The organism is Synechococcus sp. BMK-MC-1 (assembly GCF_014279955.1).
Classification (GTDB): domain Bacteria; phylum Cyanobacteriota; class Cyanobacteriia; order PCC-6307; family Cyanobiaceae; genus Synechococcus_C.
Map to the genome: position 1 here is coordinate 1985071 of NZ_CP047939.1, position 51057 is coordinate 2036127.

The 51057-nt window shown below is 64.2% G+C and carries 70 protein-coding genes and 1 tRNA gene (2 of these 71 cut by a window edge); 40 read left to right on the top strand and 31 right to left on the bottom strand.

Translation table 11 applies throughout. The features are described 5' to 3' along the window. On the bottom strand, positions 1–213 hold the start of the coding sequence (locus SynBMKMC1_RS11240) for a DUF4055 domain-containing protein (RefSeq protein WP_255486186.1). Its footprint begins 1221 nt before the window's first position; only the first 213 of its 1434 coding nucleotides appear in the window; it begins with the start codon at positions 211–213; its stop codon lies off the left edge, out of view. A 103-nt stretch (positions 214–316) separates the two neighbouring features. On the opposite strand from SynBMKMC1_RS11240, the gene SynBMKMC1_RS11245 reads away from it, so the two are divergent. Beyond that, entirely contained in the window at positions 317–604 is a 288-nt protein-coding gene (locus tag SynBMKMC1_RS11245) for a hypothetical protein (RefSeq protein ID WP_186471804.1), read from the top strand. Here the strand turns inward: SynBMKMC1_RS11245 and SynBMKMC1_RS11250 are convergent. From SynBMKMC1_RS11250 to SynBMKMC1_RS11280, 7 genes are all read right to left on the bottom strand, one after another. Further along, positions 586–1125, bottom strand: a complete 540-nt coding sequence (locus tag SynBMKMC1_RS11250) for a sigma-70 family RNA polymerase sigma factor (RefSeq protein WP_186471805.1) — start codon at positions 1123–1125, stop codon at positions 586–588. The two genes, SynBMKMC1_RS11245 and SynBMKMC1_RS11250, sit on opposite strands and share 19 nt — an antisense overlap. A 22-nt stretch (positions 1126–1147) precedes the next feature. Further along, positions 1148–2791 (bottom strand): terminase, encoded by a 1644-nt coding sequence (locus SynBMKMC1_RS11255; protein ID WP_186471806.1) that lies wholly within the window; start codon positions 2789–2791, stop codon positions 1148–1150. Next, on the bottom strand, positions 2791–3312 hold the full coding sequence (locus SynBMKMC1_RS11260; RefSeq protein WP_186471807.1) for a hypothetical protein: 522 nt from the start codon (positions 3310–3312) through the stop codon (positions 2791–2793). The genes SynBMKMC1_RS11255 and SynBMKMC1_RS11260 overlap by 1 nt, the downstream gene beginning before the upstream one ends. 4 nt (positions 3313–3316) lie before the next feature. After that, the gene (locus SynBMKMC1_RS11265) at positions 3317–3724 is read right to left on the bottom strand and encodes a hypothetical protein (protein ID WP_186471808.1); all 408 of its coding nucleotides are present in this window, start codon (positions 3722–3724) and stop codon (positions 3317–3319) included. A gap of 95 nt (positions 3725–3819) precedes the next feature. Further along, on the bottom strand, positions 3820–4506 hold the full coding sequence (locus tag SynBMKMC1_RS11270; RefSeq protein ID WP_186471809.1) for a hypothetical protein: 687 nt from the start codon (positions 4504–4506) through the stop codon (positions 3820–3822). A 291-nt stretch (positions 4507–4797) separates the two neighbouring features. Further along, positions 4798–7491, bottom strand: a complete 2694-nt coding sequence (locus tag SynBMKMC1_RS11275) for a primase-helicase zinc-binding domain-containing protein (RefSeq protein WP_186471810.1) — start codon at positions 7489–7491, stop codon at positions 4798–4800. A 15-nt stretch (positions 7492–7506) separates the two neighbouring features. After that, positions 7507–7701, bottom strand: coding sequence for a hypothetical protein (locus tag SynBMKMC1_RS11280; protein ID WP_186471811.1), 195 nt, complete (start codon positions 7699–7701; stop codon positions 7507–7509). A 103-nt stretch (positions 7702–7804) separates the two neighbouring features. Here SynBMKMC1_RS11280 and SynBMKMC1_RS11285 point away from each other — a divergent pair, with 103 nt between their 5' ends. From SynBMKMC1_RS11285 to SynBMKMC1_RS11350, 14 genes are all read left to right on the top strand, one after another. Next, a complete protein-coding gene (locus tag SynBMKMC1_RS11285) occupies positions 7805–9241 on the top strand; it encodes a DEAD/DEAH box helicase (protein ID WP_186471812.1) in 1437 nt (478 codons plus the stop codon). A 21-nt stretch (positions 9242–9262) separates the two neighbouring features. Then, on the top strand, positions 9263–9505 hold the full coding sequence (locus SynBMKMC1_RS11290; RefSeq protein WP_186471680.1) for a type II toxin-antitoxin system Phd/YefM family antitoxin: 243 nt from the start codon (positions 9263–9265) through the stop codon (positions 9503–9505). Then, the gene (locus SynBMKMC1_RS11295) at positions 9502–9771 is read left to right on the top strand and encodes a Txe/YoeB family addiction module toxin (RefSeq protein WP_186471813.1); all 270 of its coding nucleotides are present in this window, start codon (positions 9502–9504) and stop codon (positions 9769–9771) included. Before SynBMKMC1_RS11290 ends, SynBMKMC1_RS11295 begins: the two co-directional genes overlap by 4 nt. Before the next feature lie 119 nt (positions 9772–9890). Next, positions 9891–10268: a VRR-NUC domain-containing protein gene (locus SynBMKMC1_RS11300; RefSeq protein WP_186471814.1), complete on the top strand. Its 378-nt coding sequence runs from the start codon at positions 9891–9893 to the stop codon at positions 10266–10268. Then, positions 10268–10432, top strand: coding sequence for a hypothetical protein (locus SynBMKMC1_RS11305; RefSeq protein ID WP_186471815.1), 165 nt, complete (start codon positions 10268–10270; stop codon positions 10430–10432). The genes SynBMKMC1_RS11300 and SynBMKMC1_RS11305 overlap by 1 nt, the downstream gene beginning before the upstream one ends. A gap of 80 nt (positions 10433–10512) precedes the next feature. Beyond that, positions 10513–11232, top strand: coding sequence for an XRE family transcriptional regulator (locus SynBMKMC1_RS11310; RefSeq protein WP_186471816.1), 720 nt, complete (start codon positions 10513–10515; stop codon positions 11230–11232). A 90-nt stretch (positions 11233–11322) separates the two neighbouring features. After that, a complete protein-coding gene (locus tag SynBMKMC1_RS11315) occupies positions 11323–12087 on the top strand; it encodes a hypothetical protein (protein WP_186471817.1) in 765 nt (254 codons plus the stop codon). After that, a complete protein-coding gene (locus SynBMKMC1_RS11320) occupies positions 12084–12329 on the top strand; it encodes a hypothetical protein (RefSeq protein WP_186471818.1) in 246 nt (81 codons plus the stop codon). Before SynBMKMC1_RS11315 ends, SynBMKMC1_RS11320 begins: the two co-directional genes overlap by 4 nt. Next, positions 12322–12912: a hypothetical protein gene (locus SynBMKMC1_RS11325; protein ID WP_186471819.1), complete on the top strand. Its 591-nt coding sequence runs from the start codon at positions 12322–12324 to the stop codon at positions 12910–12912. The genes SynBMKMC1_RS11320 and SynBMKMC1_RS11325 overlap by 8 nt, the downstream gene beginning before the upstream one ends. Continuing rightward, entirely contained in the window at positions 12912–13175 is a 264-nt protein-coding gene (locus SynBMKMC1_RS11330) for a hypothetical protein (protein ID WP_186471820.1), read from the top strand. Before SynBMKMC1_RS11325 ends, SynBMKMC1_RS11330 begins: the two co-directional genes overlap by 1 nt. Then, positions 13172–13972 (top strand): KilA-N domain-containing protein, encoded by an 801-nt coding sequence (locus SynBMKMC1_RS11335; protein WP_186471821.1) that lies wholly within the window; start codon positions 13172–13174, stop codon positions 13970–13972. Before SynBMKMC1_RS11330 ends, SynBMKMC1_RS11335 begins: the two co-directional genes overlap by 4 nt. Continuing rightward, complete coding sequence (locus SynBMKMC1_RS11340) at positions 13972–14202, top strand: helix-turn-helix domain-containing protein (protein WP_186471822.1); 231 nt, start codon at positions 13972–13974, stop codon at positions 14200–14202. The genes SynBMKMC1_RS11335 and SynBMKMC1_RS11340 overlap by 1 nt, the downstream gene beginning before the upstream one ends. A 149-nt stretch (positions 14203–14351) precedes the next feature. Continuing rightward, a complete protein-coding gene (locus tag SynBMKMC1_RS11345; RefSeq protein WP_186471823.1) occupies positions 14352–14825 on the top strand; it encodes a helix-turn-helix domain-containing protein in 474 nt (157 codons plus the stop codon). 1 nt (position 14826) lies between these two features. Beyond that, positions 14827–15396 (top strand): putative toxin-antitoxin system toxin component, PIN family, encoded by a 570-nt coding sequence (locus tag SynBMKMC1_RS11350; protein WP_222930364.1) that lies wholly within the window; start codon positions 14827–14829, stop codon positions 15394–15396. Here SynBMKMC1_RS11350 and SynBMKMC1_RS11355 read toward each other — a convergent pair. Next, the gene (locus tag SynBMKMC1_RS11355) at positions 15378–16688 is read right to left on the bottom strand and encodes a hypothetical protein (RefSeq protein WP_186471825.1); all 1311 of its coding nucleotides are present in this window, start codon (positions 16686–16688) and stop codon (positions 15378–15380) included. The genes SynBMKMC1_RS11350 and SynBMKMC1_RS11355 overlap by 19 nt on opposite strands. Before the next feature lie 127 nt (positions 16689–16815). Next, a tRNA-Gly gene (locus SynBMKMC1_RS11360) sits at positions 16816–16886 on the bottom strand. A gap of 95 nt (positions 16887–16981) precedes the next feature. On the opposite strand from SynBMKMC1_RS11360, the gene SynBMKMC1_RS11365 reads away from it, so the two are divergent. From SynBMKMC1_RS11365 to plsY (SynBMKMC1_RS11385), 5 genes are all read left to right on the top strand, one after another. Beyond that, on the top strand, positions 16982–18340 hold the full coding sequence (locus tag SynBMKMC1_RS11365) for an MFS transporter (protein WP_186471826.1): 1359 nt from the start codon (positions 16982–16984) through the stop codon (positions 18338–18340). A 23-nt stretch (positions 18341–18363) separates the two neighbouring features. Then, the gene (locus tag SynBMKMC1_RS11370) at positions 18364–19110 is read left to right on the top strand and encodes an ABC transporter permease (RefSeq protein ID WP_041428928.1); all 747 of its coding nucleotides are present in this window, start codon (positions 18364–18366) and stop codon (positions 19108–19110) included. 12 nt (positions 19111–19122) lie between these two features. Further along, positions 19123–19539 carry a DUF3119 family protein gene (locus SynBMKMC1_RS11375; RefSeq protein ID WP_186471827.1) on the top strand — a complete coding sequence of 139 codons (417 nt, stop codon included), beginning with the start codon at positions 19123–19125 and terminating at the stop codon, positions 19537–19539. A 117-nt stretch (positions 19540–19656) separates the two neighbouring features. After that, positions 19657–20616: a DUF3086 domain-containing protein gene (locus SynBMKMC1_RS11380; RefSeq protein ID WP_186471828.1), complete on the top strand. Its 960-nt coding sequence runs from the start codon at positions 19657–19659 to the stop codon at positions 20614–20616. Then, positions 20616–21227 carry a glycerol-3-phosphate 1-O-acyltransferase PlsY gene (gene plsY / locus SynBMKMC1_RS11385; RefSeq protein WP_186471829.1) on the top strand — a complete coding sequence of 204 codons (612 nt, stop codon included), beginning with the start codon at positions 20616–20618 and terminating at the stop codon, positions 21225–21227. The genes SynBMKMC1_RS11380 and plsY (SynBMKMC1_RS11385) overlap by 1 nt, the downstream gene beginning before the upstream one ends. A gap of 95 nt (positions 21228–21322) precedes the next feature. Here plsY (SynBMKMC1_RS11385) and SynBMKMC1_RS11390 read toward each other — a convergent pair whose 3' ends face one another. Beyond that, complete coding sequence (locus SynBMKMC1_RS11390; RefSeq protein WP_186471830.1) at positions 21323–21595, bottom strand: hypothetical protein; 273 nt, start codon at positions 21593–21595, stop codon at positions 21323–21325. A gap of 38 nt (positions 21596–21633) precedes the next feature. Here SynBMKMC1_RS11390 and SynBMKMC1_RS11395 point away from each other — a divergent pair, with 38 nt between their 5' ends. The 4 genes from SynBMKMC1_RS11395 (at position 21634) to SynBMKMC1_RS11410 (ending at position 23307) form a co-directional block, all read left to right on the top strand. Continuing rightward, complete coding sequence (locus tag SynBMKMC1_RS11395) at positions 21634–21975, top strand: nucleotidyltransferase domain-containing protein (protein WP_186471831.1); 342 nt, start codon at positions 21634–21636, stop codon at positions 21973–21975. Further along, positions 21972–22364 (top strand): HEPN domain-containing protein, encoded by a 393-nt coding sequence (locus SynBMKMC1_RS11400; RefSeq protein WP_186471832.1) that lies wholly within the window; start codon positions 21972–21974, stop codon positions 22362–22364. Before SynBMKMC1_RS11395 ends, SynBMKMC1_RS11400 begins: the two co-directional genes overlap by 4 nt. 299 nt (positions 22365–22663) lie before the next feature. Beyond that, a complete protein-coding gene (locus tag SynBMKMC1_RS11405) occupies positions 22664–22918 on the top strand; it encodes a type II toxin-antitoxin system Phd/YefM family antitoxin (protein ID WP_186471833.1) in 255 nt (84 codons plus the stop codon). Continuing rightward, complete coding sequence (locus tag SynBMKMC1_RS11410) at positions 22915–23307, top strand: type II toxin-antitoxin system VapC family toxin (RefSeq protein WP_186471834.1); 393 nt, start codon at positions 22915–22917, stop codon at positions 23305–23307. Before SynBMKMC1_RS11405 ends, SynBMKMC1_RS11410 begins: the two co-directional genes overlap by 4 nt. 118 nt (positions 23308–23425) lie before the next feature. Here the strand turns inward: SynBMKMC1_RS11410 and SynBMKMC1_RS11415 are convergent, their stop codons facing one another. Then, complete coding sequence (locus tag SynBMKMC1_RS11415; RefSeq protein WP_186471835.1) at positions 23426–23815, bottom strand: type II toxin-antitoxin system VapC family toxin; 390 nt, start codon at positions 23813–23815, stop codon at positions 23426–23428. Continuing rightward, positions 23815–24072 (bottom strand): type II toxin-antitoxin system Phd/YefM family antitoxin, encoded by a 258-nt coding sequence (locus tag SynBMKMC1_RS11420; protein WP_186471836.1) that lies wholly within the window; start codon positions 24070–24072, stop codon positions 23815–23817. Before SynBMKMC1_RS11420 ends, SynBMKMC1_RS11415 begins: the two co-directional genes overlap by 1 nt. 71 nt (positions 24073–24143) lie before the next feature. Here SynBMKMC1_RS11420 and plsY (SynBMKMC1_RS11425) point away from each other — a divergent pair, with 71 nt between their 5' ends. Next, positions 24144–24782, top strand: a complete 639-nt coding sequence (gene plsY / locus SynBMKMC1_RS11425; protein ID WP_186471837.1) for a glycerol-3-phosphate 1-O-acyltransferase PlsY — start codon at positions 24144–24146, stop codon at positions 24780–24782. A gap of 107 nt (positions 24783–24889) precedes the next feature. Continuing rightward, positions 24890–25048 (top strand): type II toxin-antitoxin system Phd/YefM family antitoxin, encoded by a 159-nt coding sequence (locus tag SynBMKMC1_RS11430; protein WP_255486399.1) that lies wholly within the window; start codon positions 24890–24892, stop codon positions 25046–25048. Here SynBMKMC1_RS11430 and SynBMKMC1_RS11435 read toward each other — a convergent pair. Further along, positions 25023–25262: a hypothetical protein gene (locus SynBMKMC1_RS11435; RefSeq protein ID WP_186471839.1), complete on the bottom strand. Its 240-nt coding sequence runs from the start codon at positions 25260–25262 to the stop codon at positions 25023–25025. The genes SynBMKMC1_RS11430 and SynBMKMC1_RS11435 overlap by 26 nt on opposite strands. 408 nt (positions 25263–25670) lie before the next feature. Continuing rightward, positions 25671–26411, bottom strand: a complete 741-nt coding sequence (gene pyrF / locus SynBMKMC1_RS11440) for an orotidine-5'-phosphate decarboxylase (RefSeq protein WP_186471840.1) — start codon at positions 26409–26411, stop codon at positions 25671–25673. On the opposite strand from pyrF, the gene SynBMKMC1_RS11445 reads away from it, so the two are divergent. The 3 genes from SynBMKMC1_RS11445 to SynBMKMC1_RS11455 all read left to right on the top strand — a co-directional run bounded on the left by SynBMKMC1_RS11445 (position 26388) and on the right by SynBMKMC1_RS11455 (position 27657). Continuing rightward, positions 26388–26897 carry a cupin domain-containing protein gene (locus tag SynBMKMC1_RS11445; protein WP_011933839.1) on the top strand — a complete coding sequence of 170 codons (510 nt, stop codon included), beginning with the start codon at positions 26388–26390 and terminating at the stop codon, positions 26895–26897. The two genes, pyrF and SynBMKMC1_RS11445, sit on opposite strands and share 24 nt — an antisense overlap. 122 nt (positions 26898–27019) lie before the next feature. Beyond that, a complete protein-coding gene (locus tag SynBMKMC1_RS11450) occupies positions 27020–27247 on the top strand; it encodes a type II toxin-antitoxin system Phd/YefM family antitoxin (protein WP_011933840.1) in 228 nt (75 codons plus the stop codon). After that, positions 27247–27657 carry a type II toxin-antitoxin system VapC family toxin gene (locus tag SynBMKMC1_RS11455; RefSeq protein ID WP_186471841.1) on the top strand — a complete coding sequence of 137 codons (411 nt, stop codon included), beginning with the start codon at positions 27247–27249 and terminating at the stop codon, positions 27655–27657. The genes SynBMKMC1_RS11450 and SynBMKMC1_RS11455 overlap by 1 nt, the downstream gene beginning before the upstream one ends. Here SynBMKMC1_RS11455 and tyrS read toward each other — a convergent pair. Continuing rightward, positions 27647–28891, bottom strand: a complete 1245-nt coding sequence (gene tyrS / locus SynBMKMC1_RS11460; protein ID WP_186471842.1) for a tyrosine--tRNA ligase — start codon at positions 28889–28891, stop codon at positions 27647–27649. The two genes, SynBMKMC1_RS11455 and tyrS, sit on opposite strands and share 11 nt — an antisense overlap. A gap of 41 nt (positions 28892–28932) precedes the next feature. Continuing rightward, complete coding sequence (locus SynBMKMC1_RS11465) at positions 28933–29259, bottom strand: DUF1825 family protein (RefSeq protein ID WP_011933843.1); 327 nt, start codon at positions 29257–29259, stop codon at positions 28933–28935. A gap of 125 nt (positions 29260–29384) precedes the next feature. On the opposite strand from SynBMKMC1_RS11465, the gene SynBMKMC1_RS11470 reads away from it, so the two are divergent. Genes SynBMKMC1_RS11470 through SynBMKMC1_RS11490 form a run of 5 tightly spaced genes read left to right on the top strand, consistent with a single transcriptional unit; the run spans position 29385 to position 33101 of the window. Continuing rightward, positions 29385–30110, top strand: coding sequence for a response regulator transcription factor (locus tag SynBMKMC1_RS11470; RefSeq protein ID WP_186471843.1), 726 nt, complete (start codon positions 29385–29387; stop codon positions 30108–30110). A 34-nt stretch (positions 30111–30144) separates the two neighbouring features. After that, positions 30145–30717, top strand: coding sequence for a type II secretion system protein GspK (locus tag SynBMKMC1_RS11475; protein ID WP_186471844.1), 573 nt, complete (start codon positions 30145–30147; stop codon positions 30715–30717). 4 nt (positions 30718–30721) lie between these two features. After that, complete coding sequence (locus SynBMKMC1_RS11480; protein WP_011933846.1) at positions 30722–31309, top strand: hypothetical protein; 588 nt, start codon at positions 30722–30724, stop codon at positions 31307–31309. Between the two features lie 37 nt (positions 31310–31346). Further along, complete coding sequence (locus SynBMKMC1_RS11485; RefSeq protein WP_186471845.1) at positions 31347–32828, top strand: leucyl aminopeptidase; 1482 nt, start codon at positions 31347–31349, stop codon at positions 32826–32828. Positions 32829–32852: 24 nt separating this feature from the next. Beyond that, entirely contained in the window at positions 32853–33101 is a 249-nt protein-coding gene (locus SynBMKMC1_RS11490) for a hypothetical protein (protein WP_186471846.1), read from the top strand. On the opposite strand, the gene SynBMKMC1_RS11495 is transcribed toward SynBMKMC1_RS11490, so the two are convergent. From SynBMKMC1_RS11495 to SynBMKMC1_RS11535, 9 genes are all read right to left on the bottom strand, one after another. After that, positions 33098–33280: a hypothetical protein gene (locus SynBMKMC1_RS11495; protein ID WP_011933849.1), complete on the bottom strand. Its 183-nt coding sequence runs from the start codon at positions 33278–33280 to the stop codon at positions 33098–33100. The genes SynBMKMC1_RS11490 and SynBMKMC1_RS11495 overlap by 4 nt on opposite strands. 156 nt (positions 33281–33436) lie before the next feature. After that, entirely contained in the window at positions 33437–34072 is a 636-nt protein-coding gene (gene msrA / locus SynBMKMC1_RS11500; RefSeq protein ID WP_186471847.1) for a peptide-methionine (S)-S-oxide reductase MsrA, read from the bottom strand. Beyond that, positions 34072–35265 carry a lipid-A-disaccharide synthase gene (gene lpxB, locus SynBMKMC1_RS11505; RefSeq protein ID WP_186471848.1) on the bottom strand — a complete coding sequence of 398 codons (1194 nt, stop codon included), beginning with the start codon at positions 35263–35265 and terminating at the stop codon, positions 34072–34074. Before lpxB ends, msrA begins: the two co-directional genes overlap by 1 nt. After that, on the bottom strand, positions 35265–36119 hold the full coding sequence (gene lpxA / locus SynBMKMC1_RS11510; protein ID WP_370593958.1) for an acyl-ACP--UDP-N-acetylglucosamine O-acyltransferase: 855 nt from the start codon (positions 36117–36119) through the stop codon (positions 35265–35267). Before lpxA ends, lpxB begins: the two co-directional genes overlap by 1 nt. Before the next feature lie 2 nt (positions 36120–36121). Continuing rightward, a complete protein-coding gene (gene fabZ, locus SynBMKMC1_RS11515) occupies positions 36122–36592 on the bottom strand; it encodes a 3-hydroxyacyl-ACP dehydratase FabZ (protein WP_255440126.1) in 471 nt (156 codons plus the stop codon). A gap of 5 nt (positions 36593–36597) precedes the next feature. Continuing rightward, positions 36598–37452 carry a UDP-3-O-acyl-N-acetylglucosamine deacetylase gene (gene lpxC / locus SynBMKMC1_RS11520; RefSeq protein ID WP_186471850.1) on the bottom strand — a complete coding sequence of 285 codons (855 nt, stop codon included), beginning with the start codon at positions 37450–37452 and terminating at the stop codon, positions 36598–36600. Continuing rightward, positions 37452–39746, bottom strand: coding sequence for a BamA/TamA family outer membrane protein (locus SynBMKMC1_RS11525; RefSeq protein WP_186471851.1), 2295 nt, complete (start codon positions 39744–39746; stop codon positions 37452–37454). Before SynBMKMC1_RS11525 ends, lpxC begins: the two co-directional genes overlap by 1 nt. A gap of 46 nt (positions 39747–39792) precedes the next feature. Then, a complete protein-coding gene (gene purC / locus SynBMKMC1_RS11530) occupies positions 39793–40545 on the bottom strand; it encodes a phosphoribosylaminoimidazolesuccinocarboxamide synthase (RefSeq protein WP_186471852.1) in 753 nt (250 codons plus the stop codon). Further along, entirely contained in the window at positions 40542–41546 is a 1005-nt protein-coding gene (locus SynBMKMC1_RS11535; protein ID WP_186471853.1) for a hypothetical protein, read from the bottom strand. Before SynBMKMC1_RS11535 ends, purC begins: the two co-directional genes overlap by 4 nt. 101 nt (positions 41547–41647) lie before the next feature. Between SynBMKMC1_RS11535 and purD the strand changes: the two genes are divergently transcribed. Further along, entirely contained in the window at positions 41648–42964 is a 1317-nt protein-coding gene (purD, locus tag SynBMKMC1_RS11540; RefSeq protein ID WP_186471854.1) for a phosphoribosylamine--glycine ligase, read from the top strand. 24 nt (positions 42965–42988) lie between these two features. Continuing rightward, positions 42989–45034, top strand: coding sequence for an ATP-binding protein (locus tag SynBMKMC1_RS11545; protein WP_186471855.1), 2046 nt, complete (start codon positions 42989–42991; stop codon positions 45032–45034). Here the strand turns inward: SynBMKMC1_RS11545 and kaiC are convergent, their stop codons facing one another. From kaiC to SynBMKMC1_RS11560, 3 genes are all read right to left on the bottom strand, one after another. After that, on the bottom strand, positions 45035–46573 hold the full coding sequence (gene kaiC, locus SynBMKMC1_RS11550; RefSeq protein WP_186471856.1) for a circadian clock protein KaiC: 1539 nt from the start codon (positions 46571–46573) through the stop codon (positions 45035–45037). A gap of 66 nt (positions 46574–46639) precedes the next feature. Further along, positions 46640–46999: a circadian clock protein KaiB gene (kaiB, locus tag SynBMKMC1_RS11555; RefSeq protein WP_011933861.1), complete on the bottom strand. Its 360-nt coding sequence runs from the start codon at positions 46997–46999 to the stop codon at positions 46640–46642. Continuing rightward, the gene (locus SynBMKMC1_RS11560; RefSeq protein ID WP_186471857.1) at positions 46996–47892 is read right to left on the bottom strand and encodes a circadian clock protein KaiA; all 897 of its coding nucleotides are present in this window, start codon (positions 47890–47892) and stop codon (positions 46996–46998) included. The genes kaiB and SynBMKMC1_RS11560 overlap by 4 nt, the downstream gene beginning before the upstream one ends. A gap of 126 nt (positions 47893–48018) precedes the next feature. Between SynBMKMC1_RS11560 and rplU the strand changes: the two genes are divergently transcribed. Next, positions 48019–48393, top strand: a complete 375-nt coding sequence (gene rplU / locus SynBMKMC1_RS11565) for a 50S ribosomal protein L21 (protein WP_186471858.1) — start codon at positions 48019–48021, stop codon at positions 48391–48393. Between the two features lie 41 nt (positions 48394–48434). Continuing rightward, positions 48435–48704 carry a 50S ribosomal protein L27 gene (gene rpmA, locus SynBMKMC1_RS11570; protein ID WP_011933864.1) on the top strand — a complete coding sequence of 90 codons (270 nt, stop codon included), beginning with the start codon at positions 48435–48437 and terminating at the stop codon, positions 48702–48704. Here the strand turns inward: rpmA and SynBMKMC1_RS11575 are convergent. Both SynBMKMC1_RS11575 and SynBMKMC1_RS11580 read right to left on the bottom strand, forming a co-directional pair. Continuing rightward, the gene (locus SynBMKMC1_RS11575; RefSeq protein WP_186471859.1) at positions 48679–49176 is read right to left on the bottom strand and encodes a DUF2127 domain-containing protein; all 498 of its coding nucleotides are present in this window, start codon (positions 49174–49176) and stop codon (positions 48679–48681) included. The two genes, rpmA and SynBMKMC1_RS11575, sit on opposite strands and share 26 nt — an antisense overlap. 8 nt (positions 49177–49184) lie before the next feature. Continuing rightward, positions 49185–49943: a bifunctional 2-polyprenyl-6-hydroxyphenol methylase/3-demethylubiquinol 3-O-methyltransferase UbiG gene (locus tag SynBMKMC1_RS11580; protein ID WP_186471860.1), complete on the bottom strand. Its 759-nt coding sequence runs from the start codon at positions 49941–49943 to the stop codon at positions 49185–49187. 79 nt (positions 49944–50022) lie between these two features. Here SynBMKMC1_RS11580 and truB point away from each other — a divergent pair, with 79 nt between their 5' ends. Next, on the top strand, positions 50023–50925 hold the full coding sequence (gene truB, locus SynBMKMC1_RS11585) for a tRNA pseudouridine(55) synthase TruB (protein ID WP_186473447.1): 903 nt from the start codon (positions 50023–50025) through the stop codon (positions 50923–50925). Positions 50926–50978: 53 nt separating this feature from the next. After that, positions 50979–51057, top strand: partial view of a YebC/PmpR family DNA-binding transcriptional regulator gene (locus SynBMKMC1_RS11590; RefSeq protein ID WP_186471861.1) — the start only. 665 nt of this gene lie beyond the right edge of the window; only the first 79 of its 744 coding nucleotides appear in the window; the start codon lies at positions 50979–50981; its stop codon lies beyond the right edge, outside the window.

Genomic DNA, 51057 nt, shown 5'->3' on the forward strand with positions numbered 1-51057 from the left:
CGCATCGCGGAAGAAACCCGAGGGCAGGGCTGCCTCCACCCGCCGCTGGTAAGCCGCCTCCGGTTCTCGTTCACCCCGAGGCAGGTACTGCTCCCGCCGCCCCGCCAGCAGCTGCCAGCAGTCCTGCACCAGCTCCAGCCGCGGCAGCAGCGCCGCCAGGCTGGGGTGCAGCGGCATCAAGGCAGTGGTGCTGAGATCGGTGCTGTTCGGCATGGGTTGGTCGTTGCCGTGATGGCAACCCGTTGTCGTCATCACGGCAGCTGTTGCCGATGGGGTCCAGCTCAAGTCGCAACCGTGTTCTGCAACACAGCAGCACATGGGACGCAGTCAGACAATTGCCACGTTTTCGGTGGTGGAATTCTTTTCCTGCTGGATCCAGACGAGAGAAACCGTGATGAGAGAAGCCCTGTTCACCGTGCGCCGGACTACTGACGGCGGACTTTGCGCCAAGAACAATGTCCTGCGACTTTCTGTTGCCGCCAGAAGCCGAGAAGAACTCAAGGAAGAAGCGCGAGAGGCATTGATCAGTGCCGTGGGGCCATCGCACGTCGGTTATCGGATCCGTCTGCAATCAGAGAGCCAGCCTCAATCTGTGCCTGCCTGAGGGCCGGCAGGCGGCAGTGCCACCACCCGTACGCTGCAGGCCTGAGTGATCTCACGCCAGCGGTCCGCGCTGATGCCCAGCCGTTCCAGCACCACCTCCAGCGGCTGGCCTTCCCGCAAGAGCTTCTGACCACGGGCATGGAGCTCCCGCCAGCGGCCGGGCACCGAAATCAGAAACCCTTTGTCGCGCAGGTAGTGGGTGATCTCACCGTTCACAAAGGGCCGGGCGTAGGCGATGAAGTGATTGGGGCTACGGCCCGGTCGGTGTCGGCGGTCATAACGGCGTGATGCCTTGATCAGGCCGATCGCCGCCAGCTGCTCGAGATCTTCCCTGGGGTGGCCGGTGCGTCGGGCGTAGTTGGCCGCCACCCTGGCCGCAAACGGCAGGTGCTCCACCACCAGCGCATCAGCCGCGGCATGGGGTGAGCAAGGGCGCGGGCCAGCTCGACGTCTGGGCGTTGCAGGGCGGGCGCTGGCCTGCTGCGGCCTGGGGCGGTGCTGCGGATCCGGTGTGGTGTGCATCAGGTGCAGGAGTGTCGTGCGGTCAGCGGGAGAACAGCAGCGTCCGAGGCGTGGCCTTGCCCTGGCTGCGCCAGTGCTGGCTCTCCAGCCAGATCACCCCCTGGCAGAAGGCATCGACCAGATCGTCATGGGCGCCATTGGGAAACCCCAGCAGCTCGCTGATCAGGGCGTCGTTGCCCTTGCAGAAGGCCAGCTGAGCGGCCTCCAGCAGCGGCGCCACCGCATGGGCACGACTCACCTTGCTGCCGGAGGGCCGCACAGCGATCAGGCCCGGGATCTGACGCCGCAGCAGCTGACACACGGCCGGGCCATTGGCGGCGTCCTCGATGAGCACCGCACCAGGAGCGATGCCCTGCCCCTGGAAGACGCTCAGCTGCTGCTCAAGGAACCGCACCACACCCGGTAGATCGAGGTGATGGTGCTGACTCCAGAGCAGCTCGATCCGGTGGCCACTGTCTGCGGGCGCCATGGGCGAGGCCGGTGGGCGTGCCCGGGCGGCACTGCGGTGCAGCTGCTCACCCCGCGCCAATGCCTGGGCGGCCGGATGGCGAGCTTCTGCATCGGGGAGCAGGCCCAGCAGGCAGAAGCCGCAGTAGTCGTTCCCCTCCCCGCCCTTGAAGCTGAGGTCACAGCTCAGCACCAGCGCTGCAAAGGGCCGTTGGTTTGCCCGACGCCCGGGGGCAGGCGTGCTCGCAATGGTGCGAATCCAGGCGCGTTGGAACAGCAACCCCTCCGCCGGGGAGGGCCGCTGCTGATACAGCGCGTTCCACCAATAGCTGCCGGCGCGGATGCGGATCTGCTCCAGCTCCTGCAGCGGAAACCGCTCCGGGCAGAGCGCTTCTCCGGGTTGACGCCAATCCCGCTCCAGCGTGCAACTAGCTGGAAACACCAGCTGCTGCTCAGGCAGTTCGGCAAGGGCCGGCAGGTTGAGCACGTGCCAATGCTGGGGTGCGGCACCGCTCTCCTGCTCCAGCAGCCAGCCGATCAGGTCGTCCTGATGCCAGCGGGTCAGCACCACCACCTGGGCAGCACCTGCAGGGCCCGATCGCGACCGCCCATCTGGGGCGGGTTCAGCGCGGGTGAGCCACACCGACTGAAACCACTCGATCAGCTTCTGGCGCTGCGCCGCCGAGTTGGCATCCTCCGGACCCTTGTACGGGTCATCAATGATCCCCAGTGCATAGCCCTTGCCGGTGAACGGTCCGCGCACTCCGGCGGCGATGCAGCCGCCGCGCTCGGGCGTCAACCAGTTGCCCACCGCCGTGGAGTCCTTGGAAAGGGCATGGCCACAGCTGCGGTAGTAATGCCGCGCCTCACGGCTGTGGGCGTAGGCCAGCTCCGCCGAATAGGAGGCAATCGCGCAGAAACGGTGCGGATAGCGGCTCACCCAGTAGGCCGGAAACAGCTTGGAGACCAACAGTGATTTGCCCAGCCGCGGCGGGCAGCAGACGATCAGGCGGTTGAGCTCGCCATCAGCAACGCGTTGCAGCAATCCGATCAGCCGCTCAGCCCAGGTGTGAAAGGCGTAGCCGGGATAGGCGGCCACGATGAAGTCACGGAACAGCAGTCCTTGACGGGTAGTTGTCGCCCGGTCGGGATCAGGCACACCCAGCAGCCCCCCATCGGCCCACAGGTCGGTGGCTGGATCCAGCAGCAGCCCAGCCATCAACTTTTCGCCTCCGGCGGTTTGAGCGGCGCCCGCAGCAGGCCGCCGATCTCAGCGATCACCCGAAAGGCACCAACGGCAGCACTGAATTGCTCGGCATCCATCGCCCGGCGGGCGCAGTCATTGAGCGCAAAGATCTGCTCGGCCTGGTGACGGCGCCGATCGGAGATCAGCTCCTCCACCATGCGCATCCGCGCCAGGTCGAGATAGCGATTGATCGTCTTGACATTGCTCACCCCCCAGCTTTCGCCCGCTTTTGCCCTGATCTCCAACAGCGGCAGCCGCTGGGCGATCCACAGCTGGGCCTCAGCAATTCGCCGCTCGACTTCTCCAGCGGTGGCCCTGGGTGTCTGAACGTGGTGTGGAGCGCGCCTCGGTGGGTTGGTCTGGCTGATCGGCCGGCTGGGGTCAACCGCCACCGGCTCCCAGAGCGCGTCACCATGGGCGTCCTGCTGATCGGGTGCGGAGCGCAGCTCCTCCACCGGATCGGCAGCACTCAGGTTGTGGGCGCGTGGCGGCATCAGCTCAGAACGGCAGGGACTGGGTCTTCTGGCGGCGGATGGTCCAGAAGGGCTTGCCGCGCTTCTCCGTCGCACTCCCCTGCTGGATCGCCGCATCCTTGGCGGCCTTGAGCTGCTGCTCGATCTGCTGCACCGCCGCTGGGAAGGCGTAACTCAACCGACCAGGGCTGTGGGCAAAGGCCCAGTCGTTGTGACAGAAGGCAGGATCCAGCTGGCCGGTGGCCATCGCCTCGCTGAGGGTTTCCAGCAACGGTTCGAGCTGCTGTTCCAGTTGCTTCTGCTGCGCCTTGATCTCGGTGACCGCATCGAGCAGGGCATCGATGGAGCCCGCTGAATCCGGCGCTGCTGACGACGCCGAGGCAGCTTCAGCGGGGGCAGCAGGCATCACCAGGAACAGAGCAGCAACAGGCAAGCAGGCCAGAGCCCGCCAAGTCTTCACTGTATGGGCTCTGCTCTGAGAGCCGCAATCGCAGCGGCTGTTAATTCCTAATCAGACTCTCGCTGTGCTCAGAAAGGCCTGCATGCGGAGCAGTAGCGGCTCCAGGCCGCGGCCCAGGCAGCCAGACACTGCTCCCGGCTGTAGAAGGTGCTGGCGGCCGCCTCGCCAGGCTTGCTCCAGATCGTCTGGCCAAGCTCGTAGTGGTTCCCCTGGGCGGTCTCCAGCACCATGTAGCCGCCGAGCTGGGCGGCGGTGGAATAGGGCCGGCCGTGGGCTGAGAGGGTCTTGAGGTCGTAGAGCACCCGCACCTCCCGTCCGCGCCGTTCACTCAGGGCTGGTGAGACATACGCCCCATCGAAGGCCCCGGCCACGTTGCGGGTGAGGCAGCAGCTGAGCCGTTCGCTGGCGATCACCTGCACCTTCTCCCAGAGCGGCAGTTGCAGCAATGGCAGGATCCAGTCCCGGTACTGATGGTGGCCAGGGAGAGTCTCGGAATCGAGCAGGGCCTCGGCCTCGCTCTTGCCCACCAGGAAGCGGGCCTGGCTGTAGCGCTCCAGGGCCGCATCCACGGTGGTGCCGCGCGGCTCCCAGATCGGCCGCTTGGCCTCGATCGAGCGTCTGGCGGTCTCGCTCAAGCCATGGGCCAGCACGCCGGTGATCGACACCGGGAACAGGTGATCCCCCAGCCAGTAGCGGTGCGCTGCCTCATCCCGCCAGAGGCCGGGGATGGGATCCAGCCAGGTCGCCGTCAGCATGGCCGTTTCCCTTGCAACGGGCCGTGACAGCAGGCGTCACAGCCGAAATCCCGCTCCAGAGCAGGGGTTGAGCAGACCCCGTGACGTTGTAACCCTCTTTCTATAAATAGAAGCATTAGCAAGCAGCAGTGTGTCCTTGCGCAGGTGTGCATGGGTGTTGATGTGTGTGTGAGGGTGTCTCCCCCCGTCGAAAAGCGTTACAGCGTTACAGCGACTGGGATCGCCTGCGCTGCAGTCGATCTGGGCATAACGGTGGGGTGTTGCGGGGTGTCATGACTGTGACGCTCGGGCTCAGAGAACCGCCAGTGGAATCGCCACCGCCCGCGTGACCATGCCGGCGCCGCAGAAGCGCACCGGCCCGCGGCGTTGAGCGCCAGCCAGACGCAACAGCACCACCGCCCAGCCGTGAGCCCATGCGGTCTCCCGCAGGATCTGGGCGATCGGTTCGGCCGTGTTGCTCACCAGCAGATGGGGAGGCTCCAGCCGCAATCCCTGGCGCGCCAGGGATTGGGCAGCCAACTCGGCGCTGATCTCCAGGTCATGGGCCTGGTGGGCAGCCAGCTCCACCAGTTCGCCGATCGTGCGGGTGACGCTGCGATCGGGGCACTCCACCCGCAACTGGTGCTGGAGGATCGTCTGGATGCAGCGCTGCTCATCGCTGAGCTCGGTGCTCTGGCTGTAGCTCTCCCAGTCGTGGCAGGCAATGCACTGCTCTGCCTCCTCCTGGGTGGGGACGACATCGCTGAGCAGCGACCAGGCGCCGGCCATCAAGGTGCCGTACTGATCGCCCAGGCGCTGGGAATCGAAGTGCCGCGCAGCCGCGCGGGTGAACACCCCTTCTGCCCGACGGATCATCGGAATCAGGCCCACGGTGCGGGCAATCAGGCGACGCCCCAGCTCGCTGGAAATGTGGCGATCCAGGTCCCGATCGAGCGCGGCCCAGTGCAGCTCCCGCTCGCCCTTGGGCAGCTCAGCCGGGTTGCGCAGGGTGAGCTGGGCAAAGCGGCTGCGGTCCGCTCCCTGCTTGAGGGCGGTGGCAATCGAGCTGAGCAGAAACATCGAGCGCACCCGGTAGCGGCTCACCTCACCGCTCGGGGAACCCTTGAGCAGCGCCGCCCCGCTCTCGCTGCTGGCCACCCGCGCCAGCGACAGGATCCCCTGCATCCGCTGCTGATCCGGCCGCTCATTGCTCTCGGCCTCGTCAAACACCACCGGCATGGCGTCGGAGCAGATCGACTGGCGCAGGGCGGCTTCTGTGGTCGAGCCACTCACCGGCAGGGCGAAGTCGCCCAGCAAAGGGGTGATGTAGCGCTCGAGAATCGCGCTCTTGCCGGAGCCCGCACCGCCGGTGAGCCACACATGGGGCCGCCAGCGCAGCGAACCGCAGATCGGCCCGAGCACCACCCAGCCCACCAGCAGGGTGCCGGAGGCGGGCACATCCCAGTGGAAGCGGTTGGCGATGCTCACGATCACCGCCGCCTCCTGCACCGAGAGGGGCTCCACATCGCCGGGCCCATCGAGGCGCGGCATGCGCTGGTAGACGTAACGCGAGCGAAAGGGCGTGGTGATCAGGTGCTCCCCCTCGGGGGTGACGAGCCGATCGCCGAGGTGCAGGAGCGAGCGGCCGTCATCCCACCAGGCCCCACGGCCGCGGATGCGATCGGGGGTGAACAGTCCAGCGGCGATCGAGCGCTCGTAGAGGTCACTGGCCACCGCCGACCAGTTCACGCCGGTGCGGCTCGGGTAGAGGGTTTCCCAGTGGGCCAGGGGCGCCAGGGCCACCAGATGGGTGGCGGTGTGCGCCGAGCGACTGAGCCGCAACAACTGCCCGGTGCGGCCGGAGCGGTAGTAGCTGGCTTCGCCGTCGTAGCCGAGGCACTGGAACGGCGCCCCGCCACCGCCACCAGCAGATGAGTCAGCGGGAGCCGGCTCCCCCTCGTCAGCGTCTAACGCCCCTGCTGGCCTTGCTTCCTCTACTGCGGGCAAGGGCTGCAGCCCTTGCTGCAAGTGCTCGGACGCTTCTGCCGGGCCCCAGTCGGCATCGGCCAGATCCCAACCCTGCGGCAGCTCGGCCGGCGGATCCACCAGCTGCACACAGCAGCCCTGCTCGCTCAACAATGCGGCCAGCCGCGCCATGGCCTTGCGACCCGGTGCGTCGGCATCAGGCCAGAGCATCACAGGCCGCCCCGCAAGCGGCTGCCAGTCGGCCTTGGCGATGGCGTTGGAGCCATTGGCCCAGCTGATCACCACGTGCTCAGGGAACAGCAGCGCGGCCGCATCGGCCGTGCCCTCTCCCTCCACCACCAACACCGGAGCCTCTGGGCGTTGGGCCAACCCCGGCAGGCCATAGAGGGGCCGAGGCGCCGGCCAATCACAGGAGAAGGGATCGCGGCGACTGGGGCGGTGCCAGCCGCCATCGAGCCACACCCGATGCAGAAAGCCCTTGCGGCCGCTGCGGCCAGGGCAGAGCCGCTGAATCCAGAACAACTGGGCGCCGCTGGCGTCGCGGTAGCACCACTGGGCGATGGCGCCCTGATCCAATTCAGGCGGCTGGGCGTCAGCAGGCGGCGCCTCAGGTTGGCGCCAGGGCCGACTGGCGTGGCAGGGGAATCCTGAGATCGCGGGGGCCTTGCCTCCGCTGCCGTTGCCACTGGACATCGGCTGGGGCCGATGCCGGCCGTTACCCTGCGCCTCCAGACCGAGATAGCGCTCCACCTCCTCGCAGGCCTGGCGGAAGCTCCAGCGGCGTACTCGCATCAGCAGATCTATTCCTGTCCCACCACCGCCGAGGTGGTCCTTGCCGCCGCACTGGTTGCAGAACCAGGAGCCGTTGCCGTCCCGGTCGTCAAAGCGGTACCGGTCCCTCCCCCCGCAGGCGGGGCAGGGCTGATGGCGATTACTGAGCTGCTCGGCCGGCAGTCCTGCCAGCGCCTCAAGGATTTCACGCCAGCGGCCATTGGCCGCCGTCATCACGTTGGTTGCCATGGGTTTCGCTGAGGATCAACGATGATCAACGCTTGCCACGAGCAGTGGCCCCGGCACGGCCAGGCCGGCCTGCTCTGCCGCGATCGCCGCGTCGATCACCTGGCGCAGCACCGCCGAACGGCTGAGGGTGCCATGGGAGCGACGCTGGTCAAGCCAAGCCAACTGCGCCTCAGTAATAGAGACGCTCAGCGGTGACGCAAAGGAGGCCATGAATACCTGGAATTCTGAGCACAGCCTAAGCGTGACCGGCAAGGCTTGGTAAATTAGGCATTGCTGAGTTGCCTGTCTCAGCGCAAAGCCTGCCGCCTTGTTCATGGCCCCGATCGTCCTGCGCGACTACCAGAAGCAGTTACTGACCGACCTCCGCGCTGCCCTCAAGGTCCACCGCCGGGTCTGCGCCGTGATGCCCACCGGTGCGGGCAAGGGGCAGACCATCGGCGCCATCGTTCAGGGGGCAGCCAGCAAGGGCCGGCGGGTGCTGGTGCTCGCCCACCGGGCCGAGCTGATCGACCAGCTCACCGCCACGGTGCGGGCCTGGGGCCTGGAGCCAGGCGTCATCGCCCCCGGTCACCAGCTGCAGGGCAGCGGGGTCGCGGTGGGCTCGGTGCAGACCGTGGTCCGGCGGCTCGCGCTGCTGCCGCCACCGGATCTGATCATTCAGGACGAGGCCCACCACCTGGTCCCAGGCAATGTCTGGGGCCGCGTCATCAACGCCTGGCCAGAGGCTCACCTGATCGGCAAGACCGCTACCCCGGAACGCCTCGACGGCAAGGGTCTGGGCGTGGAGGCCGGCGGCTATTTCGAGGCCCTGGTGCTGGGGCCCTCAGCAGCCTGGCTGGTGGAGCAGGGCTGGCTGGCCCGGCCCCGTGTCTTCTCCTGGCCAGGGGCCCGGAACAGCAAACTGCGGCGCCGCATGGGCGACTTCGATCTGGAACAGGCAGCCCAGGCCTTCGGGGAGCGGGCCGCCATCGGTGATGCCGTCTCCCACTACCGCCGCCGGCTCCATCCGGGCACGGCGATCTGCTTTTGCTGCACCACCCGCCACGCCGAGCAGATGGCCGCAGCCTTCCGCGCTGCTGGCTTCCGGGCCGCTGCGGTGAGTGGCGGCACCTCGGCGGAGGAGCGCAAGCGCCTGATCGCCGGACTCGGCACCGGTGAGGTGGAGGTGCTCAGCAGCTGCATGATCATTTCCGAGGGCACCGACATCCCCTCCGTCGGCGGCTCGATCCTGATGCGCCCCACCGCCAGCCTGTCGCTCTATCTGCAGATGGTCGGCCGGGCCCTGCGTCCCGCGCCTGGGAAGAGCGAGGCGGTGATCCTCGATCACGTCGGCAATGCCCATCGCCACGGCCTGCCCACCGAGGAGCGCGACTGGAACCTGGCCGGACGGCGCCGCCGCGAGGGTGTCTCGATCCCGATCAAGGACTGCCCGGTCTGCTTCTGCAGCTGCCCCAGCGCGGCACAGGCCTGCCCCGACTGCGGCCACCTGTTTCTGGCCGAGGAACGCGATGAGCAGCGCCGCGGGCTCCAGCAGGTTGAGGGAGAACTGGTGGAGGTCACAGATGCAGCCCGCCACCGTCCCAAGCCCAGGCAGCAACAGCAACGACCGCGGCGCACGCACCCGGCCGCGGGCTGCCGCACCTACGAGGAACTGCTGCAACGCGAGCAGGAGCGGGGCTACAAACCCGGCTGGGCCAGACACGTCTGGGCGGCACGGCAGCGCACAACGACCAAAAGCAGTACGCTTTAACGTACGGGCAGCAGGAACGCCATGACCACCGTTTCAGCCACAGAAGCCCGCAAGCGGCTTTACGCCCTGATCGATGAGGTGGGTCAGTCCCACGAGCCCGTGCAGATCACCGGCAAGCGGGGCAATGCTGTCCTGCTCTCGGAAGACGACTGGCGGGCCATCCAGGAGACGCTGCATCTGGTCTCGATTCCTGGCATGCGCGAATCGATCCTGGAAGGCATGGCCACGGACCCCTCTGAGCTGAGCAGCAAACCGGGCTGGTGAGCTGGAAGGTTCTCTTCACCAAGCAGGCCCAGAAGGACGCCCGCAAGCTCGCCTCGGCCTCTCCAGCGCTCAAGCAGAAAGCCCAGGCCCTGCTGGAACTCTTGGCCGTCGATCCCTATCAGCAGCCACCGCCCTATGAAGCCCTCGTCGGGGAGCTGCGCGGAGCCTGCTCACGGCGCATCAACATCCAGCACCGGCTCGTCTACCAGGTGCTGGAGGAGGAGCGGATCGTGAAGGTATTGCGCCTCTGGACCCACTACGAGTAGGCGCGCCGTTCGCGATCAGGACGTATTGGCGGCCGAGCCAGATCTGTCAATACAAGGCAGCTATTCGCTGATCTGCGAATACATGCCCATCGCTGACGGCCAGTCCGGCAACAGGAGGCATGGCCTCCTCCCCCAGCGAACACGAAATCCAGCAGCGCATCCGCCTGGCCTGCGGCCGCGGGCCAGTGCGGCTCTGGCGCAACAACACCGGCGCCCTGGTCGATCAGCAGGGGCGCTTCGTGCGCTTTGGGCTGTGCAAGGGCAGCAGCGATCTGATCGGGCTGCGGTCGCTGGAGGTCACTTCAGAGCTGGTCGGCCAGCAGCTCGCGCAGTTTGTGGCCCTGGAGGTCAAGACAGCCCAAGGCGTGCTCAGCCCTGAGCAGCGGGCCTTCCTGCGGCTGGTGAAGCAGTTCGGCGGCGTGGCCGCAGCCTGCCGCTCTGTGGAGGAAGCCGAGCAGTTGCTTGGCGTGCCGAGGCAAGCGCCGCTGGGACACTGATGGATCCGGCAGAAGTGCAGCAGCGGCTGAAGCGTCTCGCGCAGGCCCATCCCGGCGAGCACCCTTACACGCTTGCTTTGAAATTGCAGGCAGAGTCAGGAAAAATCATCACTGGGCAGCTTGCCAAGCAGATCCTGCAGAGGCTCGGACATGATCAGACCTGATATGCCAGGACGTGTCAGGAGGTGACTAGGAGTGCCAAGTTTGCCGTATGGTTCGAGGAATTCCATTCAGGATCCTGAACGTGGCCATCACCTACGCGGAGCTGCTTGAGCGCCAGGAGGAGAACCGCGCAGCGTTCGGTCGGATGTTGCTGAACTGGCGAAGAACCAACGGCTGGACGCAGTACACCGCCTGCAGCTGGGCGGAAGAGGCCGGGTTCGATGCGATCTCCTACGGCAACCTCTCAGTGATCGAGCAGGGCAAGGCCGGCGAGCTGCGCCAGAAAGCCTTCTGGCAACTGGGTGAAATCAACCGCCGCATCGCCGAGAAGGATTGGGGCTCGGTCAAAAGCCAGGCCATCAAGGAGAAGCTCAAGGGCGCAATCCCGCTGGGCGACGACGACTGCCCGGCCTGGACGCCGCTGGAGCTCTGGGCCTGCTACTGCGGCCTGAGGGAGGTGCCGGAGGCCTTCCGCACCACCCCGGCGCCGACCGTTGGTCAGCGCAAGGCCACGGAACTCTCCACCAAGTGGCGCAACCAGATGCGCCGGGTGGTCGACGAATACGGCCTTGAGCCCAGTGACGCCCTCAACTCCCTGGCAGTCGAGGCCAGCGAAGAGCACCGCAAGCGCTTCTTTGCGGTGCTCACGGGCTTCGGCGACTACAAGCCTGAGGAGCTGGCCCCGCTGTGGATCGAGGGCGACCTCTACCTGCCCAAGCGCTGGCTGGACCAGTGGGAGGCAGCCAACAGGAAGGGCAGCAAGCCCAGCGGCCGCAAAGGCAAGAGACAAGTTTCAATCTAAAAGCTAGGGATTAACAGCCGCTATCAGTGCGGCTATCAGTTAACAGTGCTAATTTTCGGGTCAGCGGGCAACCGCCCGATTCGATCCGCCATGGTTCCACCATCCAGGCCCGCGGACGCCGAGCCCCTGCCGGCTGACCTGGGCCACGCCACCCCCGAGCAACAGCTCACCCATGCCCTGGCCTGCTTCCAGGCCGAGGTGTCCCCCATCACCGCTGCCGATCTGGCGGCGGTGGCGCACTCAGCCCGCCCCGCTTTCCGCCGCGGCATCAGCTGGTCCGCCCAGCTGCGTGAGCAGCAAGGCCGCTCCAGGCTGCAGGTCACGGTGATGCATGTCGCCGGAGCCGACCTCTGCAGCGAGTCCTGGGCTGATGAGACCAGCGATCTGGCCGAAACCACCGGCCTGATGCTGGCGATGCTGCTGGGCATTCCTGTGTCTTCACAGGCTTGGGCTGTACAGCCTTGTTCTGCGGATTCAGAGCAGTCTGACGACAAGCACGGTGAGGTCATTGCTCAGCAGACTTGCTCTGAGTCGAAGGCCGAGGGCCCATCGCCGGAAGAGTCGCTTCCCTTGGCTGACGCCAATGGTGACGGGGCACCTGCGGGCGGTGATCCAGGCCTCGCTCCCCTCACCCCTGAAGAGGTCAGTGAGGTTCACCGCCGCGTCCTCGAACTACCCCAGGCCAGTCGCCAAGCGCTGACCAAAGCCTTCCGCGAGCACTTTCAGGTGCCGCGCAATGCCCGCTCCATCGGGGATCGCATCACCCAACGGCAGCACAGCGACTTCATCGAGCTCTTCCTCGCAGAAGCGCAGGGACAGGTGCAAGCGGAAGCTCCTGCGGAGCCAGGCCCATGAGCAAGAGCCATCGCCCCCGGCCGCCACGCCGCTACGGCGAGCAGCCCCGATCTCAGGCTGGGCGCCATTTCATCCAGACCCAGGTGCGCACCGATGTGTACCTGCGGGTTCGCGAGGTGATGGAGCGCCACAACCTCTCCGCCAGCGGCGCGGTGCATCACCTGCTGCGCGAGCGCTTTGGTCTGCCGCCGCTCCCACCTTTCGATCAACAGCCCATTTCCACCGATTCACCCCATGGCTAAGGACATCTTCCGCACGCCCCTCGCTGAAGTGCGTTGGGCCCACCTGATCACCCCCAGGCACCAGCTCGACAAGAGCAAACCCAAGGCCTGGACAGCCGACTTGCTGCTCCCCAACGGTGACGAGAAGGCCCAGTCCTTCCTGCTGGCGATGGAGGATCAGTTCATCGCCCTGCACGGCAGCCGCAAGCGCCGCGCCGAGAAGGGCTTCCCCTGGAAGGCGGATAAGGAGAAGCCCAGCGAGATCACTGTCGTGCGCTTCAAGGTGCCGCAGTTTCAGCGGCGCGATGGCTCGCTGTCTGAGGGTCCCCGCATCGTCGATGCCAAAAAGCAGCCCTGGGATGGCGCCGCCATCGGCAACGGCTCCAGGGTTGTGGTGGCCTTCGACATCTACGACTGGGACGGGGAGAACGGCTGCGGCATGACCTTCCAGCCCCGCGCCGTCCAGGTCGTCGAGTTCGTGCCCTACGAGCAGGTCGACCCCACCGACGGGTTTGAGGAGGTCGACGGCTACACCACCACGGCCGCTGCGGCAGCCAGCGGTTGGGCGACGGATGGCGACGACGACGAGGAGGCGCCCTTCTGATGCCACTCGATCATCAGGACCACAACGCCGGGGCCTGGAGGGGCAGGCCCCCTCACCGGCCCAGTCCCCAGCTGCCTGCCTTCTGCCGCAGCCGCCGGCCCAGCACTGTCGCGGTCACGGCCAGCAGCCTCGCCGCGATGCGCCTGCTGGGGCTGCTGGGGCTGACGCTTCAGCTCAGCACGTTGCTGCTGGTGCTCGCCGGGCCCGTGCCGCCCCAGCCGCCAGCCAGCACAAGCACCATCACACCGCTTTCAGACCGATGAACAAGACAACGACGTCATCCAATTCCGCTGCAGCTCTCGCCTCAATAGATCACCCGGCTCTTGTCTCCCGTTCCTGGAACGGCACGCCGATTTCTCGGCGCACCACCGATGGCTACGTCAATGCCACCGCCATGTGCAAAGCCAATGGCAAGCAATGGTCGAAGTACCGGGAAAGCGACCGCTGCCAGACCTATCTCGATGCCCTGGCTGAAACCTCCGAAATTCGGATGTTTGACCTGATCGAGTCCCGCCAGGGCCAGGGCGGCGGCACCTGGGTCCATCCCCAGGTCGCGGTCGACCTCGCCCGCTGGATCAGCGCACCGTTTGCGGTCTGGATGGACGGCTGGTTCCTGGAGAGCATCCAGCATCCCCAACCGACACCGGTGCAGGAAAGCACGCTGCAGCTCAGGGAAGCCGAGGTAATCACCCTGGTGGAGCGCAGCATTGGCTTGTTCGAGCAACTCGGCGGCCTGGATGAACGCGACCAGCTCCTGTTCAAAGACATCGTGCGCAGCAACTTGCTCACCGTGAGCTCTGGGCTGCTGCCTGGCACCCCCACCGACGACGAGCTGACCCTCAGCGATGCCTGGCTGGAGGTGTTTCAGCAAGTGCTGCCGCGCACGAAGTACCGCTCGGCCGGGATGCTGGTGGCCGAGGCCTACCGCGAGGACTTTGGCAAGGAGCCGCCGCTTCGCCAGCAGTTCGTTGATGGGGCCCCACGTCAGGTCAAGAGCTACAGGCGTTCCTGGCTGATCGACACCCTCAAGCGCTTCCGCGCCCAGCTGGCAGGGGGCTGATGAACATCACCACAACGCCAACCCGTCAGCGGGTCTGGGTCACGACGGCAGAAGCGTGTGAAGCGCTGGGGATGAGCCGCGAAACCCTCCGCCAGCTGCGGCTTCGGGGGGTGCTCACCCCGGGCAAGCACTACCGCCGCTGGGGCTGCACTCAGGGCCGAGGCCCCCTGCAGTGGCATCTGGAGAACGTGGAGGCCACGATTACGGGTTGGAGCCGCAGGCACTTGTAGAGGTCAATGGCCGCAATGGATATGCAGCCCACCTGAGCAGGCCTGGGCCCCTGCAGGCAACGCCCGCACTGCCTCGATGCCCTTGCGGATACTGCGATTGCTGCGACTATTTCGATTATGGTTCAAGTGGCCTTCTGTTCCTCCTGCCCATGGCCGTCGCTCTCCCTGGCTCCATTGAGCCCGTGATCCCCACGGCTGAGGTGGCTGAGGCCGCAGGGGCGAGCCTGCGCGATCTCGCCGGCTTCCGTGCCAGCCACTGCCTGCGCAAGGCCAGCCTGTCCCTGGATCTGGAGGACGGCAAGCACGCATCCGTTCCCATCCCAGCCGCGGTCCTGGAGTTGCTGCAGGGAATCCTGGTGCAGATGGCCCAGGGCAATGCCGTCACGCTGGTGCCGGTGCACACCGAGCTCACCACCCAGCAGGCCGCTGATCTGCTGAACGTGTCGCGGCCCTTCCTGATCGAGCAACTGACGCAAGGGGAGATCCCCTTCCGCAAGGTCGGCACCCACCGGCGCATCCGCCTGACCGACCTGATGGCCTACAAGCACGGCATCGATCAGCAGCGAGCCGCAGCCCTCGATGAGCTGGCGGCCCAGGCCCAGGAGCTGGGCATGGGCTACTGAGGTGAATCGCTTCACCGTCATCTACGACGCCTGCGTTCTTTACCCCGCTCCACTTCGCGATCTGCTGATGCGCCTGGCGCTTACAGATCTCTACCGGGCTCGCTGGAGCAACCAGATTCATGAGGAGTGGATCAACGCTGTGCTGCGGAACCGGCCTGATCTCTCCAGAGCGCAGCTGGAGCGCACCCGCTCACTGATGAATGCCCATGTGCGTGATGCGCTGGTGGAGGGCCATCAGTCCCTGATTCCAGCTCTGGAATTACCAGATCCGGATGACCGCCATGTTCTGGCTGCCGCCATCCAGTGCGGAGCCGATCTGATCATCACCTTCAACCTGGATGATTTCCCAGAGCAGGCCCTCGCGAGCTATGGCATTGGCGCCTGCCATCCCGATCAGTTTCTGGTGGATCAGCTGAACCTGGATGCCGAGCGGGTCTGCCTGGCGATGCGGCAGCACCGGGCCAGCCTCAGGAACCCAACCAAGACGATCGAGGAGTACCTGGCAACGCTTGGGGAACAAGGACTGAGCAGGTTCTCGCAGGCCGTGCGGCACTACGCCGCTGAGCTCTGAGCACGTAGCCCCTGGCCCAGCCGTTGTTCCGCCTTGGCGAAGGCGTCATCCACCACGTCATCCCCGCACCAGCGGCTGTAAGCCGCCAGGTGGGTCTGAACGCTGTGACCCATCGCAGCGGCCACCACCTTGGGCGGCAGGTCGCAGATCACGTGGGCCCGGTGGGCGTAGCCGTGCCGGCAGGAGTAGGGCACCAGTTTCTCGCCCTTGGCCTCGTACTCACGCCGTAGCTCCTTCCAGAGCGGTCGATTCATCAGGTAATGGCCCACGTAGCCACCGCCCAGCCCAGGCTGCATCGGCGGCAGCTCCTGGGTTGGGAAGCGTTCCTCCAGGCGCCAGCCGTCTGCCCAGTCATCACAGGGCAGCGGGCGCAACACCCTTGGCCGGGTCTTGCCGCGGGAGGCGACCTTCTCATACATGCACCAAAGTCGGCCCTGGTGGATCTGCAGGTGTTGCAGCTCCTCTGGGCGAAGGCCATAAGCCGCCATCAGCTGAAAGGCAAAGCGCCAGCGAACATCCGGGATGGCCCGCACCAACGCCTGGATGTGACTCACCTCCAGCGGCGTCGTGATCGCTTTGGCTGTACGCGAACGCCCCACGAACACCGCTAGATCCTGAGGCGGCTCCCAGTCCTCACCGAGCCGTCGCTCCGCCACGGCCCAACGCAACAGCGCAGCGGTCGACTGAATCTGAATCTGGCGGGTGCGTCCGCCCGGCTTGTCCGCCCAGATCCGGGCCAGGGTCTCCAGCAGCTGCTTTGCATTCTGCGGCGGGGTAACCGCAGCCACCACACCGAGCACGTGGTTCATGTGGTGCCGGTAGACCCGATGCCAGGTCGACGGCTTGATCTCGCCGCTGATCAGCTTGTGCTCCCGGAAAGCAGCGATCAGCTCTTCCCAGTCCGCCGGGGCCAGCACTGCCGCCATTCCCCTGTGCCTGGGCCTGCCGGGGTGCCCTGTCTGAGTACCGCGGCCTGAACCGAACTCCCCCTCTGCGGCCCTCGATCCATCGGCACGGGGCATGCGTGCCACGCAGGCATCGGGCTCGATGCCCTGCTGGAACTCCTCGTAGACCTGAACCACCGCATCGCGGATGTGGTCGATCTGGTCGCACTCCCACGGAATGGGAAGAAGCACCTGCCGGCGCCTGCCCCGTCCAGCCCCAGCAGCGATGTTCAGGCGCGCATGACCACGGTGATTGAGCACCGTCCAGCCACGACGGCAGCCCTTCTGAGACAGGGCGTGAGACACCACCGCCCTGATCGTGTCCTCCCAGTCACGGGCCGCGGGCATGTGAGACGTTTGGTGAGATGTTTCGTCTCACAGCCTGGCACGGGCAATCAGGCGCTGGCAGAGGCTGGAAGCCCTAACGCCAGTCGCAGCAAGGGCTTTGAGCCGAAAACTCTTACCGAGAAAAGGAAGCGGGCGGCGGGAATCGAACCCGCATCATCAGCTTGGAAGGCTGAGGTTTTACCACTAAACTACGCCCGCATTAATACATCCGAACCAGTTCACCCGCGTTGGGTGGTGTTCCTGGATGCATGCTTCACCATTATGGCGGTCCGCCTGCCCCCTCCCCTGGCCCGATGAGCAAAAGCACCCTTCCCGGGGGATCCCGACAACGCTTGATGGTGGCCTACGGCCTGGGGGATGCCGGCACCGGACTGGCCGCCACGCAACTCGGGTTCTACCTCTTTCCGTTCTTCACCTGCGCAGCCGGACTGCCTGCGTTCATCGCTGGCTCGCTGCTCACGGTGATCAAGGTGTGGGATGCGATCAACGACCCCCTGATCGGCTGGATGAGCGATCACACCCAAAGCCGCTGGGGGCCGCGGATCCCCTGGATGCTTGGGGCCGCCTTGCCGCTGGGCATCAGCCTGGCCGCGATGTGGTGGGTCCCCGAGGGGGACTTAACCCAGCGCACGCTCTATTACGTGGTGATGGCGATCCTGCTGATGAGCGCTTACACCAGCGTGAATCTGCCCTATGCAGCCCTCTCCACCGAACTCACCCCCGACACCGCCATCCGCACCCGCCTGAACGCCGCGCGCTTCACCGGGTCGATCCTGGCGGGCCTCAGCGGCTTGGTCGTGGCCTCCGTGGTGCTCAGCGATGGCGCCGCGGGCTACCTGCGCATGGGCCGGATCACCGGCACCATCGCCGCCCTGGCCACCCTGGCCTGCTGCTGGGGTCTGGCCCCCTTTGCCAAGCGGGCCCAACGCCCGAGCAACCAGAGCGAACCACCCCTGGCGCAACTCAAAAGAATCCGCTCCAACCCCCGCTTCTTGATGGTGCTTGGGCTGTACCTGCTGTTGTGGTTTGGCCTGCAATTGATGCAGGTGGTGGCCTTGATCTGGCTGGTGCAAGTGGTGCACGTACCTCCGAATCTGTCCACCTGGATCCTGCTGCCGTTTCAGCTGAGCGCTCTGGCAGGCCTACAGCTCTGGAGCCTGCTCTCGAACCGCAAGGGGCGCCTGGTGGCCCTGCGCTGGGGCGCCAGCCTCTGGATCCTGGCCTGCCTGCTGTCGATGGTGTTTCCGCCCCTGCAGCACGGCGGCAGCGGCGCTGAACTGATTCCCCTGATCGGCCTGATCATGCTGGTGGGCCTCGGAGCCTCCACCGCCTACCTGATTCCTTGGTCGCTGCTGCCCGACGCGATTGATGCTGACCCAACACACCCCGCAGGCCTCTACACCGCCTGGATGGTGTTTGGCCAGAAGCTGATCATCGGCGTGAGCATGAGCGTGTTCGGTGTGCTGCTCTCGTTCACCGGCTACATCTCCAGCGAGGCCTGCAGCGGTGCGATGGATTTCATTGAGCAGCCGGCGCTGGCGTTGCTGGCCATTCGCATGAGCATGGGCGCGATTCCCGCCATCCTTGTGGTGTTTGGACTTCTGCTGATGCGCCGCTGGCCCGACCGCGGCGCCCACCTGCAACGCGCATGACCTCCTCTCCGTTCCGCCTCCGCTTGAAATCCCCCCGCTGGCTGAACCGGCTGGGAAGCAGCCTGATCATCGGCGGGCAGGCCGTCACCGCCACCGCCCGGGGCCGCATCAACACCGTTGACCTGCTCGACCAACTGCAGGAAGCCGGTCCTGGCAGTTTCCTGATCGTGATCATCACGTCCCTGGCTGCGGGCACGGTGTTCAACATCCAGGTGACCAAGGAGCTCAGCAGCATGGGCGCCGATGCCACCGTCGGCGGCGTGCTGGCTGTGGGCCTGGCACGGGAAATCGCGCCGCTGCTCACCGCCACCCTGCTCACGGGCAAGGTGGCCACGGCCTACGCCGCCCAGCTCGGCACCATGAAGGTGACCGAACAGATCGACGCGATCACGATGCTGCGCACCGACCCGGTGGAATACCTGGTGGTGCCGCGACTGATCGCCATGGTGGTGATGGCACCGGTGCAGTGCCTGCTTTTCTTCGGTGTGGCGATCTGGAGCGCCCAGATCAGCAGCACCGAGCTCTACGCCATTCCGCCGGAGGTGTTCTGGATGTCGGTGCGCAGCTGGCTACTGCCCGACGACATTCCCTTCATGCTGATCAAAGCACTGGTGTTCGGCCTGCAGATCGCCGTGCTCTCCTGTGGCTGGGGCATGACCACCCAAGGTGGCCCCAAGGAAGTGGGCACCAGCACCACCGGAGCTGTGGTGATGATCCTGGTGACCGTGGCCTTGATGGACACCGTTCTCACCCAGATCCTCTTCGGCTAAAGGCCCACCCCCATGAGCGACCCTTCTCCATCACCAGCCAGCGCAGACGCAAGCAGCGCGAGCATCGCCCCCAGCCCGCGGCTGCCCCTGGCAATTCTGCTGCTGGGTGCAGCGCTGCTGCCCTTACCGCTGCGCCCCTGGCCGAGTCTGGTGGTGGCACTCTTCGGCTTGTTTCTGCTGTTGCAGACCTACAGCCTGCGCCTGGAGTTCTGCGCCGACACCCTGGTGGTGTGGCGAGGCCAAACGGAATTGCGCCGCTTTCCCTATGCGGAGTGGCAGAGCTGGCGCCTGTTCGCCGCCTGGCTGCCCGGACTGTTCTATTTCCGCGAGGTGAACAGCATTCACTTCCTGCCGATCCTGTTTGATCCAGCACAGCTGCGCGAGCAGCTGGTGCAGCGCGTGGGCGCCCTGGAAACCCCCAAGCCCTGAACGACAGCCAACAAGAACACGCCACCGTAACGATAAGGAAACGCAAGCGTTACGAAGACGTGCCGCACGTGCCAGACACGCGGCGATCCGCTGGAATAGACGCAGGACACGTGCGCCATGCCTGACGACACCGATCTGACGCCCCAGGAGCCGGCCCCCCAGGAAGCCGACCCCCAGCCCCAGGAGCCCGATCCTCAGCCCCAGGGCCATGGGCCCATGATCCAGCTGGCCCTCACCGAACTCCACGAGCGACGCGACGCTCTGCAGCAGGAGATCGAGACCCTCACCCAGCGCAAACAGCAGCTGGAAACGGAGATGGCCGCCAGCTTTGCCGGGCAGTCCGATGCGATCGCCCGGCGCGTGAAGGGCTTCCAGGAGTACCTGGGCGGCGCCCTCCAGGGCCTGGCCCAGTCGGTGGAAACCCTAGAACTGGTGGCCCAACCGGTGGTGGTGCAGCCCTCACCGCTGGACGCCCAGGCCGCGGCCGAGGCCGCCGATCAGGCGGCGAGCGCAGGCGCAACACCAGCGCTGGCCGACACCTTCCGCCCGGATGCGGAGCTGATCCGCGCCAACCTCAAACGCTTCCTGGAGCAGCCCGACTTCTACGCCGACCCCTGGAAGCTGCGCCGCAGCCTGGATGCAGCAGACACCGCCGTGCTCGAAGACTGGTTCTTCAATCAAGGGGGACGCGGAGCCCAGCCCAGCCGCGGCAACCGGCCCCGCAACGTGCTGCTGGCGGCCGCGCTGATCGCCGTGATCGGTGAGCTCTACGGCGATCAATTCCAGACCCTGGTGCTGGCAGGCCAACCCGAACGGCTGGGCGACTGGCGCCGAGGTTTGCAGGATGCTCTGGGCCTGGGCCGGGAGGATTTTGGCCCCAACAGCGGCATCGTGCTCTTTGAACGCGGCGACGCCCTGGTGGAGCGGGCCGACCGCCTGGAGGAACGGGGCGAGGTGCCGCTGATCCTGATCGACGCCTCTGAACAGGTGGTGGACATTCCCGTGCTTCAGTTCCCGCTCTGGCTGGCCTTTGCGGCCGGACCCGGCGAAACCGACGACATCGACGACCTGCTGTGATGGGCTTCCTCTCCGTGCTGCTGGGCTATCTGCTCGGCTCCATTCCCAGCGGCTACCTCGCCGGCCGCTGGCTCAAAGGCATCGACCTGCGCACGATCGGATCGGGCTCCACCGGTGCCACCAACGTGCTGCGCACTGTGGGCAAGGGCCCAGCCCTGGCGGTGTTTCTGGTGGATGTGGGCAAGGGCGCGGCAGCTGTGCTATTGGCCAGAGCCCTCAGCGAAGGCCTGGTGGGAATGGAGCTGATGCGCAATTGGCTGGAGGTGCTGGCGGGTCTGGCAGCGCTGGCTGGTCACATCTGGCCGGTGTGGCTGGGCTTCAAGGGCGGCAAGGCCGTGGCCACCGGCTTCGGGATGTTTCTCGGCCTGGCCTGGCCGGTGGGTCTGGCCTGCTTCGGGGTGTTCATGGCCGTGTTCAGCCTGAGCAAGATCGTGTCGCTGGCCAGCGTGATCGCCGCCCTCAGCCTGCCCCTGCTGATGGTGCTCGCCACCGGCACACCTCCCTACATCCTGGTTGCGGTGGTGGCGATGGTGCTGGTGCTCTGGCGCCATCGCAGCAACCTGCAACGCCTGATCAACGGCAGCGAACCGAAGGTGGGACAGAAACCGTGAGTGCAGCGTTGGGGTTGGCCCTGGTCACCCTGATCGCCCAGATGGAAAGCGCCGGCCGCACCCGCGTACTGGTACTCAACGATTGCCCCGATGGCCTACAAGGCTTCTACGCCCCATCGCGCAACCGCATCGGCCTCTGCCGCAACAACCACAGCAGCGACGCGGCGCTCACCAGCACCCTGCTGCATGAAGCAGTGCACCGGCTGCAACATTGCCGCCAGCCCGCACTGGCGGATCAACTCGACGCCGCCCACAGCGTTCAAGTGCTGGAGGAGGAGGCCAGGAAGCTGCAGCACTGGAGCGATCAAGCCCCCAACGCCGCCGCCGATTGGTTGCGGCGGCAGCTGAAAGAGCAGTGCACTTCGCATGTCTTGCCGCTTGGGCAGACACCCAATAGCGTCAGACCATGGCCAGCACCATTCGCGAGATTCGTCACCGCAAACGCGAGCAACGGCTGCGTGACCTACGACGTGATGCCGCAACGGCCTTAGCCAACCAACCCAGCAGCAGCCTCTGGCTGTTCGGCTCCTGGGCCCGAGGGGATTGGGACAGCTACTCCGATGTGGATGTGTTGGCCATTGCCCCCAGCCGCCATGAAGCCAGCGGACTGGCGAATGCCGTGCTGGAACTTGGCATGGCCGATGACGTGCTGGCTCTCAGCGAGCAGGAATGGCAAGCGCGTCGGAACGGGGATGACCCCTACTGGCGGGCCATCGGTCGGGATGCCCTGCGCCTGAGCGCGCCATGACCCCACGCGTCGACGCCTGGATGCGCCAGGCCGAAAGCGACTGGGCTGTGGCCGAACTCACGGCCCAACAAGGCTTTCACAGCCAGGCTTGTTATCACTACGGCCAGGCGGCGGAGAAGGCCCTCAAAGGGCTGCTGATTTCCCTGGGCTCTCTACCTCCCTACAGCCATGCGCTGGACCGGCTTGTGGACAGCCTTGAAGCCGAGGGCCTGGATGTGACGCCTCTACGGAGCCTGCATCTCAAGGCCCTGAGCCGGATGAACAGCGAGACGCGCTATCCCAGCGACAGCGAAGCACCCGCCGATCGTTTCGACGCGAAAGACAGCGAGCAGGCTTGTTCCGCTGCGGCGGCGGTGATGGCTTACGCACAAATCACCATTCGCACCTAAGCGACCAGGCCCCCAACGCCTCCGCCACATGGTTGCGGCGGCAGCTGAAGGCGCAGTGCACGGATTTCAGCCTGAGCGAAGAGTGGACAGCGTCGTGATGCCGCAACGGCCTTCGCCAACCAACCCAGCAGCAGCCTCTGGCTGTTCGGCTCCTGGGCTCGAGGGGACTAGGACAGCTACTCGGATGTGGATGTGCTGGCCCTCAGCGAGCAGGAATGGCAAGCGCGCCGCAACGGGGATGCCCCCTGCTGACGTTCTAGCTAAGTCCGACTAAGCTGAAAGGGGCCAGGGGAGCTGCCGTGACCACAGTGAATGTGCATCAAGCCAAAACGCAGCTCTCAAGGCTTCTCCAGCAGGTGGAAGCCGGGGAAACGATCGTGATTGCCCGCGCTGGCAAGCCATCAGCGCAGTTGGTGCCAATCGACGCTCACCCCAAAGGGATCAACCCTCCGGGAGCCATGCGTGATCAGATCAGCATCGGAGACGATTTCGATCTGCCTCTCGATGGTTTGTTCGATGGCAGGCTTGAGCCTTCCGGCCTCGAACAGCCATGAGCCGGGTGCTGCTGGACACCCACCTGCTGCTGTGGTGGCTGAAGGATGACCCGCGCCTTCCCACCTCCCTGGTCACTGAACTGCAGGAAGGCCAGCACAGCGTCCTGATCAGCCAGGCCTCGCTTTGGGAGATGGCGGTCAAAGTCAATCTCGGGCGATTGAGCGTTGACCTCAAGGAGCTGGAGCAACGGGTTCCAGCCGAGGGGTTTCAGTGGCTGCCGATCAACAACCAGCACCTGCTGCAGGTGGCACAGCTGGAAACCATCGAGGGGAATCGTGACCCTTTTGATCGTTTGCTTGTGGCCCAATGCCGGGTTGAACCGCTGCTGCTGTTCACCTGTGATCGAGCACTACCAGCCTATGGAGACTGCGTGCGCCGGATCAACTAACCAACACGGCCAGGCCGAGCAGCACGTGGAGGCCCTGGAAGCGGAGGCCAGCACCCTTCAGCGCTGGGGGGCGACCAAGCCCCCAACGGCGCATGCGAGGACGGTTTACTGCGAGCGATCAGGCCATGCGGCGCACGGGGCCGGGGTATTGGGCAAGCTGCTGATCGGCTGTGATCAACAACAGACCATCGGCCTGGGCCTGGGCCAACAACAGGCGATCAAAGGGATCACGATGCAGAGGCGGCAATTGCCCCACAGCCAAAACGTGGTGTGCCTGCACCGGCAACTCCCGCCAGCCAGCCTCCAACAGGGCCTGCCGCAATAAAGAAGGCTCCAGCTGAAAGTCGGTCCGATCCAGGCCCCGCTTGATCACCAATTCCCAGAGGCTCACAACGCTGAACACCGGTGTATTGAGTGGGTCTTCCAACATCCCAACAAGCGCCACGTCCAAGCGCTCTGGCTCGACCACGGCCCAGAGCAGAAGGTGAGTGTCCAGCAACAACTGCATCAGGTCTGGGAAATCCCCTCAAACAAGTCGGCGATCTCCTCCTGGCCCATGCGATCGAAGTCGTCCGGAACAGAGAACTGGCCTCTCAACATTCCCAACCGTGAATGCACAGGAGCCGCTTCGTCGGATTGAGCCAGAGACGTGACACGCACCATCGGCTTACCGGCCTTGCAGATCACAAACGCCTGACCAGCAGCAGCCTCCTCCACCAAGCGAGAGAGATGGGTTTTGGCTTCGTGCATGTTGACCTGCTTCATCACACCTCTCGTTCACTCAACCAGCTTAGTCGACCAATTCAAAGAACTAGGCGCGCAAACCGCCCGGCGCCATGCTTCGATTCACTCGCGATCTCGCAACCACGCACGTTCCTGTGATCCTCACCGCCCTGCTGCTCCTGGCCATCGGCTACACGCTGGGAGCCATCCCCAGCGGGCACCTCGCCGGCCGCTGGCTCAAGGGCATCGACCTGCGCGAGTGCGGCTCCGGCAGCACCGGCGCCACCAACGTGCTGCGCACTGTGGGCAAGGGCCCAGCCCTGGTGGTGTTTCTGATCGATGTTGGCAAAGGCGCCCTGGCGGTGCTGCTGGCCAAGAGCGTTGGCCTCAGCGACTGGCTGGAGGTACTGGCGGGTCTGGCAGCCCTGGCTGGTCACATCTGGCCGGTGTGGCTGGGCTTCAAGGGCGGCAAGGCCGTGGCCACCGGCTTCGGGATGTTTCTCGGCCTGGCCTGGCCGGTGGGTCTGGCCTGCTTTGGCCTGTTCATGGCGGTGATCTCGATCTTCCGGATCGTGTCGCTCTCCAGCGTGGTGGCCGCCATCGGTTTGCCGGTGCTGTTGGTTGTTTCCGGCGGCAGCACCGCCTACATCAGCGTGTTGCTGGTGGCCAGCCTGATGGTGTTATGGCGGCACCGCAGCAACATCGAGCGGCTGATCGCCGGCACCGAACCCAAGATCGGGCAGAAGGCCTGACCCTTTGAAACAGAACCGGACACTCCAGAGCTAAGCCGTCTTGATCAAGCCAATTAGCTAAGTCGAACTAAGCTGAAAGGAATCAGCGGAAGGTTGCTGTGACCACGGTGAATGTTCATCAAGCCAAAACGCATCTCTCAAGGCTTCTCCAGCAGGTGGAAGCCGGGGAAACGATCGTGATTGCCCGCGCTGGCAAGCCATCAGAACAGTTGGTGCCAATCAACGCGCACTCCAAAAGGATCAGCCCTCCCGGATGCCGAGGGTGACCCCTCGGCCCTGTTCCTGGCTGAGGGGCTTGACCACACAAGGCTCACCCACCTGATCCAAGGCCTGCTGCAGCCTGGCCGTCAGGCGGTTCCATGCCGGTGCGGTCGCCTCGGCGTCCAAAGCAAGTTCCACCCACCAGGCCGGGCCGCCACGTTCAGCCGGCCCGCTGCTAAATCGTTCACGGCTGCGGCAGTGCTTCCAGCGCAGGGGCATGGGCGGGGAATTGACAATCGCACTTTGGCGATTGGGCACAAACAGCCAATCAACCATTGATGGATGCGTCGCTTCTGAAAAACTTGAAATTCGATTCAAACCACCTGAACGCGGACACATGCATCAAACAAGTCCAATATTGTGGACCTTGTTACAGACGCCCAATATAAATGAAATTCTCTTGACGAAGAGCAATATCTGATCAATTTCTTACGAATACAAGTTCATGGCAGCCCCACTATTTGGATCAGAAAGGATCGGAATGGTCGTGCATTTGCCCGTTGCTTCCTCACCGGCGAGCTGCTGAAACAAAGAGCTTTAGAGCTTGAATGATCTCTGCGCGCACTTTTAAGTTTACAAGCTTTGGCGAGCAGGCATCGCGACCCTGCGGTATTCGTGTTGTCCAGATCACTGAAGCGGCCTGGGCAAACCCGCAACACAAGCGGCAAATGCCTCACTGGAATTCTCGGCCTTGGTGATCGGCCGGCCGATCACCAGCTGACTGGCTCCTGCTGCAATCGCCTCAGCCGGCCCCATCACCCGGGCCTGATCCCCAACAGCAGCGCCTTTGGGGCGAATGCCTGGGGTGACCAACGCGAACGGCTCAGGGTGCTGCGCCCGCAACGGCGCGGCCTCCAGAGGTGAACACACACACCCACCGATTCCAGCGGTAGCCGAGAGCTGCGCCAACGCCGGCACCCGTTCGGCGATGCCCTGGGTGATGGCGAGTTCCCGTTGCAATCGCTGCTCGTCCCAACTGGTGAGCACCGTCACCGCCAACAGCGTGGGGGCGGGTTGGCCTGCGCCTTGAGCTCCTTCCAGCGCAGCGGCCTGGGCCGCCTTGAGCGCTTCGCTGCCGGCGCAGGCATGCACCGTGATCAGCTCGGCCCCCAGGGCCGCGGCCCGCCGGCAAGCTCCGGCCATCGTCGCCGGGATGTCGTGAAATTTCAGATCCAGAAACACCCGCAACCCCTGCTCTCGCAGTTGGGCCACCACCTCAGGACCAGCCTGCACAAACAGCTCCAGGCCCACCTTCACCCAACGCAGCCCGTCCACCTGGGCGGCAAAGGCCAAAGCCTGCTCGGGCGCCATGCCATCGAGGGCCACGATGATCCGATCAGCCGGATGAGCGGAACGCAACGATGCCAAGACAGCCGCAGCAGCAGCCTCCATCCTGAGGCCACAGCCACCCGACCCATGCTTCCGCGGATCATTCACCCCGACCAGCTCCAGGGCTACCGCTTCAGCGATCAGGACCACTGCCGACTGGCCCTGCTCAGCTCACCCGCCGATGGTGATGACGACCGCGGGTCCCAGGAAGGGATCAGCCTGTTTCTGGAAATCCACGATCCCTGCGACCGGGTGCCGTTGCACACCCACCATCACTCCGCGGAGTTTTATTTCGTGCTGCGGGGCACGGTGATCTTTCACATCGAGGAGCGCTCGATCACAGCCAGCACCGGCGACTTTGTGGTGGTTCCTGCCGAGGCCATTCACGATTTCGAGAATCCCGGCCCCGATCGCCTCTACCTGCTCACCGTGCTCAACCGCGATGAGGGTTTCTCGGAGATCCTGCGCCAGGGCGTTCCCACCGATCTCGAACCCGAAGATCTGGAGGTGCTGCGCAACCTCTGATCCCCATCAAGGCAGCTTGAGGGACAGGCCCCTGCTCAAGCGGTAAGCCGCCGGAAGGTCCTCCTGCCCAGCCGCAGCACATACCCCTCTGGCTTAGCCGCCCTGCCGGCTAAGCTGATGCCATGCAAGTAAATCTCCACGCCGCCAAGACCCACCTCTCCCGTTATGTGGAGCAGGCCCTGGATGGGGATGAGGTGGTGATCGCTCGGGCCGGCAAACCGTTGGTGAAGCTCGTCCCCGTCGACACCTCACCGCGCAGGCGGACGCTGGGGTTCATGAGCAACCAGGGCATCGCCACTGCTGATGTGAAAGCCGACTTCGTTGATGACATCAACGCCATGTTCGGCTGATGACCAGCGGAACAACACCGCCACGCCTGCTCGACACGCAGCTGCTGATCTGGATGGCCTTTGCACCGGAAGAGCTCCCAGCCACGCTGATCCCAGATCTGAAAGACCGACAACAACGCTTTTTTGTGAGTGTCGTCAGCCTGTGGGAAGTGGCGATCAAACGCTCGCTCAACCGCCCCGACTTTCAGTTCGACACTGCTGCGTTACGCCAGCATCTCCAGCGTGAAGGGTTTGAAGAATTGCCCATCCAGGCCGAGCACTGCTTAGCCGTCCAGAATTTGCCCTGGCACCACAGGGATCCTTTTGATCGGTTGCTGATCGCTCAGGCGCAGCAGGAGCGGATCCAGCTACTGAGCTGCGATCAGACCCTGAGCGAGTACGGGGCCTGCGTCACCCTGCTCAAGCGGTAAGCCGCCGGAAGGTCTTCTTGCCCAGTTGCAGCACCTTGCCCTCCAGCTCCGCCGCTGAGGCGAACTCCTGGTTGGGATCGGTGATCTTCTCCCCCTCCAGCCGAGCTGCACCCCCTTTGATCTGTCGGCGGGCTTCACTGCTGCTGGCGCAGATGCCCACCGCGCTGAGCAGATAGAAGGCCTTGGCCGGAAAGTTCACCTGCGCCAGCGACGCCTCCGGCACCTCCGCCGCCGCATCACCCGTTCCGCCCACCAAAGTGGCGGCATCGGCCTGAGCCTTGGCGGCGGCCTCCAGTCCATGGCGGCTGGCGGTCACAGCGAGAGCCATCGCCTTCTGCTTCTCGCGTGGGTTCTCCGGCAACGCCGCCAGATCAAGGTCGGTGAGCAAGGTCACGTAATCGTTGATCGCCCCATCGCCCACCTTTTCGAGCTTGGAGTACATCGAGAGGGGATCCTCCTCCAAACCCACGGTGTTACCGAGGCTTTTGCTCATCTTCTGCACTCCATCGAGACCCACCAGGATCGGCAAGAGCAACCCGAACTGGGTTCCCTTTCCGAAATGGCGTTGCAGATCGCGGCCCATGGCCACATTGAACTTCTGGTCGGTGCCGCCCAGCTCCACATCGGCGTTCACCGCCACCGAGTCGTAGCCCTGCAGCAGCGGATAGAGAAACTCATGCAGGGCAATCGGCGTGCCGCTGCCATAGCGCTTGGAGAAGTCGTCCTTGGCCAGCATCTGGCCCACGGTGGCCGTCCCCAGCAGGCCGATCACGGCCGGCAGGTCCAACCCCTCCAGCCATTCGCTGTTGCGGCGCACCTCCAAACGGCCGGGGGTCTCGAAATCCAGCAGGGCCGTGTCCTTCGGCTGCCCCTGGCCCAGCTGGGCGAGATAGGTGGCGGCATTGGCGTCCACCTGCTCTGCTGTGAGCTGCACCCGGGTGTCGCTTTTGCCGGTGGGATCACCGATCCGTGCCGTGAAATCCCCGATGATCAGCACCGCCGTATGGCCCGCATCCTGGAAGGCCCGCAGCTTGCGAAACAGGATGCTGTGGCCCAGATGAATGCTGCTGCCGGTGGGATCGATGCCCAATTTCACCCGCAGCGGTCGGCCCTGCGACTCCGCTTGCGCCAGGCGCGCCGCCAGGGCCTGATCCGCATCGGCGGGGTCTCCTGCAGGAAAGAGATCGGCCATGCCGCGCGACAGCCAGGCCGGCAAGGACGGGGTCGGGGCCATGGACAGGCGGAGCGGTTGCGGGCTGAATCGTACGGGTCGCCTCAGCTGGGGGGCTGCTCCAGCTGACTCTTCATCCGCTCCAGCGTGCCGTGCATCTGCTCGAACATCTGTTCGGGCGTGATGCCGAATTGCCCCAACTGGGTGCGCAGCTGCTCCACCGTGAGCTTGGCCTGGAAGTCTTCCGAGAGCTCGAAACGCTTCATGAACACGCGGTAGCGCTCCATCAGCTCCTCCATCGTGTCGATGAATTTCTTCTTGCCCTCCCGGTCGAACTTGCCGTAATCCGAGCCCAGCTGCATCAGTTGCTGGTAGTCGCCGAACAGCCGCTTGGCCTCCTCCTGCACGATTTCGGAGTCGAAGAACGCCATGGCTCCATCCGTTTACTTGCGAAAGTCTGAACAATGAGCGCCCGCACTGACAGTGCGGATCCACGCCCCTGGATTCGCGCCACCATGAAAGAGCCAACGGCCTCGGTTCCCGCCCGTTTCTCCCGATGGATCTCAGCGCCCAGATCCCCTTACTTCAAGAGCAATCCCGCCAGGGCCACGGCCTGCTGCGCCGCAGCCGCACCGCCATCGCCACCGCAGACCCGGTGCTGCTGGCCAGCTGGACGCTCTGGTTCGAAGGTCAGGGGCCTCTGGTGGCCGCCTGCACCAGCGAAGACGACTGCCTCGGCAACATTCAGAGCCATGCAGCCACCCTGCTGCTGTGCACCGATCTGCTGGAGAGCGGCAGCGGCATCAGCCTGGTGCGGCGCGCCCTTGCGGTTCAGCCCGAGCTCAAGGTGCTGATCCTGCTGCACAGGCCGATCGCCCGCACGATCCTGAACGCGATCGAGGCCGGATGCCATGGCATCTGCGCCGTTCAGAGCGCCGGCACCGGAGCGGTGGCCGCCGCCCTCACCGCGGTCGACAGCGATGGCCAGTACCTCGATCCCTTGATCAGCGGTGTGCTCCACCACAGCCGGCTTCCCAGCAGCGGCCAGTCCCTGCCCCTGCAGGAACTCACGATGCGCGAGGAAGACGTGCTGCGCGGGCTCTGCCGCGGCATGAGCAATGAGGCGATCGCCAACGACCTGGTGGTATCGATCGAGACCGTGAAAAGCCACGTGAGCAGCCTGCTGCGCAAGCTGGCAGCCAAAGACCGCACCGCAGCGGTGGTGACCGCCTTTCGTGAGGGGCTCGTGCAGGTCCCCGCCAGACCGCCCCGCTGGACCTAGGGTCCTGGCCAGGCTGCTTAGGAGACACGCGGCAATGGCCCGCCGGCACTGGCTCGATCCCCTGGCACGCAAGGTGCTGCAGGCCATCGGCGACCTGCCGGCCGATCCGGTGCGCCCAGCCGCTGCCCCCACTCCAAGGAACGAAGAAGCCAGCTGGTGCATCGATGTGAACCGGGCCACGGCCGAGGACTGGCGCCGACTACCCGGCTGCAGTGAGGCCATGGTGGATCTGCTTCTGCGCCTGCAGCAGGGCGGGGTGCAGTTCAGCCAGCTGGAGGATCTGGCCCGTCTGCTCGAGTTGCCATCTGCGCTCTGCGCGCAGTGGCGGCCCCATCTGGTGTTTCGCTGGCATGGCGACGCTCCCCCGCTGCCGGATCAACCGCCCCTCGATCTCAACGCTGGCAGTCCCACCCTGCTGGCCGCCAGCCTGGGATGGCCGCAGGAGCGCCTGCAGCGCCTGATCAGCGAACGGCGCCGCCAACCCTTTCAGCACCTGGCAGACCTGCAGGAGCGACTCTGTCTTCCGCCTGATGCCGTGGAGGCTCTGATCGGTCGGGTGACGTTCGGTGCTAAACCCTCCGGCCCCAGCCTGCCGCCGCGGCGTTGAGTGCATGGCTGACGCACCCCGCCAGGGCGATCTCTTTGCTGATGCCTCCCAGACCGGCGCAGCGGGTGGCGGCGCAGAGCTGGCGATCACAGCCCCCCAGCTACGCCGCTGGCAGCAGCGGGTGCATGCCTTCCAGGCGCCGCTGTTTGCGCCCACACCGCCAGACGCTCTGCAAGGCGCCTTCTTCGAGGCGGCCCAGGATCCCCTCGCCAGCTTTGACCCCCTGCAGCTCAAACCGCTGCCGCTCAGTTTCTGGCGCTGGCCGGAAGGCCCCCATCAAGGCGCAGCGCTCTATTTCGTGATGGACCGCCCTGCTGATCTCGCGCAGCCCCTGCTGCTCTACATCGGAGAAACGATCGCCGCCGATCGTCGCTGGAAGGGGGAGCACGACTGCAAGGCCTACCTGGCTGCCTACCAGGAAGCCTGCATGGCCTGTGGTCTGCGCTGCAGCACCAGCATTCGCTTCTGGGGCGATGTGCCCAGGGCCACCCGGGCCCGCCGGCAGCTGGAACAGACCCTGATCCGACGCTGGCAACCGCCCTTCAACAAGGAAACACGCGAACGCTGGGCCACACCGTTCCATGCGGCTTGAGAGAGGCTTCTAGCATCACTGCAGGCATCGGCTCCCCATGAAGATCTCCCTCTCTCCGGCCACCCCTGAGGCCTGGAGCGGTTCCGTTCTGGCCCTCGGCATCCCTGAGAACGACCCCCAGGGCCTGGTGGCGGCCATGGAGCAGCGCTTCAGCCTGCAGCTCAGCGACTGGCTGAAGCAGAAACCCTTCAGCGGCAAACCCGGCGACTGCGTCAGCCTGCCCCTGTTGCGCAGCGACTGCACGGCCCTTGTGCTGGTGGGACTGGGAGAAGCCTCCAGCGTGGATCGCGACCGCCTGCGCTTGGCTGCCGCCGCCGCCGCCAGGGCTGCGCAGGGGCAAGGGGGCACCCTTGGCCTGCTGCTTCCCTGGAGCAGCGACACCCCCGAGGAGGATGCCGCCGCCGCCGCTGAAGCGGTGCGTCTGGCGCTCTACAGCGACGAGCGCTTCCGCAGCAAGCCCGAACCCAGCCCCAAACCCGATCAGCTTGAGCTGCTGGGATCTCTGCCCGGAGGCTTGTCCCACGGCCTGGAAGCGGTGCATCCGGTGTGCGCCGGCGTGGAACTGGCCCGCGAGCTGGTTGCCGCCCCGCCCAACAGCGTCACCCCGGCAGAACTGGCACGCACCGCCAGCCACCTGGCCCATGAACATGGCCTGGAGCTCACCATCCTCGAGCGCTCCGACTGCGAAGAGCGCGGCATGGGCTCCTTCCTCTCGGTGTGCCAGGGGTCGGACTTGGACCCCAAATTCATCCACCTCACCTACCGCCCCAACGACGCAGCAAGCAAGCGGCTGGTGCTGGTGGGCAAAGGGCTCACCTTCGATTCAGGCGGATACAACCTCAAGGTGGGCGCCGCCCAGATCGACATGATGAAGTTCGACATGGGCGGAAGTGCGGCCGTGTTCGGCGCCATGCGCGCGATCGCAGAACTGCGTCCGGCCGGTGTGGAGGTGCACATGCTGGTGGCCTCCTGCGAAAACATGATCAACGGCTCCGCCGTGCACCCCGGCGACATCGTCACCGCCTCGAACGGCACCACGATTGAGATCAACAACACCGATGCCGAGGGGCGGCTGACCCTCGCCGACGCCCTCGTGTATGCCTGCAAGCTCAAACCCGACGCCATCGTTGATCTGGCCACCCTCACGGGTGCCTGTGTGATCGCGCTCGGTGATGAAATCGCTGGCCTCTGGAGCGGCGATGACAGCCTCTCCTCCCAGTTGGAGATGGCCGCCCAGGCCGCCGGCGAGGGACTGTGGCGCATGCCCCTGCACAGCCCTTACCGCAAAGGGCTCAAATCCCTGCTGGCGGACATGAAAAACACCGGCCCCCGGCCGGGTGGTTCGATCACAGCCGCCCTGTTCCTCAAAGAGTTTGTCGATGCCGGCATTCCCTGGGCCCACATCGACATCGCCGGTACGGTCTGGAGCGACAAGGGCCGGGGGCTGGATCCATCGGGAGCCACCGGCTACGGGGTTCGCACCCTGGTGAACTGGATCATCAACCAGGCCAACACCTAAGTTCGGGGGCCGTCACCGCACGTCATGGCTTCCAAACCCCTGCGTTGGTACATCCGAGCCCAGCTGGGGGTGCTGCTGCTTCCCGCCGGGCTTTGCCTGTTCGGGGAAGCGGTGAGTCGGCGCATCGTGCAGATGCTTGGTCAGGATCGAGGCCCCTGGTTCTGGTACGGAACCCTCAGCCTGATCGCCATCAATGCTGGCGTGGGGCTGATGATCGAATCCGGCCTGCTGCGCGGCTACCCGGACCGGCGGTCTGATCAGGCATCTCCCTAGGAGGCCACCGCGGCGGTCTCAATCACCGACAGCGGATGCTCGAGCGCATGTATCTGCCAACGGGCCCGCTCTGAGCAGCTGGCCATCACCCGATCAAGATCGTCGGACGCCTGCTTCGGCGATGGGTACGGGCCCACGTGACGGGTCACCAGACCGTCCTTGATGGTCAGCAGATACATACAGACCTCCTACGCGTCCCGAGGTCATGGTACGCAGATCGATCGGGGAAGAGGAGGGGGTAAAACCCGCACCTTCACTGAGAAGTCAGTGAGTCAAAGCGAATCAACGACTACAGAATTTCCACAGAATTCGCTAAGCCAAGTGGACCGCCGTTGTCAACGCTTCGCCGGTGTACTCCAGGCAGCGCCGCTGCGGGCCTTGCTGCCCCACACCTGATCCAGCCGGCGATCACGACCGCAGCTGAACCGGTAGAAGCGGTAGCGGAGGGAGTTGTTCTTGGCGTAATTCTGGTGATACCCCTCGGCCGGCCAGAACTTCTTGAGAGGCTTGATCTCCACCTTGAGCTTCGCTTCTGGCACCCCCAGCTCTCTGGCGGCCGCAGCGCGGCTGGCGCGGGCAGCCTGGGCCTGCGCCTCACTGTTGGTGAAAATCACCGGCCGATAGGAATCGCCCCGGTCGCAGAACTGGCCGCCGCCATCGAAGGGGTCCACATTGCGCCAGTACGACTGCAGCAGGCGGGGGTAGCTGATCTTGGCCGGATCAAACCGCACCTCCACCACCTCCTGGTGCCCCGTGGTCTCGCTGGTCACCTGCCGGTAGGTGGGCTTGGCCACGCTTCCGCCGCTGTAGCCACTCTCAACCGACAGCACCCCGGGAAGTTTCTCCAGGTCACTCTCCAGACACCAGAAACATCCCCCGGCAAGCACGGCGTTTTCCACGGCCGCGAACACGGAACCAGGAGCCCCGAGAAGCAGAGCTCCCACCATGAACAGAGGCAGAACGAGGCGCATCACAAGGCGGTTGGGGTGGGGGGAAGCTGGTCGAGAATGGCGCAGGCGGCGCGATCGGTCACGCCGGGTTCGCCAAGCCTTTCTGTGAGCCGTTTGTAGCCACTCAGCATGGCCTCCCGCGCCTGAGGATCATCCAGAAGCGGCGCCGCAAACTCCACGAGATGGTCGGCATCGAACGCATCCTGGAGCAGCTCCGGCACCAAGCGCTCATCCAGCAACAGATTCACCGGAGAGATGTGCTTTACCTGAAAGCGCAGCAGGTGACGGGCCACCCAGGCCGTGACCCGGCTCACCCGGTACCCCACCACCTGGGGCACTCCATGGAGCGCTAACTCCACATTCACCGTGCCTGATTTGCCCAGGGCCAAATCCGCCGCCGCGAACAACCACGGCTTCAGGGTGTCGGCCTCTGCGGCCGACACCACGGAGGCCCGCACACCAGCAGCGGCTAGGGCCTGCTTGAGGGGCTGTTCAAAGGAGGCCAATCCGGCCGGAACCATCACATCCAGTGAGGGATCCCGGGCCTGAAGACGGGCTGCAGCCTGCACCAACACCGGCATCAGGTACTTCAACTCCTGGGGCCTGGATGCAGGAAACAACAAGAGCAGCCGGCCTTCCGGCGGCAACGACAGCCGCGCGCGGGCGGCTGCCCGGTCCGGACGGCTGGCCACACTGTCAAGCAGGGGATGGCCAACCCAGGTCACGTCTGCCCCACGACTGGCATAAAACGAAGCCTCCTCCGGGAAAATGGCCAGAATCCGGTCGGTGAACTTCAGCAGCTGGGTGGTGCCGCCGTCACCGATTCGCCAGGCCCACTCCTGCGGTGCGATGTAGTACGTGATCGGAACCGTCGGCAACCGCCGCCGCAAGCTGTTGCCCAGGCGCACATTCGCCCCCATGTAGTCGATCAACACCACCCCATCCGGTGGACGCCGCTGCAGCACTTGATCCACGCGGGCCTGCAGCTTGAGGGTGGGCATCACCAGAGGCAGGGCCTCCCACAGGCCAATCGCCCCCATCGGCGCCGTATCCGCAAGCAGTTCCGCTCCAGCCGCCTGCATCCGGCTCCCGCCGAGAGCCAGCACTTCCAGATCCACCCCCCTGAGGGCAGCCTGCCGGTGCAGGGCCTCGATCAACAGACTTCCCTGCAGATCACCGGACACCTCACCGGTGCTGATCAGCAATCGCACCATCAGCGAGAGCCGAGGGCCGGCATGGGGCCACGGCGCCCGGGCGCAATGGAGCGCTCCAGGAAAGAACAGAGATGATCCGCCAGCGGCAGCAAGGACTGCTCCCGGGCCAGCTTGAGGCCATCGGCGATCACATGCTCCGAGCGGTACAGCAACGACCAGATCTCCTGCAGTTGCTTGAGGTCCTGGCCATCGTCCTTGCGATCAAGCCCCCGCCGGCGCAATCCCACCCGGTTCAGACCGCGAACCCGACCAGGGTGTCCCTCCACCAGGCAGTAAGGCGGCACATCCCGATCCACCCGGGTCATGCCGCCCACCATCGCCATGCCACCGATCTGCACGAACTGATGAATGCCCAGGCAACCACCGATCACCGCCCGGTCTTCGATCAACACGTGACCCGCCACCTGGATGCTGTTCGACATCACGATGCCATTGCCCAACTCACAGTTGTGGCCGAGGTGGCAGTAAGCCATCAGCAGGTTGTGATCTCCGATTCGGGTCTGCTCCCCCTCATCGGTGGCTCTGTTGATCGTGACGCACTCGCGGATGGTGTTGTGATCGCCGATCACCACCTCCGTGGGCGCACCTTTGTATTTCAGATCCTGGGGTTCCTGTCCCAGACAGGCACCGGGATAAACCTTGTTGTGTTCACCGATGATCAGTCGCCCATCAAGCACGGCATTGGGGCCAATCCAGGTATGAGCACCAATCCGCACGTCGGGGCCCACAACCGCGCCAGGACCGATCACCACGCCAGCCGCAAGCTCAGCGCGCGGATCAACCACAGCGAGGGGGTGCACCTGGGCGGGCCGGTTCTCGGCAGTCACAACAGTGGAACGCTGTTCGCTCATCATCGTCAATCCACGAGCGAGAACATCAACTCGCCGGAACACACCAGCTGGCCATCCACTGTGGCTTCCGCCTTCACCTTGCCAAAGCGCTTGCGCTTAAGGCTGAGCAGCTCACAACTGATGCGCAGCTGATCACCAGGGACCACTGGCCGGCGAAAACGCACGCCGTCAATGCCGGCGAACACGAACAGTCCCTTTGGCAGATCAGGCATCTGGGTGACGATCAACCCGCCCACCTGGGCCATCGCCTCCACGATCAGCACGCCGGGCATCAGCGGTCGGGCTGGGAAATGCCCTTGAAACTGGGGCTCGTTCAAGGTCACATTCTTGATGGCGACGGCCTTTTCACCAGGAACGTGCTCCAACACCCGATCCACAAGGGCAAAGGGGTAGCGGTGCGGCAACAGACCCATGATCTGCTCCGCATTGAGCACGGGCTGGGACGACGCGATGTCGTTGGCGGAGGAAGAGGTCAAAACAGTCAGGGCTGAACAGGGGAACGATCGGCCAGGGCCGCCGCCAGGTCGGTATGCAGACCGTGGGAGCCGCGGTAGACCAGCACCTGCGCGCGCGGGAATCCCACGAGCGCCAGATCACCGATCAGGTCCAGCAGCTTATGGCGCACCGGTTCATCCGGGTAGCGCAGTGGTGGGTTCAGCCAGTGCTCTCCATCACAAACAAGGGCATTATCAAGTGCTCCACCCTGGATCAATCCAGCGGCACGCAGCTGTTCCACCTGCTCCCGAAAGCCGAAGGTACGAGCCGGGGCGATCTCGTCGACGAAACGCTGCGGCGTGAGCTCCAACGCGAACTGTTGCCGGCCGATCGCGGGCTGGGGGAAATCAATCACGCCCACAACACTGAACTGCTCGGCCGGAGTCGCGGTGATCACACTGCTGCCGCGATGCAGGGCGAGCGGTTGCTCGAGCATGGGGCGCTGCGGCCTCCAACCGGAAACCTCCTGCAGATCCGCTTCAGCGATCGCCTCCACCCATCCAAGGGCTGAGCCATCAAGAAGAGGAATCTCCTCTCCTTCAACCTCGAGCAGGGCATGGGTAAGCCCGCACCCCGCCAGAGCGGCCAACAGATGTTCAACCGTGGCCAAACGGCGGTCCCCAAGTTCAAGGGTGGTGCAGAGCTGGCTGTCACGCACCTGAGACGGCTCGAGCCGCACGGGGGCTGCGGCATCTGACGACCACTGCACCCACACGCCCGGATCGGCCGACGGCTTCAGCGTCACCGACACGGGTTGGCCACTGTGCAAACCAATGCCACTGCGGCGCACAGGCCCCGCCAGGGTCCAGGCACCGTCGTAATCAACGGGCCAGCGAACCATCAGAACTTCCAGCCCACACCAAGATTGAAGCGCCACTCCCCGGTGAAGTCCTGGCTGGCCACTTCCAGTCGCAGCGGACCGACAGGCGTGGTCACGATCACACCGATACCAGGGGAAACACCGGATCCAGGCTTCTTGAGCAGTTGACCGGGCTTGCCTGGAACACTGGCCTGGGATCCGAAATCCGTACCGGCATCGAAGAACACCTCGCCGGAGAAGATGCTGATGATCGGGAAGCGGTATTCGATCGTGGCTTCACCGAAACTGCGGCCCACCGCCAGGTCGCAGTCGAACCAACCACGCACCGAGTTGGAACCACCCAAACAGAAGGCTTCGTAGGGGGGCAATTGCCCCACGATCGTGCCGGCCTTCACCTGGAAGGCGAGCGCCTGGGGACAGTTCTCCTTCTCACCGGGTTTGGGTCGGCATCCCTTGAACAACTTGAGCCACTTCACAGGAATGAAGTGGGTATAAGTGGTGCGGAAGCGGTTGAAGGTTGGTGAATTCGCTCCGATGGACACGTACTGCTCCGTGCCGAAACTGAAGAAGTTGCCGGAGGTGGGATTGCGCCCATCGTTGAGGGTGTTGTAAGTGGCCGCAAAACGCACACTGGCCAGGTTGTTTTCGTCCGCGCAATCAAAGGCAACGCAAATCACCTCGTCGTTGGGAATGCGGCCGTCGCGAATGTTGCCGCTGGGCACGCCGTAGGGGCGGGTGTCGCCGTTGAAATTGATCGGCCGCACATTCTGGAGATTCACACCGGCAAGCACCTGCCAGGGCACCTTCTTGAACGGATCCCCCCCATTGAGAGGTCTGGCGAAAATGATGTTGCCTCCCACCCGCTGCAGGGCGACGGAATCCCCTTCGAAATCAAACCAGCTCTCTTCGGGGAACTGCTTGCTGGCCTGGGCCACATTGTTGAAGCGCCGGTCTGCAGGGTTGTTGTCATTCCTGATGTCGTAGGCGTACTTGGAGTTGTTGTCCTCGTAATCCGTCACGGTGACGATGTCACCCTCGTTCTGACTCTGGAACACCTGGGGAACTTCCCGGCTCAAAAAGATGGACGTCCGGAAGGATGTGCGGTGCTTGTCTCCCTTGATCCACGGATCGGTGAAGGTGAAGTTGGCGAGCCCGCCGAACTGGCCATAGGTGATATTGAGCGCCAGATTCCACGCACGGCCGAACAGGTTGCTGTCCGAGAGCTGCACCTGACCGAACACACCCTGGCTCTGGCTGTAACCCAAACCACCGGAGAGAGAACCAGTGGATTGCTCCACAATGCCGAGCACAATGGTGATATTGCCCGGCTCCCCAGCCACAGGCTTGAGGGTCACCTTGATGTCGCTGAACAGCGAGGTGCTGTAGAGGCGCTTGATGTCCTCTTCCAGTTGTTTGCGGTTGAAAGGTTCGCCCGGCTCAATCGAAATTTCGCGGGTCACCACCCAGGGTTTGGTTTTGCCCTTCAGCGGCTCGCCCTTGTCGTCGGTGGTTTCGCCTTCCTTGGTGATGAACTCAACTTGGACGCCATCAACGGTGCCGATCAACACCTTGAGTTGCACCACACCATCAGGGCTGACACGGGTCGGCCCACTGACCCTGGCCAGGGAATACCCCTCGTCGGCATACCACTTCTGCAGCTCCTTCATGCGCAGCTGCAGCTCGTTGAGGTTGAGCGTGCGTCCGTAGTCGGAGCTGAACGTGTCCTCGATCACCTCCGGCTCGATTTTGTTGTCGTCTGGCTCCAGCTCCACCCGGGTGAGCACCGGATTGGGCACCACCTGCACCACCAGCTGCACACCGAGCGGACCGTTGATCGGCTCGATGCGTACATCGGAAAACCAACCAGTGGCATAGATGGCGTCGAGGTCGAGCTTGAGCTCCTCCCGGGTCACCCGGCTGCCCGGACGCACGCTCATCGCGTCGTAGGCCGCCAACTCGAGACGTTCCTGCTCCGGATGGTCGGCGATGCCTTCAATGATCACCTCAGTGATCAACACCCTGGGGCTGGCGGGAGCCTGGGGAAGCGTTTCTGCCGCAGGTGCTTGCTCAGCAGGCGCGGTTTGAGCCGGCGCCGCCGGCGTCACGTCGATCTCTTCAGTCGTGCTCTGCTCGACCTCAACTTCTCCAGAGTCACCGCCGGCCTGAACCGCTTCGGTTTCAGAGGCCTCAACTTGAACTGCTTCAGCCTCCGCCTGCGCCCTGGCCGGAAGGGCCATCAGCGGCAGCGATAGCGCCACTCCAAGAACGCTCCGCCGAACGGTTGTCCTGGTTCGGCGGGAGGAGAAGGTCACCATGGGGGAGACGGAAGTCGGCCGGGCAGGCCACAAACGTCTGGAGAACCTACCCGCAGTTCCTGGGTTCTGGGCATGCCCCTTGTACCCGTTTGCAGACCTCCCCGTAGGCCTCGATCACGCCGCCGAGATCCTTGCGGAATCGATCCTTGTCGAGAATGCGCTCATTGGCATCGGTGCTGCTGAGGTCCCAGAGGCGGCAGGTATCAGGACTGATCTCATCAGCAACCAGCAGCTCACCGGCCTGATTCAGGCCCAGTTCCAACTTGAAATCCACCAGCTGCAAGCCCAGGTCTTTGAAAAACGGCTGCAGCACAGCATTCACCTGACGGGCCAGCGCCTCCAGGCGCTGGCGTAGCTCCGCACTCACCACACCAAGCAGGGCGATCCGGGCATCTGTGAGCAGCGGATCTCCCAGCGCATCATCTTTGTAATAAAGGTCGAGCAGGGCGGGATCGAGGGCTGTGCCCTGGGGGATCGGGGTTTCTCGGCACAGCGAACCGGTGGCCGTGTTGCGCAGCACCACCTCGATCGGGATCACCTCCACACGCTGCACCACCATCCAAGTGGCATCGGCAACACCCACGTAATGCGTGGGGATGCCATGGCGCTCGAGCAGCTCGAACAGGCAGGCCGAAATCTGGCAGTTCAGTCGGCCCTTGTGCTCGAGCTGGGCTTTCTTCTGGGCATTGAAAGCGGTGGCGTCGTTCTTGAACTCCACCAAAACCTGCTGGGCGTCTGCGCTGGCATAGATGCGTTTGGCTTTGCCTTCGTAAAGGAGCTCGCCGTGGGACAGGGTCATGGCTGTGCGGAGAAAACGGTCGCGTCGGCCTCGAACGCCTCTGATTCTCCCAGTGCAGCATGCCCTCCCGGCGCGCGCGGGGAGCGCAGCTCCTGATCCAGTTGCTCCCGTTGACCCGGCGTCAACACCGGCGCATCGCGGTCGAGATCCAAGAGGGTGAAGCGATCATCCACCCGCGTGGCCAGGCGGCGCAGACGCTCGCGCGGACGATCGCCACTGCCGCCGTTCTCCAACTCCAGCGTCAGCTGGAGTTGGAGAAGATCCTCCGCCAAATTCCAGGCCTGCACAGCAGCCGCCTGATCCAAAGCCGCTTCCAACAGCGGCCCGCTGCGCTCCGGTTCCAGCTCACCCAACAGCTCGGACGCCAAACCAAGCCGGCGGGCAGCTGCCTCTCCGGTACGACGCCCAGCCAGCAGGGTGATCACAGCCTCAGCTGCGTCGCCGTTGGCGATCTGGTGATCCGCGAGCACATCAAGACCAGACCGCGTTAACGGCTGCCCGCCATCATCCAGCCCCACCACAAGCGCTTCAGCCTCCAGTCGGGAAGGATCGCCTTCAGCCAGGCGCAGGAGGGCCAGGATCGCCCGCTCCTGATCCAGAGCCGCAGCGGCCGCACGCCAGGAGAGCAGCAGCCACTCCCTGCGCTGCTGGCCTGGCGCTGGGCCGTAGCGACTGAGCACCACAGGCACACTGTCGGGCGCCTTGCACTGCATCAGCGCCCGAGCGTTGGCCATCACCACCGCAAAGGGCTGGGGAGCCGGTGCTACCTCCATCAAGCGATTGCGCAACAAGCGCAATCGCTCCTCCAGCCCGAACTGAGCGGCATCCGCACAGGCCAGCTCCAACGCAGGAAGATCGCCCTCGAGCAGCACAGCCTCGAAGGCTTCCGGCGCCATCGCCTGCTCCAGCACCGGAGCCGCATCGTTCTGAAGCCGTGGCTCCTCCACCGGAATCGGGGTTGCCGCCAGCAGAAGCGTCAGGGACAGGGGAAGAAAACCCATGGGCCGGCAGGCGCTCAACAAAGATGGATGGATCCGATCACGATCGTCGACCGTGATCGGGCGTTCAAACCTAAGGGTCTTCGACCATCACGCCTGCCTCCATGGCCCATTCCAGCCCCCGTCCTCAGTCCCTGCCCCCCCTGCACCGCCTGCTTGTGGTGGGCGGTGGCGGCCGGGAGCAGGCCCTGGCCTGGGCGCTGCGCCGTTGCCCAGGGGTCAACGAGGTCTGGGTCACCCCGGGCAACGGCGGCACCTTGGATCTGGAAGGCTGCCGCGCTCTCGGGATCAGCGAGCTGGATGCCGACGGCCTGATCGCGCACTGTCGCGACCATGCCATCGATCTCGTGGTGATCGGCCCGGAAGCCCCCCTGGCCGCTGGGGTGGCCGATCGCCTGCGGGAAGCCGGACTGGCGGTGTTCGGACCGGGTGCCGATGGTGCACAACTGGAGGCCAGCAAAGCCTGGGCCAAGCAACTGATGCAGGAGGGAGGAATTCCCACTGCCGGGCACTGGGCTGTCTCGGAACTCCCCGAAGCACTGGCCGTGCTCGATCGCCTGCAGCGGCCTTTGGTCGTCAAAGCTGATGGTTTGGCCGCCGGGAAGGGGGTCACCGTGGCCGAGACCATCGAGGCCACTGCAGCAGCGATCCAGGAGGCCTTCGCAGGCCGGTTCGGCAGCGCCGGCGAACGCCTGGTGCTCGAAGAACGTCTGCAAGGACCTGAGGTCTCCGTGTTCGCCCTCTGCGATGGCGAACGCATGGTGCTGCTCCCCCCCGCCCAGGATCACAAACGTCTGCTCGAAGGAGATCGGGGTCCCAACACCGGCGGCATGGGCGCCTATGCCCCAGCCCCGCTCCTCGACGCCGCCGACCTCGAGCAGGTGAGGGCGCAGGTGCTCACGCCAACGTTGCGTGCCCTGCGCAACCGCGGCATTCAGTACAGGGGTGTGATCTACGCCGGCCTCATGCTCACCGCGACCGGCCCCCAGGTGATCGAATTCAACTGCCGGTTTGGGGATCCGGAGTGCCAAACCCTGATGCCGCTGATGGGGCCGGAACTGGCCCAGGTGCTTCAGGCCTGCGCCCTGGGATGCCTGGATCTGGCCCCAGCGCTCACCATCACCGAGGCCTGCAGCGCCTGCGTGGTGACCGCCGCCGAGGGCTACCCCGACGCACCGAAAAAAGGGGATGTGATTCGCCTGGAGCCGGATGACGATCCCCAGCGCCAGCTGTTCCACGCCGGGACCCGCCGGGATCAAGACGGTCGCCTGCTCACCAGTGGAGGGCGGGTTCTGACCCAGGTGGCCCAAGCTGACACGTTCGACCAGGCCTTTGCTCGCGCGTACCAGGCCCTGGAAACGGTGGACTACAGAGGAATGCAATACCGCAGGGACATTGGTCATCAGGTGCGCCGGTCTTAGGCTCAGCCAACGCAAGTCGGAGCCATGGCCAGCGAACCAGCGACGGCCTCGAACGATGGCCGGGCCTCATGGGCGGTGATCGACTCCAAGCCCAGTGACGACCAAAACTGGAAAGAGCGCATTAGCGCTTGGTGGGCCGAATTCAGCCTTCAAACCAAACTGCTGGCGGTGGCCACCCTGGTGGTGAGCCTGATGATGACGGGCATCACCTTCTTCGCGCTCAATGGCATCCAGCGCGATGCCGCCATGAACGACACCCGCTATGCCAGGGATCTCGGGCTCCTACTCGCGGGCAATGTGAGCGAACTCGTCGCCGAAGGGCGCGATCGGGAATTGGCCAATGTGGCCGAAACGTTCTGGCGATCCAGCCGAAGCCTCCGCTACATCTTTTTCGCCGATCCGGAAGGAATCGTCTACCTGGGGATTCCCATTAGCGGAAGCGATAGCACCTCAGATGGTGATCTCCGCCTGAATCGACGCCTGGAGCTCCCCGCGGAAATGCGCAACCGCCCCAAGAACCCACTGGTGCGGCAGCACATCACCCCCCAGGGCCTGGTCACCGATGTGTTCGTTCCCCTTGTGGAACAAGACCGCTATCTAGGTGTGTTGGCCCTCGGGGTGAACCCCAACGAAACGGCTCTCGCGAGCGCGGCCCTCACCCGGGAGGTAACGGTGGCGGTGTTCATCTCCATCTGGGTGCTGGTGATCCTGGGGGCCGTGTTCAACGCCCTCACCATCACCCGACCGGTGAAGGAGTTGCTTCGCGGCGTGCGCTCGATCGCCGATGGCGACTTCCGCGCCCGTATCGGCCTCCCCGTGGGCGGTGAACTTGGCGAACTGCTGGATGGCTTCAACGCCATGGCTTCCCAGCTGCAGGTTTACGACGCAGCCAACATCGAGGAACTGCAAGCCGCGCAGGTGAAACAGGCCTCGCTCATCGCCACCATGGCGGATGGCGCCGTTCTCCTCGATGGCGATGGACGGATCGTGCTCGCCAATCCAACAGCTCGGCGTCTCTTCCGCTGGGAAGGACGCAACCTCGAGGGGAAAGACTTTCTCAACGAACTCCCCGAGCTCCTCGCCGTCGAACTGCATGAGCCACTCGAGGCCGTCTCGAGCAACCGCACCGACACCAACGAGCTGCGCAGCAGCATCGGTGATCCAGCACGAACCCTCCGTTTCGTTCTGCAAGCTGTGCGGGAACCCAGTGGAGAAACCCTGAAAGGCTTGGCGGTCACGATCCAGGACCTGACCCGCGAAGTGGAGTTGAACGCGGCTCAGAGCCGCTTCATCAGCAACGTGTCCCACGAACTGCGTACGCCTCTGTTCAACATCAAGAGCTACGTGGAAACCCTGCATGACATGGGGGATCTGCTCAGCGACGAAGACCGACACGAGTTTCTGGGCATTGCCAACGCTGAAACCGATCGCCTGACGCGACTGGTGAATGATGTGCTCGATCTATCGCGGTTGGAATCCAGCCGCAGCGTCACCTTCGCGCCGATTGAAGTCCGTCCAGGACTGGAGCAAACCCTGCGCAGTTATCAGCTCAATGCATCCGACAAGCAAGTGGAACTGAGCCTTGAGGCGGATCCAAACCTCCCCGACATTCTGGGCAACTGGGATCTGCTGCTCCAGGTGCTCGACAACCTTGTGGGCAACGCTCTCAAATTCAATCGCAAAGGCGGTCAGCTGATGATCCGTGCCTACACCTGGCCAGACAGTTGCCAGATGACACCAGCGCACCCGGAAAGCGAAGGGCCAACCTGCCCACTCGCTTCACCGCTTCCGCGCATGCGCGTCGAGATCTGCGACACCGGTTACGGCATCAATCCCGACAATCAACAGCGGATCTTCGAGCGTTTCTACAGAGTTGAAAATGCCGTGCACACAGAAGTGGGGACCGGTCTGGGCCTGTCGATCGTGCGCGGCATCCTCGAAAAGCATGGAACCGAAATCCGCATGGCCAGTGAACCCGATGTCGGCACTACCTTTTGGTTTGATCTACCGCTGGCTCAGGAAGATCCCGACGAATTGCAGTGGAAGGCTGAACGGCAGCGAGAAGCCTGATCAGGCATCGGGATCCACGCCCCGGGCAATGCGCAGGAGTTCGCTGCGCTCGTCGGTGGTCACGCGATGGGGAACGCCGGAGATGATCCGCTCGAAATTGGAGAAGGAGTCCTTGATCTGAGGACCATTGCCCGTGATCACGAATTCGCGGATCCCTTTGTCGTGCCATGAGCCGCGCATTTTGAACACGTTCAGAGCCCGGGCCATCTCCCCACGGATTTCCACGTATTGCAGAAGCAGGATCGTGTCGGTGATGGTGGAGATATGGGAATCCGTGATCGAGTGGCTGCCCATGAACTCTTCGGAGGTGTTCGTGAAGAATCCGGCGATCTCCTCCTGCTTGGCATAACCGGTCACACCGATCACAAACTGGCGGAAGGCGTTGTGACTGACGCCACGGGCCAAAGCAGAGAGCGAGTCAATCGCCATCCGCGAGGGCTTGAACTGACTGATCTCGGTTTTGATGATCTGCAGGTGATCTTCCAGACCTGTCGACTCGGGATAGGCACAGATGATCTTCAGCAGCCCGTCCTGCTCCATCTGCTCGAAGTCGATGCCCCAACTGGTGGCGTTACGCAGCAGCTGGGCGCGTGATTCCTCGTAGGCGAACAGGATGGCCCGCTCTTTATTCCGGCAGGCATCCTCGATGAACTTCGACACCAGCAGGGTCTTGCCGGTTCCGGTGGCACCGGTGGCGAGAATGATGGAGTCTTTGAAGAAGCCACCCCCGCACATTTCGTCGAGCCGCGGCACTCCGGAGCTGACCCGCACATTCGAGGAGCGCTGGGTGAGGCGCATCGCTCCGAGGGGGAAGATGCTGATGCCATGGGCTCCCATGGTGAAAGGGAACTCCCCCTTCATGTGCGTGGTTCCCCTGAGCTTGAGGATCTCCACCGTGCGCCGGCGACGCTCGCCCTCGAGCACATTGCGCAGAATCACCACGTTGTCGGAGACGAATTCCTCAACGCCGTAGCGAGCGATCGGGCCGTACTCGTCGATCCGCTCCGTGGTCATCACCGTGGTGACACCAATCTCTTTCAGACGGGCGATCAAGCGAAAGATCTCACGACGAACCACAAACACCGCGTCGTACTGCTGGAACACCGCCGTGATCGAATCGATGGCCACCCGCTTGGCCTTGTATTTGCGAATGGCGTAGTTGATGCGTTCGATCAGACCCGACAGATCGAAGCTTCCGGCCACATCCTGACCATCGGGATCGGGTGATGCATCAAGGATGAAGAGCTTGTCCTGCTCCACCATCTCCTGCAAGTTCCAACCAAAGCTGGCGGCGTTGCGCAGGATATCGAGGGGCGACTCTTCAAAGGTGACGAAAATTCCCGGCTCATCAAAGTGAGCGATGCCGTTGTGCAGAAAGTGCAACGAAAAAACGGTCTTACCAGTTCCGGACGTTCCGCTGATCAAGGTGCTGCGACCGATCGGCAGACCGCCTTGACAGACATCATCGAAGCCCTCAATCCCTGTTGGGAGCTTCTGAACCTGCATCTGTGGCGAACCACTGGAGCTGGAGATCTGCATGATGGCGAGCTTATGGAGAAACGCTAAAGAGAAAAACGAAGCAAACGGTCAAGCACACGGTCTGGCTTAAGAATCTGAATCCGTTGTGTCTGCATCTTCCAACGCATCCATCAGCGTCGATGTGAGGCTGTTGTCGGCAAGTTCGTCGTAGAGAAGGTCCAGACCGATCAGCACCCTCTCCCGATCCGATAGATCACCGATGATGCGGCGCACCGGAGGAGGCAGGATTTTGGAGAGCGTCGGTGTGGCCAGGATCTTGTCTTCTTCCGCCAGCTGCGGGTTCTTGAGAACGTCAATCACTTTGAGGGCGTAAACGCCTTTGAATTCCGTTTCAAGAATGTTGCGCAGGGTTTTCAAAGCACGCATCGAGTTGGGCGTGTTCCCAGCCACGTAGAGCTTGAGGATGTAGGTCTTCCGTGGGCTCATGAGGACACCTCCGAATCCATCAGGGAGCGGCGTTGCTCTGACGGGACCGCCAAAGCGACCTCGGGGGGAATGGAGCGCCGATACATCTCGCAGAGATGGGCCATGACGTCGAGCAGAGCGAGCCGATAGTCCTGAAGAAAATCGTTCTTGTGCCCTTCAAGTCTGAGTTGCTTCCAGAACTCGTCAATCAGATTCATGTGGATCTCCACAGTGCGGGTGATGGGCAGGTCGCCGAAGAAGGCCGTATTCACAAAACTCTCCAGGGCCTGGTTGGCTGCGGCCGGATCACGGAAGTAACTGATCAGCAGATCGCGGTAGGTGCGCTGCAGGGACCGCAACAGCTCCCGCTGCTCATCAGGGGGGAGGTTGGCCAGAAAACGGGATGGGTCCCGCTTGTAAAACACACCCAGGTAGCCCAGGCGCTCCTGAAGACGGCTCGAGAGCTTCCACGCACTGCTTTCGCTCTCGGCGGAGGACGGTGCGTTCGCATCCGATCCATCCTCCGGCCTTGCTTCCTTCTGGCCCTGGCGCAGAAACCGGGAAATGGCGGCGTCCACGTTGTATCCCAGCTGCTCAAGCTGATCCACAGGAAGATGCACCTCCTCCGGGTGGTAGTCCACCCGCCCCATCAGTTCTCCAACCACCACAGCCGGGAAGAGCAACCCGCCGCGACGCAGACCTTCGCGGGTGGTCTCGTCGAGAAGCGACTGCTCAATGACCACCGCATCCACCGCTTCACGCTGATGGGCCAGGACTTCGAGAAGTCCTTCACCGGAGGCGGCCTGGTGCAGATCCACAGGCTTGTAACGGTTCACGGGCAGCCACTGCGTACAAGCATCCACAAGCTCCTTTGTGGTGAGAAGCAAAGCGATCGTGAGTGCTGGACGGGCCATCCACCGCGCAGGGTCCTGAGCTGAATCTTGACGAAGGGGACAGCGAAGGCCGAAGATCTTTGTTTGTCTTTCGATTGCGGTTCAGGCCAAATCGGTTCACCGAGCCTGACCGCGTCCTTTCGTTTCATGGCCGAAACCAGCACCAGCCAATCCCCCGCTCCCGACACCGGCACCTACGCCATCGTTGAGGCCTCAGGTCAGCAGTTCTGGCTGCAACCCAACCGTTATTACGACCTCGACCGCCTTCAGGCTGATGTCGATGCCACGGTCACGCTCGACAACGTGCTCCTCGTGAAGGACGCCAAGGGAACAACCCTCGGCAAGCCCTATGTGAAGGACGCCAGCGTTGAGCTGAAAGTGATGGCCCATCGCCGCGGCCCCAAGGTGATCGTCTACAAAATGCGACCCAAGAAGAAAACCCGTCGTAAGAATGGTCACAGGCAGGAACTCACCCGGGTGATGGTTCAGTCCATTTCCGTCGGCGGCAAGTCCATCAGCTGATTCGAACCACCCTCAGCCCCTTCACAAACTTCACCCACCCCATGGCACATAAGAAAGGCACAGGTTCAACCCGCAACGGACGCGATTCCAATTCCAAGCGCCTCGGCGTGAAGGCCTATGGCGGCGAAAGCGTCACCGCCGGATCCATCCTGATCCGCCAGCGCGGCACATCCGTTCTCCCCGGTGTGAATGTTGGCCAGGGCAAAGACGACACCCTGTTCGCTCTGACCGACGGCGTGGTGAAATTCGAAACCATCCGTCGCGGCCTGCGCAATCGCAAGCGCATCAACGTGGCCACCGCAGCCGGCTGAACGGCGCAGTCGAGTGATTCCGGGATGAACGCATCGCCTGTTTCAAGGTGACGACCATTCCGAGAACCGTGAGCCCCAGGACGATCGCCGTTCTGGGGCTTGGTTCATGGAACAGATGGGCAAGTTCCAGTGGCAGAGCCAGCGCGAGCACACCCACCAGGAGCCACTCACCCCAATGCCGACCGGTCCAAGTGGCCCAAGCAGCCAACAGGATCAGCCCGGAGTACACCGAGGATGCAACCGCCAGCCGCAGCAGGCGCGTGGGACCCAGAACAGTGCCCTTCTCCGCCATGTGGGAGAGCAGTTCGCGATCGGCTTGTCCCCAGGTCTGGGCGAAATCCGACAGTTCGGCGTAGTGGCTTTGACCGAAGAACGCAGCAAGGCTGATCGCCAACAGAACGAGCGCGAGCAGGACTTTTTTCAAGACGATCAGCTTGATCAGCCAACGTCCTTGGCCCTGGGACTGCGCCATCGGATTGCTCAGGTCTCGAGCGGACGGTAGACCCTGGTTGTGATCAACAAGGGGTGGAAGACCTCCAGAAAATGCCCTTGGAGGCAACGGAAGAAGCTGTCGACAAGCTCTGGATCGTCGAAATGGAAGGGGTACTCACCCTCATGTCCTTTGAAGAAATACCAGTTCAGAACGGCCCGTCCACCAGCCCGTAGGCGGCGATGAAACTCCATCAGCTGGCCGGCCGGATCGGGCAGATGCTCCAGCACATCCAGACAAACCACCGTGTCGAAACTCTGACCGGGAAGGCTCTCGAGATCGCGATGCACGGAGAGCCGATCTTCAAGACCGAGCGCTGCCGCGCGCTGGGCAACAAACGCGCGGTTCTGGGGATTGAGATCCACAAACCACACGTGCCGAACGTCGCTCAACCCAGCGGCCGCGAGGGCATGGGTGCCGATGCCCCCTCCGAAATCCAGCACATCCCCATGGGCGAACTGTTGCTGCAGGTGCAGGGTGTCGGCGATGTAATCAGCACTGCTGAGATGCCAAGCCGCCAACTCGAGCAAGTGGCCTGTGCCCACAGTGTCTTCATAAAACATCTCCGCGCGCTCGGGATCAAAAGCACCGGGATGCATGGCCGCCAGATCCTCCTTGCTCTGAGGCAGCCGCTGCTCCACCTCAGCCTTTGACAGGGAGAGATAGGAGGCGAGGTGATCCTTCACTGAAAAACCACTGCCCAGAAACTCCTGGATCGTCACGTCTCCGGTCGCAATCTCTGGCTGCATGACCTGCCTGCTGATGCCGGCAAACTTACGTGCGAGCCAGGTGCCACAGTCGAAACCCTGCACCATTCCTGCCCTGCCGTTGACTGCGCCCCTTGGCTTTGCCGTGATCGACAAGCCGGCTGGCCTCACCTCCCACGCCTGCGTCGCTCGGATCCGGCGCCTGCTCGGCATCCGACGGGTCGGCCATGGCGGCACCCTGGATCCAGCGGTGACAGGAGTTCTGCCGATCGCCGTCGGGCAGGCGACCCGCTTGCTGCCCTATCTCCCCGGCGAGAAGACCTACCGGGGAGTGATCCAGCTGGGCATCACCACCAACACTGATGACCTTGAGGGAGAGATCAGCTCACGCCAGCCCTTGCCGGCCCTGAGCAGCACCGAGCTGGAGCAGGCGCTTGCCCCATTCCGCGGCCTCATCCAACAGCGCCCGCCGCAGGTCTCAGCCGTTCATGTGGATGGCGAACGCGCCCATGCCAGAGCGCGGCGCGGTGAACAGATGGATCTGCCGGAGCGCGCCATCACGATTCACCACCTGCACCTCCTCAATTGGTGCCCGGAACAGGGGCAATTGCGCGTTGAAGTGCACTGTTCAGCAGGCACTTACATCCGTTCGCTGGCCAGAGATCTGGGCCAGAACCTGGGCTGTGGGGGCTGCCTGGCCAGCCTGCGCCGCACCCAGGCCCTTGGGTTTCAAGACGCGCAGGCGATCCCCCTGCCAGAGCGGCCAGAGTCGGGGGCCACCGCGACAGATCCACCGGCGCTACCTCTGCTTCCTCCGCAGGACGCCCTCGCGCACCTCCCGCAGCGGCGCCTATCCGCCCGTGAGCAGGAGGACTGGAGCTGCGGACGGCGGATCACCCCGGGAGCCAACCAGGAGAGCGACGCGGTGGTGGTGCTCAGCGAGGAAGGGCGCATGCTCGGCCTGGGCGTGCCGGATGGGACGGGTGGGCTGCAACCAAAAGTCGTGTTCGAAGCCCGAGGCTGACCTGAAGACGGGTCAGTACCGTGCTGTGCCAGAGACGGACGTCAGCGCATCCGATGGCCGGCCACAGCAAATGGTCCCAGATCAAACGCACCAAGGCGGTGGTGGATGCCAAACGGGGCGCAGTGTTCACGC

Excerpts from the sequence above, each read along its gene's own strand:
- SynBMKMC1_RS11245 (WP_186471804.1), top strand. The coding sequence starts at position 317 with ATGGGACGCAGTCAGACAATTGCCACGTTTTCGGTGGTGGAATTCTTT.
- SynBMKMC1_RS11250 (WP_186471805.1), bottom strand. The coding sequence starts at position 1,125 with ATGCACACCACACCGGATCCGCAGCACCGCCCCAGGCCGCAGCAGGCC.
- SynBMKMC1_RS11255 (WP_186471806.1), bottom strand. The coding sequence starts at position 2,791 with ATGGCTGGGCTGCTGCTGGATCCAGCCACCGACCTGTGGGCCGATGGG.
- SynBMKMC1_RS11260 (WP_186471807.1), bottom strand. The coding sequence starts at position 3,312 with ATGCCGCCACGCGCCCACAACCTGAGTGCTGCCGATCCGGTGGAGGAG.
- SynBMKMC1_RS11270 (WP_186471809.1), bottom strand. The coding sequence starts at position 4,506 with ATGCTGACGGCGACCTGGCTGGATCCCATCCCCGGCCTCTGGCGGGAT.
- SynBMKMC1_RS11275 (WP_186471810.1), bottom strand. The coding sequence starts at position 7,491 with ATGGCAACCAACGTGATGACGGCGGCCAATGGCCGCTGGCGTGAAATC.
- SynBMKMC1_RS11280 (WP_186471811.1), bottom strand. The coding sequence starts at position 7,701 with ATGGCCTCCTTTGCGTCACCGCTGAGCGTCTCTATTACTGAGGCGCAG.
- SynBMKMC1_RS11285 (WP_186471812.1), top strand. The coding sequence starts at position 7,805 with ATGGCCCCGATCGTCCTGCGCGACTACCAGAAGCAGTTACTGACCGAC.
- SynBMKMC1_RS11290 (WP_186471680.1), top strand. The coding sequence starts at position 9,263 with ATGACCACCGTTTCAGCCACAGAAGCCCGCAAGCGGCTTTACGCCCTG.
- SynBMKMC1_RS11300 (WP_186471814.1), top strand. The coding sequence starts at position 9,891 with ATGGCCTCCTCCCCCAGCGAACACGAAATCCAGCAGCGCATCCGCCTG.
- SynBMKMC1_RS11305 (WP_186471815.1), top strand. The coding sequence starts at position 10,268 with ATGGATCCGGCAGAAGTGCAGCAGCGGCTGAAGCGTCTCGCGCAGGCC.
- SynBMKMC1_RS11315 (WP_186471817.1), top strand. The coding sequence starts at position 11,323 with ATGGTTCCACCATCCAGGCCCGCGGACGCCGAGCCCCTGCCGGCTGAC.
- SynBMKMC1_RS11320 (WP_186471818.1), top strand. The coding sequence starts at position 12,084 with ATGAGCAAGAGCCATCGCCCCCGGCCGCCACGCCGCTACGGCGAGCAG.
- SynBMKMC1_RS11325 (WP_186471819.1), top strand. The coding sequence starts at position 12,322 with ATGGCTAAGGACATCTTCCGCACGCCCCTCGCTGAAGTGCGTTGGGCC.
- SynBMKMC1_RS11330 (WP_186471820.1), top strand. The coding sequence starts at position 12,912 with ATGCCACTCGATCATCAGGACCACAACGCCGGGGCCTGGAGGGGCAGG.
- SynBMKMC1_RS11335 (WP_186471821.1), top strand. The coding sequence starts at position 13,172 with ATGAACAAGACAACGACGTCATCCAATTCCGCTGCAGCTCTCGCCTCA.
- SynBMKMC1_RS11340 (WP_186471822.1), top strand. The coding sequence starts at position 13,972 with ATGAACATCACCACAACGCCAACCCGTCAGCGGGTCTGGGTCACGACG.
- SynBMKMC1_RS11345 (WP_186471823.1), top strand. The coding sequence starts at position 14,352 with ATGGCCGTCGCTCTCCCTGGCTCCATTGAGCCCGTGATCCCCACGGCT.
- SynBMKMC1_RS11355 (WP_186471825.1), bottom strand. The coding sequence starts at position 16,688 with ATGCCCGCGGCCCGTGACTGGGAGGACACGATCAGGGCGGTGGTGTCT.
- SynBMKMC1_RS11365 (WP_186471826.1), top strand. The coding sequence starts at position 16,982 with ATGAGCAAAAGCACCCTTCCCGGGGGATCCCGACAACGCTTGATGGTG.
- SynBMKMC1_RS11375 (WP_186471827.1), top strand. The coding sequence starts at position 19,123 with ATGAGCGACCCTTCTCCATCACCAGCCAGCGCAGACGCAAGCAGCGCG.
- SynBMKMC1_RS11380 (WP_186471828.1), top strand. The coding sequence starts at position 19,657 with ATGCCTGACGACACCGATCTGACGCCCCAGGAGCCGGCCCCCCAGGAA.
- plsY (WP_186471829.1), top strand. The coding sequence starts at position 20,616 with ATGGGCTTCCTCTCCGTGCTGCTGGGCTATCTGCTCGGCTCCATTCCC.
- SynBMKMC1_RS11390 (WP_186471830.1), bottom strand. The coding sequence starts at position 21,595 with ATGCGAAGTGCACTGCTCTTTCAGCTGCCGCCGCAACCAATCGGCGGC.
- SynBMKMC1_RS11395 (WP_186471831.1), top strand. The coding sequence starts at position 21,634 with ATGGCCAGCACCATTCGCGAGATTCGTCACCGCAAACGCGAGCAACGG.
- SynBMKMC1_RS11400 (WP_186471832.1), top strand. The coding sequence starts at position 21,972 with ATGACCCCACGCGTCGACGCCTGGATGCGCCAGGCCGAAAGCGACTGG.
- SynBMKMC1_RS11410 (WP_186471834.1), top strand. The coding sequence starts at position 22,915 with ATGAGCCGGGTGCTGCTGGACACCCACCTGCTGCTGTGGTGGCTGAAG.
- SynBMKMC1_RS11415 (WP_186471835.1), bottom strand. The coding sequence starts at position 23,815 with ATGCAGTTGTTGCTGGACACTCACCTTCTGCTCTGGGCCGTGGTCGAG.
- SynBMKMC1_RS11420 (WP_186471836.1), bottom strand. The coding sequence starts at position 24,072 with ATGAAGCAGGTCAACATGCACGAAGCCAAAACCCATCTCTCTCGCTTG.
- plsY (WP_186471837.1), top strand. The coding sequence starts at position 24,144 with ATGCTTCGATTCACTCGCGATCTCGCAACCACGCACGTTCCTGTGATC.
- SynBMKMC1_RS11435 (WP_186471839.1), bottom strand. The coding sequence starts at position 25,262 with ATGCCCCTGCGCTGGAAGCACTGCCGCAGCCGTGAACGATTTAGCAGC.
- SynBMKMC1_RS11445 (WP_011933839.1), top strand. The coding sequence starts at position 26,388 with ATGAGCGGAACGCAACGATGCCAAGACAGCCGCAGCAGCAGCCTCCAT.
- SynBMKMC1_RS11450 (WP_011933840.1), top strand. The coding sequence starts at position 27,020 with ATGCAAGTAAATCTCCACGCCGCCAAGACCCACCTCTCCCGTTATGTG.
- SynBMKMC1_RS11455 (WP_186471841.1), top strand. The coding sequence starts at position 27,247 with ATGACCAGCGGAACAACACCGCCACGCCTGCTCGACACGCAGCTGCTG.
- tyrS (WP_186471842.1), bottom strand. The coding sequence starts at position 28,891 with ATGGCCCCGACCCCGTCCTTGCCGGCCTGGCTGTCGCGCGGCATGGCC.
- SynBMKMC1_RS11465 (WP_011933843.1), bottom strand. The coding sequence starts at position 29,259 with ATGGCGTTCTTCGACTCCGAAATCGTGCAGGAGGAGGCCAAGCGGCTG.
- SynBMKMC1_RS11470 (WP_186471843.1), top strand. The coding sequence starts at position 29,385 with ATGGATCTCAGCGCCCAGATCCCCTTACTTCAAGAGCAATCCCGCCAG.
- SynBMKMC1_RS11475 (WP_186471844.1), top strand. The coding sequence starts at position 30,145 with ATGGCCCGCCGGCACTGGCTCGATCCCCTGGCACGCAAGGTGCTGCAG.
- SynBMKMC1_RS11480 (WP_011933846.1), top strand. The coding sequence starts at position 30,722 with ATGGCTGACGCACCCCGCCAGGGCGATCTCTTTGCTGATGCCTCCCAG.
- SynBMKMC1_RS11485 (WP_186471845.1), top strand. The coding sequence starts at position 31,347 with ATGAAGATCTCCCTCTCTCCGGCCACCCCTGAGGCCTGGAGCGGTTCC.
- SynBMKMC1_RS11490 (WP_186471846.1), top strand. The coding sequence starts at position 32,853 with ATGGCTTCCAAACCCCTGCGTTGGTACATCCGAGCCCAGCTGGGGGTG.
- SynBMKMC1_RS11495 (WP_011933849.1), bottom strand. The coding sequence starts at position 33,280 with ATGTATCTGCTGACCATCAAGGACGGTCTGGTGACCCGTCACGTGGGC.
- msrA (WP_186471847.1), bottom strand. The coding sequence starts at position 34,072 with ATGCGCCTCGTTCTGCCTCTGTTCATGGTGGGAGCTCTGCTTCTCGGG.
- lpxB (WP_186471848.1), bottom strand. The coding sequence starts at position 35,265 with ATGGTGCGATTGCTGATCAGCACCGGTGAGGTGTCCGGTGATCTGCAG.
- lpxA (WP_370593958.1), bottom strand. The coding sequence starts at position 36,119 with ATGATGAGCGAACAGCGTTCCACTGTTGTGACTGCCGAGAACCGGCCC.
- lpxC (WP_186471850.1), bottom strand. The coding sequence starts at position 37,452 with ATGGTTCGCTGGCCCGTTGATTACGACGGTGCCTGGACCCTGGCGGGG.
- SynBMKMC1_RS11525 (WP_186471851.1), bottom strand. The coding sequence starts at position 39,746 with ATGGTGACCTTCTCCTCCCGCCGAACCAGGACAACCGTTCGGCGGAGC.
- purC (WP_186471852.1), bottom strand. The coding sequence starts at position 40,545 with ATGACCCTGTCCCACGGCGAGCTCCTTTACGAAGGCAAAGCCAAACGC.
- SynBMKMC1_RS11535 (WP_186471853.1), bottom strand. The coding sequence starts at position 41,546 with ATGGGTTTTCTTCCCCTGTCCCTGACGCTTCTGCTGGCGGCAACCCCG.
- purD (WP_186471854.1), top strand. The coding sequence starts at position 41,648 with ATGGCCCATTCCAGCCCCCGTCCTCAGTCCCTGCCCCCCCTGCACCGC.
- SynBMKMC1_RS11545 (WP_186471855.1), top strand. The coding sequence starts at position 42,989 with ATGGCCAGCGAACCAGCGACGGCCTCGAACGATGGCCGGGCCTCATGG.
- kaiC (WP_186471856.1), bottom strand. The coding sequence starts at position 46,573 with ATGCAGATCTCCAGCTCCAGTGGTTCGCCACAGATGCAGGTTCAGAAG.
- kaiB (WP_011933861.1), bottom strand. The coding sequence starts at position 46,999 with ATGAGCCCACGGAAGACCTACATCCTCAAGCTCTACGTGGCTGGGAAC.
- SynBMKMC1_RS11560 (WP_186471857.1), bottom strand. The coding sequence starts at position 47,892 with ATGGCCCGTCCAGCACTCACGATCGCTTTGCTTCTCACCACAAAGGAG.
- rplU (WP_186471858.1), top strand. The coding sequence starts at position 48,019 with ATGGCCGAAACCAGCACCAGCCAATCCCCCGCTCCCGACACCGGCACC.
- rpmA (WP_011933864.1), top strand. The coding sequence starts at position 48,435 with ATGGCACATAAGAAAGGCACAGGTTCAACCCGCAACGGACGCGATTCC.
- SynBMKMC1_RS11575 (WP_186471859.1), bottom strand. The coding sequence starts at position 49,176 with ATGGCGCAGTCCCAGGGCCAAGGACGTTGGCTGATCAAGCTGATCGTC.
- SynBMKMC1_RS11580 (WP_186471860.1), bottom strand. The coding sequence starts at position 49,943 with ATGCAGCCAGAGATTGCGACCGGAGACGTGACGATCCAGGAGTTTCTG.